Source organism: Mesorhizobium sp. M8A.F.Ca.ET.161.01.1.1, assembly GCF_004792105.1.
In the GTDB taxonomy this organism is placed as follows: Bacteria; Pseudomonadota; Alphaproteobacteria; order Rhizobiales; family Rhizobiaceae; genus Mesorhizobium.
Genome location: NZ_SRTD01000005.1, coordinates 426,949 through 474,863 on the forward strand (window position 1 = coordinate 426,949; position 47,915 = coordinate 474,863).

The following is a 47,915-nucleotide window of genomic DNA, read 5'->3' on the forward strand; positions in this document are numbered from 1 at the left end:
CGGTGGCGCGGGGTGGAGCAGCCCGGTAGCTCGTCAGGCTCATAACCTGAAGGTCACAGGTTCAAATCCTGTCCCCGCAACCAAATACAAATGAGCCCGCCATCGTGCGGGCTCTTTTGTATTTTGCTGTCGTGGCCCGCCGATCTTAACCTGTCATCAGCGGCCCGCAAGGAGGCAAAGCCGACGCCGCAGGACCGATAACTCAAATCCTATCCCCAAAACCAAATTAAAACGCCCGCCAGAATCAAACCCGGAGGGCCGTTTCGCGTTCGCACCAGAGATCAATCCGCCCCCCAGGCGAGAACAAGCCCGCGACGCACAACAAACAAATCCCACCGACCAAAACAATCCATACAAACGCCCGTAGCAATCGCCGCGGGCGTTTTGTTTTTGGGAGATGGCATAACCGCTTTAATGTAAGTCATTCCTGACCTTCCGCGGCGGTCACATCTCACAGCATCGCGCTGCCGCGCGATCGTTTTTTCTCGGCGGCGGCGAGCAGGTCTACAAATACGCGTACCTTGGCGGGCCTGAACCTTGCCGGCGGAAAGACGGCGTGGATGCCGCCGGTGGGCAAGGCCCATTCGGCAAAGACCGGCACCAGCCGTCCTTCGGCGATATCATCGCTGACGCTGTAGTCGGGAAACACACCCAGCCCTATGCCGGCAAGCACGCAGGCGTGGGCGGCCGGGCTCTTGTCGCATGTGATGACCGGATTGAGCTCGGTCAGCACCTTGTCACCATTCCTGGAAAACAGCCATTGGCCGACACCGCGAAGCTGGGCGTTTCCGACCCAGGCCAGCGATCGCGCCTGGCGCGGGCTCACACCCTGCGGCAGGCTCGCGGCGAAGGCAGGACTTGCCACCACGATCTGCCGTATCGTGCCCAGGCGCCGCGCCTGGTTCGAGGAATCGGCAAGCCAGCCGACGCGGATGCCGAGGTCGATCTGCTCGTCGACCAGATTGCTTACCGCATCGTCGAAGATCGCCTCGACGCGCATATGCGGATAGGTTTTCAGATAGGCGGCGATGACCGGCGCAACGATCTTCGTGCCGTAGTCGAGCGGTGCGGTCAGTCTCAGCATTCCCGCCGGTTCGACGCCACCGCGCGAAATCTCGCCATAGGCGGCTTCCGCTTCCCGCAGAATGATCATTGCACGGTCATAGAAGAGGCGTCCCTCTTCTGTCGGTGTGACGCGGCGCGTCGTGCGTCGCATGAGAGACGCGCCCAGTTCTTCCTCGAGCTTGCCAATCTGATGGCTGACCACGGCTTTGGCGACGCCAAGTCGGTCGGCTGCCGATGTGAAGGACCCGGTCTCCATCACGGTGGTGAAGTAAATGAGTCGATTGAGGTTCAGCAGGTCGGCCAAAGTGATCGCTTTTGTCTGATTGGATCAGACAGTTTGTATTATTGGTAGCCATTTATCGCAAGACCGCCCGCTGCCACATATGGGCCAGGACATTTGACGGTCAGGTCGCGGGGAGCCCCGCCAACGGACATCAGGCAATCATGCGCAACTCAGGCGTGACTTACCTTTTCGATCCGCTCTGCGGTTGGTGCTACGGCGCCACCCCAATGCTGGACAAATTGATGGCAGGCGGCGTGCGCGTCGAATTGCTGGCGACCGGCCTGTTTTCCGGCGCCGGCGCGCGTCCGATGGATGAGGGGTTTGCCGCCCATGCCTGGGCCAACGATCAGCGTATCGAACGTCTGACGGGACAGCCGTTCACGCAGGCTTATCAGCGCAACGTTCTAAACGTTCGTGGCACTCTGCTGGACTCCCATACCGCCACGCTCGCCATCAGCGCCGCAGGCCTGGAAGATCCCGGCCGGCGGCTGACCGCGCTGAAGGCGATCCAGCGGGCACGCTATGTCGACGGCCGCGATATCGTCACCGCCGGCGGTGTCGCCGAGGTGCTCTCCGCCGCTGGCATGGCGGATGCGGGCGAGTTGCTGGCGGCGCCAACGGAGCGGCTGCTGACGGCTCACCGCGAACTGGTCGGTCGCGGCCGCGCGTTGTTCCAGCGCTTGCATGCCAATGGCGTGCCTTCGCTGGCGGTCATCCGCAACGAAGCGCCCCGGCTCATCGGTTCGAACGCGCTGTTCGGCAGCTTCGACAATCTCGTCGCCCATATCGCTGCGGCCTGATCTCCACCCAATCAGCCTCCAACAGGAAATGGAAGAAGACATGGCAAAAGTTGCTCTTATCGGCGCCTCCGGCGCCGTCGGTTCGCGCCTGCTCAAGGAACTCTCCGACCGTGGCCATACGGTCACCGGCATCGCCCGCAGCCCGGAAAAGATCGCGGCGCTGCCCGGCGTGACCGCCAGAAAAGGCGATGTCTTTGACAGGCAAGGTCTCGCCGATTTGATCCGCGGACACGACGTGGTGATCAGCTCGGTGCATTTCCTGGACAGCGACCCCGATACGTTGATCGCAGCGGTGCGTGACTCCGGCGTGAAGCGGTATCTCGTCGTGGGCGGCGCGGGCAGTCTCGAAGTCGCGCCCGGCAAGCGGCTGGTCGACACTCCCGAATTCCCCGAGATCTACAAGGCCGAAGCACAGAAGGGCGCCGACTTCCTGGATAAGCTCAAGACGGTCGGCGATCTCGACTGGACGCTCCTGTCGCCTTCGGCCCTGTTCGTCCCAGGCGAGCGCACCGGCAAATACCGTCTCGGCAAGGACACGCTTCTCGCCTCGGACAAGGGCAGCAGCATTTCCTTCGAGGACTATGCCATCGTCCTGGTCGACGAGATCGAGAAGCCGGCGCATGTTAGGCAGCGCTTCACCGTCGGCTATTGATACAGCGCTGCGCAAGTGACGAGCGTCGCAAAGTGACCGCTCGTCATCTTCGCTAGTCCTCAGGCTGGAAACGCGGGCCGGCGATTGCCGTGATGACCGAGATCATGGATGCCATGAGGCTGAAGCGGCGGCATGCCGAATCCGCCTGGCAGATCGCTCGCAGGACGCTTCGGCTGCCGCCGGCATGACCGGCGCTGGCACCGAGCGACTCAGGCGTCGCTGGCCAAGGTCGCGCGCAGCCATGCGGTGATGGCATCGAAGTCGATCGGCCGCGTGGTGTCGACGTCGAACAGCGGTCCGCGCCGCAGCGGTTCGGCGCGCTTGGCCAGTTCAATCAGTTCAGGGATGTAGGCAGCGCCGGGATGGCCGGGGAGGCGCTGGCCGAGCCTGGCGCCATAACGTTCGGCCAGAACCTCGCCGGGCGCGTGGCACCAGATTTCGACGGTATGTTCGACGCCGGCCCTGCGCAGATGATCCTCGAGCACTTGCCGCGGCTGGAAACCGAACCAGGCATCGACGATGAAGGTGCTGCCGGCCGGGGCGTCGCCGACCAGCGACCAGATTGCCTGGTAGCTGGCGCGGCCGAGTGTGCGGTTGAATTCGCGGTCGGCACCGCCGAGCACTTCGAGGAACGGGTTCTTGACCGTATCGAGTGCAAGCAGCGGCCATCCCATGCGGTTGGCGATGCCGCGTGACACGGTGCTCTTGCCGCTGGCCGGGATGCCGTTGACGAGCACGGCGCGTCTGGCGCGGCCAAGGTTAACGGAAAGCGATGTCGATGCCGGAGCCGAAAGCGCCTGGAGCCCGGCGCCGATCACACCGGCATCGTCGCCGAGCTGTGCCGGTTCGACCGGGCATTGGTACCAGGGCGCCAGCGCCGGCGCGTGGCCGAGCGCTCTGTGTGCCGCGAGGCCAAGCCCACCGCCAAGCAGGACGACATCGGGGTCGAACATGGCGACGGTGGTATCGATCGCCGCGCGCAGCGGCCTTGCCCAGGCTTCCAGTATGCTGCGCGCCTCGATATCGCCGGCCACGTCGCGAGCAAAGAGCTGGTCGACCGAAACGTCAGGCCCAAAGCCGGCGCGCGCGATGTGGCGGCCAAGCGCCGTGCCGGAACTGGTGGTTTCGACACAGCCGCGCCGCCCGCAGGCACAGACCTCGCCGTCGACGTCGACGGTGATGTGGCCAAGTTGCCCCGCCGTTGCCCGGCCGCGCATGATCCGTCGGTTCTGGGCGACGGCGCCGCCAATGCCGGTGCCGATGGTGAACATGGCGATGTTGTCGTGGCCCCGGCCGGCGCCAAGGGCCATCTCGGCGGCCAGCGCCATGTTGCAGTCATTGTCGAGGACAACAGGCTTGCCGGTCATGCTTTCCAGCCGCTGCGCGAGCGCGACCGAGGCAAGGTTGACGTAACCTCCCGACAGGACAGCGCCGCGGCGCGCGTCGACGCGTCCGGGAACACCGACGCCGATGGCCGCCACGTCGGGCGTATCGAGAAGGCGCACCATGTCGGCGATCCGGCCAAGCACCAGTTCCGGGTCGGGTGCGCTTTTCTCGCTGAGGCGTTTGAGGATTTCACCCGTGCCCGAGATGCGGGCGGCACGCAAATTGGTGCCGCCGATATCGATCCCTATGGCCATCGACTTATGTGGCATGATGTCCTGCACGTGCCGGTGATCCAACGGAATGTCAGGCGGCGGCCTTTTGCCGATAGTGCCCGATCACCGCCTGGATCTCGCGCAATCGCGGCACCGCGATGGTCTTAAGCCTTTCGCGCTGAATGTCACGGTCGAGCGAGATACAGTCCTTCCACAGTGAACGGCCGGCGATCACGCCGGAGGCACCATTTTGCATGGCGATCTCGACCTGGCCGAGGAAGGTGGCGTGGTTGACGCCAGCCGAAAGTACGGCCCACGGCACTTCGCCGGCCATTTTTGTGATATTGGCACAGGCTTCCGGCGTTCCGGGGTAGGGAAGCTTCAGCACCTTTGCGCCGCATTCCAGCGAAATCCTGGTACCTTCCTCGACCAGCCAGGGCGTCTTGGCCGCATAGTCTTCCGGACTTTCTCCGTCGAGCTGATAGGTCAGGAATTCGACGACGAGCAGCAGGTCCTCTTTGCCGAAGTCGGTAATGCACTGGCGCAGGATGGCGATGTTGTGTTCGTTGGCCTGCGGCTTGTCGGCCCTGAGATAGACCATGATCTTGCCGCCCGTGCCGCCGAGTTCGCGCACGCGCCGCGCGTCGATGCCGGGAACCAGCCGCGACAGGCGGTAGCCTTCCGGCGAAAGGTCGAACCCGGACGCGTCGAGGCCGATGAGGAGTGCGGTATCCCGGTTCAGCACGCCCTCGTCGACCACTCTCGGCACCGCGCAGAGCGGGTCGAGCAGCACGCAGGACGCAGCGCTTGCGAGGTAGCGCGTGATGTCGGCCTTGGTGTCGCCGAGCATGTCGTTGGTGATCCTGGCCTGGTCCGCGGGATCCGACGCCAGCAAGGTGCGCATGCCGCCGCGCTGGTCGCAAGCGATGGCCACCATGGCGCCGTCCTTGCCGCATATCTGCTGGTAGCCGCGCAGTTCCGCGGTGGTCATCTTCGTCATGGTTTTCTGTCCGATGTTGGCGCTCTCTCGCCGAGGCGCTGATCCCGTGGAAACAATGGTCAGTTTGCCTGCCTGCCGGCAGGAAGATTTTGCCGCCTGATGCATCGCCGGCTGCCAGCACAAGCAGCCTTGCCGGCGCGTGGCCTGGTATGGCCCTCAAGTTGCGAGTTCACCGGATTTGCGCGATAACTCCCATCGGCGTATACGTGTGTAACACGTTGCTGAAAGGAATTGCAAGCTGTCTGTTCCCTCCGTCCAGGACGCGACCGCATCGCGCACGATGCTGCACACGGTTGCCAAGCTGCACTATGTGGAGGAGATGTCGCAGGTCGACATAGCGCGGCAGCTCGGTGTCTCCACTGCGACGATTTCGCGTTTGCTGCAGAGGGCGCGGGCCGAGGGCATCGTGCGCATCGAGGTCATCGACCTGGCGACGCCGGAGGATATCACCAGGCAACTGGTCGACGGGCTGAAATTGCGGGATGCCGCGGTTGTCGAGACGCCGGCGGCGGGTGGGTTGACGGCGCTTTCCGCCCCGCTTGGCGCTTTGCTCAGGCAGGCGCAGCTGGTTGCCGGCTCCGTGGTCGCCATCGGTTGGGGGCGCGCCGTGCGCGAGGTCATCCGATCCGGCCTGCCGCGCATGCCGGGCGTGCTGACAGTGGCAGCAACCGGCGGCATGCAGCAGCACGCGGCGCATTTCCAGGTCAACGAATTCGTGCGGCTTGCCGCGGAGGAGTTCGGCGGCACACCGCGCTTCATCCACGCCCCCTATTTGCCGTCGAGCGAGCTGCGTGAGGTCTTCCTGCGCGACGCCGCCATCCGCGACGCCGTCGCCTTGTGGGAGAGAACCGATGTGGCGATCGTCGGCATCGGCCTGCCGCACGCCATAAACGCGCCCGAGGCGAGCGCAGCCACGCCGAGCGAGCAGGCGCTGGTTCACGCGGCCGGCGACGTGCTGCGTCATTACTTCGATGCAGAAGGCGCCCTGATCGCCTGGGAAGGGGAGAGCCGTATGATCGCCATGTCGCCGGCGCAGCTTCGCGCCGTGCCGCTGGTGATCGGCGTCGCCGCCTCGCCTGAGAAGGCGACGGCAATTATCGGCGCCGTTCGTTCCGGGCTCATCAACACGCTGGTGACGGATACCAAGACGGCGCAGGCCGTCCTCGCGGTTCTTGCAACGCGATAGCGGCAGATATGCCGGACGGATGCCGCGCCGTGGCGCGGAGAGAAGCCGTTGCGAAATCGATTGTATCGCCGTGGAGTCGGGACGATAGTTCGCCTGGGCTCCGAGGAGCAGTCGGATGGTGTCTGGAAAAGGCTGCGTTGCCGTCTCGGAAAAACCGAGTTGCAATTTATTTCTGCAAAGTGTTACAAATTGCGGACCCGGCGTGCAAGGCATGCCGGGCGCCGTGGTTGCCTGACGTCGCGGAGGCGAGGAAAGCGAGCACGGCGATTGTGCCGGTCGGCTGGCCGGCTGACAGACTGGAGGGCGCTTGGGAGGAGCTGCCCGCGAAAGGCAAACAGGCGTTCCCGGCCGTCGGCATCCTGCCCCCGCGCGGATGACGGCCATTCCAATGTCACCGCAAACGGCAGAATTGCCAACAATGAGGAGGATGTCATGAAGAAGATCGTTGCCGCGCTCGCGGCGCTTGCCGTCAGCGCGACGGTGCTGATGGCGCCCGCGCAGGCACAGGACAAGAAATACACCATTGCGCTCATTCCGGGTCTCACCACCGATGGCTTCTACATCACCATGCGCAAGGGTGCTCAGGCGGCTGCCGATGCGCTCGGCGTGAACCTGGTCTTCCAGGGTGCTCCGGACTTCAACCCGGTCACCCAGGTGCCGGTGCTCGACGCAGTCATCGCCAAGAAGCCGGACGCGATCCTGATCGCGCCGACCGACAAGGTTCAGCTGGTGGAACCGCTGCGCAAGGCCAATGATGCCGGCATCCCGGTCATAACCGTCGACACTTTCATCGGCAGCGGCGTCTACCAGACGGGTGCCGGCGACGCCGATTTCCCGCTGGCCTACATTGCCTCGGACAATGTGCTGGGCGGCGAGATCGCGGCGCGGGCGCTGGCCACCGCCATTGGCGACAAGGGCAAGGTCTATGTGTCGAACGTCAAGCCCGGCATTTCGACCACCGACCAGCGCGAAGAAGGCTTCAAGAAGGAGATGGCCAAGCATACCGGCATCACCGTTCTGGAAACCCAGTTCAATGACGACGACGCCAACAAGGCCGCCTCGCAGCTGCAGGCTGTCTTCGCGCGCAATCCCGATCTCGTCGGCGTGTTCGGCGCCAACCTATTCTCGGCGCTCGGCGCCGCCAACGGCGTCAAGCAGGCGGGACAGACGGGTACCGTCAAGGTGGTTGCCTTCGATGCGCCGACCAGCATCGTCGACAACATCAACACCGGCCTCGTGGACGTGGCAATCGCCCAGCATCCGGCCGAGATCGGCTATTACGGCGTCGTTTCGGCCTATGCCCACCTGACCGGCCATTCGATCCCGGTCACGATCGGCACCGGCTTCACGATCATGGACAAGTCCAACATCGCGGACCCGAACATCTCGAAGTATCTCTACTCCGAGTAAGCCCAGACGAGCTTGGCTCCTCCCGGTTTTGCCGGGGGGGGTCGTGCCGGGTCCCGCAAAAGGGCGGGGCCTGTTTGAAGGCAGCCGCGCCGCGGAGTATTCATGACCTCGACATCACCAGCCCAGCCTGCCGAGAAGCATGTCGCCCCCCAGGCCGATCATGGCGATCCGGCCAGGAGCCTGATCGGACGCATCGCCGAAGGGCGCGCCTGGCTGTTCCTTGCCGGCCTGATCATCTGTTTCGAGATATGGTCGAGATACGCCTTCGGCGCGACGTTCGTGCTCAACCCGTTCAACCTGCAATCCATCGCGATCTTCGCGATAGCGCCGCTGCTGCTGGCGACCGGCCAGACCTTCGTCATCATTTCAGGCGGCATCGACCTGTCGCTCGGCTTCATCATGGGCCTTGCCGCAGTCGTTGCCGCGCATGCCACCAATATGGCGGGCGCCGCCATTCCCTTGCCGCTGGCCATGCTCGCGGGCATCCTCGCCGCCGTGATCGTTGCCGGTGTGCCCGGCATCATCAATGGTCTGCTGATCTCACGCCTCAGGGTGCCGCCGTTCATCGGTACGCTCGGCATGTTCGGCGTCGCGCGCGGCGTTGCCTTCCTGCTTGCCGGCGGCACCACGGTGCCGGTGCAGAATTCTTGGTTCGCGCTGCTCGGCAACGGCAAGTTCTATGGCGTGCCCTATCTGGTCATGATCGCTGCCGTCTTCGTCATCGGCATGCACTACCTGCTCAGCCAGACGCGGTTCGGCCAGCACAATTATGCCATCGGCGCCAATGTGCAGGCGGCGCGGCGCGCCGGCATCGATATCAGGGGCCACATATTGCGGCTCTATGTGCTGTCGGCGATGTGCGCCGGCCTTGGCGGGGCGCTCTACGCAGCGCGCTTCACCGCCGGTGCGGCACAAGCCGGCGAGCCGCTGCTGCTCGACAGCGTCGCGGCGGTGGTGATCGGCGGCGCCAGCCTGTTCGGCGGCTCCGGCACGATCCTGGGCACGGTCGCCGGCGCGCTGGTGATCGCGGTCATCCAGTACGGGCTGGTCTTCGTCAATGTCGAGCCGTTCTGGCAATTCATCGCCGTCGGCGTCGTCATCATCATTTCCGTGCTCATAGACCAGGCGCAGCGCCGGTTCAGTGGAGGCCGCCAGGATGAATAGCACCGACCAGAACACCCCCTTGCTCGAAGTCCGCAACCTGTCCAAGCATTTTGGCGCCGTGCGTGCACTCAGCGATTTCTCCATGGCCGTGCGGCCGGGCGAAGTGGTGGCGCTTGCCGGCGACAATGGCGCCGGCAAGACGACGCTGATCAAGGCGATCTCGGGCGTGTTCCAGCCGACGGGGGGCGAAATCCTGCTCGGTGGCCAGCCAGTGGCTTTCGCGACGCCGCAGGAGGCGCGCGAAAAAGGCATCGAGACGATCTACCAGGATCTGGCTCTGGCCGACAATCTGTCGATCGGCGCCAACATCTTCCTTGGCCGCGAACCGATGCGCAAGGCGTTCGGCTTCCTGCCGGTGCTCGATCGCAAGGCGATGGCAGAGGCCGCCAGGGAGACGATGAAGCGGCTCGATTTCCATGTCAGCCGGATGAACGCCCCGGTCAGCAATTTCTCCGGCGGCCAGCGCCAGGCCGTCGCCATCGGCCGCGCCGTCTACTGGGATGCGCAGATCCTGATCATGGACGAACCGACGGCGGCATTGGGCGTGCCGGAGCAGCGCAAGGTGATCTCGCTGATCCACCAGCTCAAGGCGCAAGGACGCGGCGTGATCTTCATCTCGCACAATCTGCAGGACATCTTCGCGGTTTCGGACCGCATCGTCGTGCTGCGGCGCGGCGTTCAGGCCGGCGAGCGCAAGATTTCGGAGACCAACCATGATGAGGTCGTCAGGCTGATGGTCGGGGGATAGGCGGGTTCTCTCAGTGTGATCTTGCTCGAAGACCGGATCATGGTCTGCTTCTGTCCAATCTGGGCGCGGCCGCCACCAGCGCCTTGCCGACGGCCGATTGCGGTGCGTCGATAACGGTTCGGGCATCGCCGCTCTCGGCAATCCGCCCGCCGTCGAGAAGGATGACGCGGTGGGCGATCGCGCGCACCACGCCGAGATCATGCGAAATGAAGAGATAGGCGATCCGTTCCTGGTGCTGCAGGTCGAGCAGGAGATCGAGGATCTGGCCGCGCACCGAGACATCGAGCGCCGACACCGCTTCATCAAGCACGATCAGCGACGGCTTGGTGGCGATGGCGCGGGCAATCGCCACGCGTTGCCGCTGGCCGCCGGAGATTTCATGGATGGCGCGCGGTGCAAGACCGGCCGCAAGGCCGACCCGCTCCAGCAAGGCAGCGATGCGGCGCGGCCGCTCGGAGCGCGAGGCGACGCCATGAATGCGCAAAGGGTCGTCGAGGACGCGCGCCACGGTGGCGCGTGGGTTGAAGGCGGCGAGCGGATCTTGGAACACCATTTGCAGGCGGGCGCGGCGCACACGCAAGGGCGCGCCGCGCAGCGCCAAGAAATCATCGCCTTCGAATTCGATGCCTCCGCCATCCGGCTCGATCAAGCGCAACACCAGTCGCGCGATCGTCGATTTGCCGCTGCCGGAAGGCCCGGCCAGCGCCAGTGTTTCGCCGGGTTCGACATGAAAGGAGACATCGTCCACCGCGGCGAGGGTCTTGCCGCCGCGACCATAGCGTTTGGTGAGCTTGGACACCGTCAGCAGGCTCATCCATTCAGCCCGCTTCGGTTCAGCAAGGGTTGGGCGTCGAGGCCGATATGGGCGTCGAGCAGCGCGCGCGTGTAGGCTTGGGCGGGTGCGTCGATCATCTGCGCCGTCTTGCCAAGCTCCACCAACTGGCCATGTCGGAAGACCGCGATGCGTTCGGCAAGTTCGGCGGCGAGCGCGATGTCATGGCTGATGAACAGCAGCGTCATGCCGTCCTCTGCCACCAGCCGTCGGATCAGCACGACGATCTCGGCCTGCACGATGGTGTCGAGCGCGCTGGTTGCCTCGTCGGCGATCAGCAGTTTCGGCCCGGCGACAATCGCGGCGGCAATCGCCACACGCTGCTTCTGGCCGCCGGAAAGCTGGTGCGGGAAGGCGCGCAGGGCGGAGTCAGGGTCGGGCAAGCGGACGCGTTCGAGGAGGGTTCTGGCCTTGGCGTATGCCTGCTGCCATGTGAGGCCGAGATGGGTGCGGGCGACTTCGGCGATCTGCTTGCCGATGGTCATCACGGGATCGAGGCTTGCGGAGGGATCCTGAAAGACGAAGCCGATGTCGCGGCCGAGGAGGGGTGTCAGGTTTTGTCCGGAGTGAGACTTTGGCGTTCTGCGTTCTACGGCATCCAACGTTGGTAGAGAGAACCACTCGATGCTGCCTTCAATTTTCGAAGACAGTGGCAACAACCCCGCGATCGCCAGCGCCAGGGTGCTCTTGCCCGAACCGCTTTCACCGATGATCGCAAGCCGTTCGCCTGCGTGGAGATCGATAGTGATGTTCTTCAGCGCCGTGACCTCGATGCCATCGCCGCGGTAGGTCACCGAGAGATCGCGGATCCACGCCAGCGCGGTCACGACAGGCCCCTGCGCACGGCCGTCGTCTCGACGATGCCTTCGCCGGCGAGATAGACGCTCAATACCGTCAACACCAGCGCAATGCCCGGGACGATCGACAGGAACGGCGCGGTGCGCAAGACAGTGCGGCCTTCCGCGATCATGCCGCCCCAGGTGACCCGGTTGGGATCGCCGAGGCCAAGGAAGGACAGGGCCGCTTCGGTGAGGATCGCGGCGGCGACGATCACCGATGACATCGCCAGCACCGGCGGCAAGGCGTTGGGCAGCACTTCGCGAAAGGCGATCTCCATTGGATGCATGCCGATGACACGGGCACCGGCGACATAGTCGCGCTCGCGGATCGACAGCACTTCCGCGCGGGCAATGCGCGCCGGTCCAGTCCAGGTTCCGAGCGCTATGGCCACGACAACGACGCCGAGCGAGGGGCCAACCACGCTGACGAAAGCCAGCGCCAGTAGGAAACCAGGCACGGTCTGGAACGCGTCGGCAATGCGCATCAGCACTTCGTCGACGAGGCCGCCGGCAAAGCCGGCCAGCGTGCCGACGATCGCACCGACGACAAGGGCCGCGGCGGCCGCGGCGAGGCCGACAGCCAGCGAGGTGCGGGCGCCGTGGAACAGTTCGGCCAGCACGTCACGGCCGAGCCGATCGGTGCCGAGCGGCAGCGACCAATCCTGGAATGGCGGCAGCAGCGCGGGGCCGGCAATGGCTTGCGGATCCCCGGGAAACAGTAGCGAGGCCGACAGCGCCATGGCGAACAGCACCGCCAGAAGGAGAGTGCCGGCAACCGCCTCGGGCGTGCGCAGGAAGCGGCGCAGACGGCTCATGCGCCCGCCTCGCTGGCGCCGACGCGGGGGTCGAGAAAGGCATAGGCGATGTCGACGAGCAGGTTGATGAGGATGACGAGCACCGCGCTTGTGAGGATGATGCCAAGCAGCAAGGGGGTGTCGCGCGCGGCCACCGCTTCCTGCGCCAGCCGGCCGAGGCCGGGCACAGCAAAGACGCTCTCGATGACGACGCTGCCGCCCAGCATCTGCGCCGATTGCAGGCCAAGCATGGTGACCAGCGGCAAAAGTGCGTTGCGGGCGACATGAGCGAGCACGATGCGGCGGCGCGAAAGCCCCCTGGCGCGGGCGGCCAGCACGAAATCCTGGCGCCAGGCCTCGGCCATGCCGGCGCGCATCATGCGCAGATAGAGCGCCAGGTAGATGAAGCCGAGCGCGGATACCGGCAGCACCAGATGGATGGCGATGTCGGCGGCGCGGTCGAGACCGGTCCTGTCCGATGCCAGGGTTTCGATGCCGCCGATCGGCAACCAGCGCAGGTCGACGGCGAAGATCACGATCAGCACCAGGCCGAGCCAGAAGCCAGGCACCGCGTAGAGCGCCAGCGAGGCGACGGAGAGAAAACGGTCGCGGAAGCTGCCGGGCCTTGCGCCGGCATAGATGCCGAGCGCCGAGCCGAGGCCGAAGGAGAGCGCGGTGGCGCTGACCATCAGGATGAGCGTGGTCGGCAGGCGTTCCAAGATGACATCGCGGATCGGCCGGGAGAAAGTGACGGACTGGCCGAGGTCGAGATGCAGCAATGCCCAGAGATAGTTGGCGAGCCGGGTCAACTCCGACTGGTCAAGGCCCCAGCGATGGCGCAAGAGCTCGATCATGCCGGCGTCGCCGCCGGTCGAGACGATATAGGCGTCGACTGCGTCGCCGGGCGCGGCTTCAAGGAGAAGGAAGGTGCCGATGACGACGATAAGCAGAACGAAGATGCTGCCGATGAGGCGACGACGCAGGAGGACGAGGGCGCGAGTCATAATGATGGGACGCCGCTTGTAAACTTCTGAGGCCGTGCTCCACGGCGCCCCCCTCTGTCCTGCCGGACGCCCTGGCCCGAGCCACGGGTCTCGGCCCGTCCTTCGGACCCCCCACGAGGGGGGAGATCAGTTGTCATCGCGGCTTTCGCCAATCGCCAACGTTGCAGGGAAGTGCGAGGCGCGGAAACCGCCAATCTCCCCCCTTGTGGGGGAGATGTCCGGCAGGACAGAGGGGGGCGCGAAGGAACTCTCATTCTCCGAATCTGAGCACCCCAAACTTCGATCCGCAAGTGCGGGATCAGCCCGCCAAATAGGTGTCCGCCCAGTTCGACACCGCCCAGCGCGGGTTGTTGGCGATGTTTCCCACCTTGTCACTGGCGACGCTGATAAAACTCCATTCGGCGACGTTGATCAGCGGCAGGTCGGCCGTGACTTGCCTCTGGAACTCCTTGTAGAGGTCGGTACGCGCCGTGGTGTCGAGCGTTTCCGATGCCTTGGTGATCAGCGCGTCGAGCGCAGGGTTTTTGTAGCCGCCCTGGTTGGAGAACGGCACGCCATCCGGAATGCCGCTCTGCACCAGGATGGTGGTCGAGATCGCCGGGTCGCCGCGGAAGACCGGCGGGCCGACCGCGAGGTCGAAGGCGTGGTCGGTGTAGACTGCCTTGATGTGGGCGGCCGAGTCGTTGTTGACCAGTTGCGCGTCGATGCCGATTGCCGCGAGCGCCTGGCGCAGATAGTCGCCGAACTGTTTGGTCTCGTTGAAATAGGGGGCCGGCAAGAGCTTGAGCGAGAAGCGGTTGCCGTCGGCGCCTTTCTTGTAGCCTGCCTCGTCGAGCAGGGCGTTGGCCTTGGCGACGTCGAAGGCATAGGTCGGCACGTCGGCGGTGTAGAATTGCGGATCGTTCTTCGGCACCGGGCCGGTGGCGGTGGCGGCATAGCCGAGGAACACCGTCTTGACGACGAAATCCTTGTCGATGGCGTGCGCGATCGCCTGGCGCACCTTCACGTCGGCCAGTTCCTTGCGGCGATGGTTGATCTCGACGACGAGCTGGTAGGTCAGCCCCTCATAGCCCTTGGTGATGACCTTCAGGCCGGGAACCTTGGAGATGCGGTCGAGGTCGGCCAACGGCACGGCCGAGAAAGCCGCGAGCTGGATTTCTTGCGCTTCCAGCGCCGCAGCGGCGGAGGTGCGGTCGGGCAGGACCTGATAGATGATCTCGTCGAGATAGGGCTCGTCCTTGCCCCAATAGTCCGTGTTCTTCGTCAGCCGGTAATACTGGCCGGCCTTGTACTCGCCGAATTTGAACGGACCGGTACCGATCGGCGCGTTGTTGGCCGGGTTGTCCTCGATCTTGCCGACCTCGTAGATGTGCTTCGGCACCACGCTCGACAGCGCCGGCAGGGCGTTGCGGATCAGCTGGAACGGTGTCGGCTTGGCGAATTTGAACACGGCGGTCAGATCGTCTGGTGTGTCGACCGCGCTGAGGTCCTTGAACACGGTGCGGCCGAGATTCTGCAGCGGCTTCCAGATCTGCAGCGCCGAGAAGGCGACGTCGGCCGAGGTGAATGGCTTGCCGTCATGCCATTTGACTCCTTCGCGCAGCTTGAACGTCGCCGACAGTCCGTCGGCGGCCCCTTCCCAGCTCACCGCCAGCCGTGGCGCAAGCCCGTCCTTGCCGTCGAAGGAGGCTTCCGCCAGCGTCTCGACGATCTTGCTGGAGATGAAGAAAACGCCGTTCGAGGCGACGATCGCCGGGTTGAGATTGCGCGGCTCGGAGTCGGCGGCAAGCACGAGCCGGCCACCCTTCTTCGGCGTCTGTGCCCAACCCAGCACCGGCATGGCCGTGGAGGCCAGCAGCATCGCCGAGCCGGTAAGCATGGTGCGTCTGGAAATGGTGAAACCTGACATGATCGAACTCCGTCCTCTCCGCGCGACCCGACCCGGGCGCGACACCCCTAGAACGCCGGCGTGCATCGGCATCCTTGCGGCGGGGATTATGAGCCTTGCGAAGGGTTTCGCCAGAGACGGAATTGGCGCATCCTTGCTTGGCTTTGAAATTTACGTCCGCTGGACCAGTTTGGCATAAGTTCATTCAATTCCTTTGTCTGGTAGGACCAGATATCCGGATAGCTGGACCGAATACCGGCTTGATGCCGCATGGACGGGCATTCATAACGTTTCTGGCTGGACCAGAGTGAGCAAAATAGTGCAGATTTGATCGCGAGCCAGCGGATCGCTGCGAAACAGCGACGATCCCGGCAATTCAGGGAGAGAGTGATGAACATTGCGCCGGGCAAGGGTGCCGTCAGCAATATCCCGTTCGACCAGGCACGGGTCGACCGGCTGATGGAGGAGGCCGGCATCGACGTGCTGCTCGCGACCTCCAAGCACAACACGCAGTACCTGCTGGGCGGCTACAAGTTCATCTTCTTTGCCGCCATGGATGCGATCGGCCACAGCCGTTACCTGCCGATCGTCGCCTACGAAAAGGGCGGACCGGACCATGCGGCCTATATCGGCAACCGCATGGAGGGCGGCGAGCACCAGAACCATCCGTTCTGGACGCCGACGCTGCATGCCGCCTGCTGGGGCACGCTCGACGCCGCGAACCTTGCCGTCGAGCATGTCAGGAAGATCGGCAAGGAGGGCGCGCGCATCGGTATCGAACCCGGCTTCCTGCCGTCGGACGCCTATGCGCTGATCCGCAAGGCATTGCCCGACGCGAAATTGATCGACGCGACCGAGATGCTGGAGCGCATGCGCGCCATCAAGACCGATGCCGAGCTCGAAAAGCTGCGCACCGCCTCCGAGTTGATCACCGATTCCATGCTGGCGACCATCGCCTGGGCGCATGAAGGCACGACCAAGGCCGAGATGATCGAGCAGGTCAGGCGCGAGGAGACCAATCGCGGCGCGCATTTCGAATATTGCCTGCTGACGCTTGGCTCCAGCCACAACCGCGCCGCCTCGCCACAGGCGTGGAAGAAGGGCGAGGTGCTGTCGATCGATTCCGGCGGCAATTATCACGGCTATATCGGCGACCTCTGCCGGATGGGCATTCTGGGCGAACCCGATGCCGAGTTGGAGGATCTGCTGGCCGAGGTCGAGACGGTGCAGCAGGCGGCGTTTTCGAAGATCAGGGCAGGTGTGCTTGGCGGCGACATGATTGCTTACGCCGAGGGCGTGCTGAAGAAATCCACGGTCGCGCCCTATACGGATTTCTTCGCCCACGGCATGGGCCTGATCACCCATGAGGCGCCGTTCCTGATGACCAACCATCCGGTGACCTATGAAGGCACCTATGCGGCCAAACCGCTTGAGAAAAACATGGTGCTGTCGGTGGAGACCACCATGCTTCACCCGACGCGCGGCTTCATCAAGCTGGAGGATACGCTGGCGGTGACTGAGGCGGGATATGTGATGTTTGGCGATCGCGGGCGGGGTTGGAATAGGGGTGGGATTTCATGATGCCCAAGGCTGGCGCTGCCCCTCATCCGCCTGCCGGCACCTTCTCCCCGTAGAACGGGGAGAAGAAGGCAGCTTCGGCGATTGGCGAAAGCGGCGATGACAGCATATTTCTCCCCGTCACTATACGGGGAGAAATATCCGGCAGGACAATGAGGGGCGGCGCGACCCTCGAAGGGTTCACTCCCCCGCCGGCACCAGCCTGAAATCCGGCAGCTCCCTTAGCACCAGCTCCGGCCCGGCCGGCGAATAGACCACAAACAGCTGCATCGGCCCGTCACCCCTGTTGAGCGTCGAGTGGAACCGGCTTTCCGGCACATAGATTGTGCAGCCGGGGCCAACCTTTTCGACCACCGGATTGCCCTTCTCGTCCTCGACCATCTGTTCGCCGTGGCCCGAAATGACGAAGATGATTTCCTCGGCGCCCGGATGGTTGTGGCGGGTATGGCCCTTGCCCGAGGGCAGGTCGACGACGCCGCCGGAAAAGCGGGTCGCGCCATTCACTTCGGGCGCAACGGTCAGGGACAATTTCCCCCAGTCGAAGCCGAAGGCGCTGACGTCCTTCGGATAGACAAACACCTTGCTCTTGTCGGTCATCTCTCATCATCCCTTCTTTTTCTTCGCGGGCGCTCTGTCGTCGCCCAGTGTGACGGCCTTGAAATCCGCCGTCTGCCTGGCGATCGCGGCTTCCGCCGGCAGCCGTTCCATCGAGCTCGCGCCATAGAAGCCGTGCAGGCCCTTGGCATGGGAGAGGATGTAGCGCGCATCGTCCGGCATCGAGATCGGGCCGCCATGGCAAAGCAGGATGACATCCTTGCGCACCGAGCGCGCTGCCTCGGCAATGGCGTCGATGGCAACGACGCAGTCGTCGAGCGACCTGGCCGAGGTGGCGCCGATCGAGCCGCCCGTCGTCACCCCCATATGGGCGACGACGATGTCGGCTCCGGCCTTGGTCATGGCACGCGCTTCTTCGGGGTTGAAGACATAAGGCGTGGTCAAGAGGTCGAGCTTGTGCGCCTCGGCGATCATGTCGACCTCGAGGCCGAAGCCCATGCCGGTTTCCTCGAAACTCTGCCGCATGCTGCCGTCGAACAGGCCGATGGTCGGAAAATTCTGCACGCCGGAAAAGCCCATCGTCTTCAGTTCCGCCAAAAGCAGCGGCATGATGACGAAGGGATCGGTGCCGTTGACGCCGGCCAGCACCGGGGTTTTCTTGACCACCGGCAAGACCTCGTAGGCCATTTCCTTGACGATCTCGTTGGCGTTGCCATAGGCGAGCAGGCCGGCGGCCGAGCCGCGACCCGCCATGCGGTAGCGGCCGGAATTGTAGATGATGATCAGGTCGATGCCGCCGGCTTCCTCGGCCTTGGCCGACAGGCCGGTGCCGGCGCCGCCGCCGACGATCGGCACGCCCTTGTCGATCATTCCCCTGAACTTCTTCAATATGTCCTTGCGCGGTATGGCTGGCATGTCTGGGTCTCACTGTCTGGCAATGTCGAGGAAGGCGGCGGTTGCCGCTTGGGCGAATTCGGGGTCGTTGATGTGCAGCGGCAGGCGGGTGACGCGGCGCGTCGCATTCGGCCTGATGGTGCGCTCGATGGCGTCGAACAGGACGGCGTCGGCTTCCGGATCGAAGAAGGCGCCGCCTTCGATGTCGAGCGCGGAGACGCCTTTTGCCGGGATCAGAAAATGCACCGGACCTTCGCACTGGGCGAGCCTGGTGCCGATCCATTCGCCGATCGCGCGGCATTCCTGCGCGGTCGTGCGCATCAACGTGACGTTGGGGTTATGCTCGTAGAACAGCCGGTCGCGATGCTGTTCCGGGATGGTCGAAGGCGCCCAGAAGTTGATCATGTCGAGGGCGCCGACCGAGCCGACATAGGGCAGGCCGGTGCGGGCGATGGCACCGAAACGATCCTGCGTCGCCGGCAGAACGCCGCCGAACAGCAGGTCGCAAACCTCCGTCGTGGTGATGTCGATGACACCTGACAGCAGGCTGCTGTCGGCCAATTTCTCCATGCTGCAGCCTCCGGTGCCGGTGGCATGGAAGACCATGCAGTCGTAGACGTCGCGCAGTCGATCGGCGATTGCGGTCACGCAAGGCGTGGTGACGCCGAACATGGTGAGGCCGATCGACGCCTTGCCGTCCGCTGCCGGCGCTGGATTGCCTGCCATGCCCGCTATCGCCTGGGCGGCGTTGTGCAGCACGACACGCGACAGCCGGTTGAGGCCGGCCATGTCGGTCACCGATGGCATCATGACGATGTCGGAGACGTCGACATAGGGAGCGGTGTCGCCGGAGGCAAGCGTCGAGACCATGATCTTAGGCAGGCCGAGCGGCAGCGCGCGCATGCCCGCGGTGACGATCGAGGTGCCGCCGCCGCCGCCGATGCCGATCACGCCGGCAATGTCATTTCGCGACTGGATGAATCGGGTGAAGGCGACGCCCATGGCGGCGACCGCCGCGCCACGGTCATTGCCGCCGAGCACGGCCGTGCTGCCGCCGGGATGATGCGCCGCGACATCGGTGGCACCGATGTCGACAGATATTGTTGCCTCTCGCGTTCCGACATCGACACGGCAGACTACTGCGCCGGTGGCAGCGATGGCATCGGCCAGGAAGCCGAGTTCCTCGCCTTTCGTGTCAGTCGTGCCCACCACATAGACGCGCTTCATCAAGGGTCCCCAATCCCGGCGGCTGCGATGCGTTTGTCTCATCGCCAGGGTCGCGCTGGGCTGCCATTGCAATTTTTTGAGACGCGCGTATCGTATTGGTATGGATGTCTCACGTCAACAACCGGCAACGAACGACGATACCGGTGAGAGAGCCGAGCGCGGACCCCGCGCGCGTACGAAACGGCTGATGCTGGAGACGGCGACAAGGCTGATGCAGGCGGGTGTCACCCCGTCGGTCAGCGAAGTGGCGGAGGCGGCGCAAGTGTCGCGCGCCACCGCCTATCGCTATTTTCCGAGCCAGGCAGCCTTGGTGCAGGCGGTCGTCGACGAGGGGCTCGGGCCGATCCTCACATGGAAATCCACCGCCGCCGATGCCGAGCGCCGCGTGGCCGAACTGTTCGATACGGCCATGCCGCGCATCGAGGCCTTCGAGGCCACATTCAAGGCAGCGTTGAAGTTGTCGCTTGATCAATGGGCGCGGCGCCAGGCGGGCACGCTGGGCGGCGAGCCGGCCTTCACGCGCGGCCATCGGGTCGAATTGCTGAAGGAGGCGCTGGCGCCACTCAAGGGCCGCTTGCCGCCGCGCGACTTCAAGCGGCTGGCGCAGGCGCTGTCGCTGATCTTCGGCGTGGAGGTGCTGATCGTGCTCAAGGATATATGGGGGCTGGACAGCCGCCGGACGATGTCAGTCGCGCAATGGGCGGCGCGTGCGCTGGTGCGCGCGGCGATCGCGGAGTCGGCCGTCGATATGGCCCCGATCATGCAGGCAACGACACAGAAATAGCGCTTATCTGGTTCTACCAGATTTGGGTGTCGACCAGCGATAATAGTTCCAATGCAAAAGTCCGTACAAGGCCAAAGCGTATCAATGAGTAGGAAAATATAGAGAAAACAGGTGGATAAGTCTGGAATTCGCCGACTTTGTCCGACATCACTGCTCAAGAAAGGGCTTGACGGGCATTCACAATTGGTAATACCAGATTTGGAAAGAAAAGCGGATCGAAAGTGAGGGCTGCGATCCATTTCCGGACAGGGCGAGGAGGCTCCGAATTCGGAAAGCGCGACCACGGGAGGAACTACCAGGGCCGGCTCCGTCGCCGGCTCGCAAGACAGGGTAGAATGCGCACAAGGGAGGAAATCATTATGCGCAAGTTAGTGACCAGCATGCTTGCTGGTATCGGCTTAACGCTTGCCTGCGGAACGTCCGTCTACGCGCAGGAAAAGTCGCTCACCATCTTCTGGGCGGAGTGGGATCCGGCCAATTACCTGCAGGAACTCGGCAACGAGTACGAGAAGGAAACCGGCGTCAAGATCACGGTGGAAACCACGCCCTGGTCCGACTTCCAGACCAAGGCCTTCACCGAGTTCAACGCCCATGGCGACGCCTATGACCTGGTCGTCGGCGACTCTCAGTGGCTCGGGGCCGGCTCCACCGGCGGCCACTATGTCGACCTGACCGACTTCTTCAAGAAGCATGATCTCGGCAACGTCATGGCACCGGCGACGGTGAAATATTATGCCGAGTATCCCGGCAACAGCGGCAAATACTGGGCGATCCCGCTCGAGGGCGACGCCGTCGGCTGGTCCTATCGCAAGGACTGGTTCGAGGATCCCAAGGAAAAGGAAGCCTTCAAGGCCAAGTATGGCTACGACCTCGACGTGCCGAAGGATTTCAAGGCGCTGCGTGACATCGCGGAGTTCTTCCACCGGCCGGACCAGAAGAGATACGGCATCGCCATCTACACCGACAATTCCTATGACGCGATGGCGATGGGCTTCGAGAACGCGCTGTTCTCCTATGGCGGTGAATTGGGCGATTACACGACCTACAAGGTCGACGGCCATATCAACTCCGACAAGGCGGTTGCCGCGCTCGATGCCTACAAAGAACTCTACAAGTTCACACCTCCGGGCTGGGCCAAATCGTTCTTCGTCGAGGACAACCAGGCAATCACGGAAAACCTGGCCGCGATGAGCATGAACTTCTTCGCGTTCTTCCCCTCGCTGATCAACGAGGCCTCGAACCCGAATGCCAAGAACACCGGCTTCTTCGCCAACCCTCCCGGTCCAAATGGCGACCAGTTCGCCGCACTGGGCGGGCAAGGCATCTCCGTCATCTCGTATTCGAAGAAGCAGGACGAGGCGATGAAGTTCCTCGAATGGTTCATCAAGGACGAGACCCAGAAGAAGTGGGCGGCCCTCGGCGGCTACACCTGTAGCCAGGCAGTGCTCAAGTCGCCTGAGTTCCAGAACGCCACGCCCTACAACAAGGCCTTCTACGAGACCATGTTCAAGGTGAAGGACTTCTGGGCGGTGCCGGAATACGCCGAACTGCTGCAGCAGCTCAACCAGCGCATCTACCCCTACATGATCGGCGGCAGTGGCACCGCCAAGGAAACGCTGGACGCATTGGCTGGAGACTGGAACGCGACCTTCAAGAAATACGGCCGCGTGCAATAATCCTTCATGTCCCGCGGAGGGGGCGGTGTCGCCTCCTCCGTTTCTTTTTCTTGAACCGGGAGCAGGGTCTTGGCGACCACGATGATCACCACCCTCGACAGATCCTCGCGCGCCGCGGCGCGCGGCCTGAGCGATATCTCCATCCGCAATCTCTTCATCATTCCGACGGTTCTGTTCCTGATCGTCTTCAACATTTTTCCGCTGATTTACTCGCTCGGCTATTCCTTCACCGATTTTCGCGCGTCGACCAATGCGCCGGCGAATTTCGTCGGGCTGCAGAACTATCGCGACCTGCTCAACGACCCCTACGTCTGGTCGAACTTCGCCATCACGGCGAAATACGTGATTGTCTCGGTCGTCGGACAGTTGCTTGTCGGCTTCGGCGTGGCGATGCTGCTCAACCGGGATATCCCGCTCAAGGGTCTTATCACCACGCTGCTGCTGCTGCCGATGATGCTGTCGATGGCGGTCGTCGGGCTGTTCTGGAAACTGCTTTACGACCCATCATGGGGTGTCATCAACTATGCGCTCGGGCTCGGCAATTTCGAGTGGCTGGCCGATCCCAAGATGGCGCTCTACGCCGTTGCGTTGACCGACATCTGGATGTGGTCGCCCTTCGTCATGCTGCTGTCGCTGGCCGGCCTGTCAGCGGTGCCGAAGCATCTCTATGAGGCCGCCGCGATCGACCGCGCCGGGCCGTTCTACACCTTCTTCCGCATCACCCTGCCGCTGGTCGCGCCGATCCTGATGATCGCGGTCATTTTCCGCACCATGGAAGCGTTCAAGACCTTCGACCTCGCCTACATCCTGACCAGCCAGCCGACGGCCGAGCTGATATCGATCCGGCTCTACAAGATGGCGTTCCAGGAATGGCAGACCGGGCGCTCCTGCGCGATGGCCTACATCGTGCTGATCATGGTGCTGGCGATCACCAACATCTACGTCAAATATCTCAACAAGGTGAAGGAGCGCTGAGATGGCGGCCGTCCGCACTTCTTCCGAAATCACCTTCAACCGCGTCGCCATCGTCGCCGTGCTGCTGGTGACCATCATCTTCCTGGCGCCGATCTATTGGATCGCCTCGACGGCGTTCAAGCCGCGCAATCTTGCCACCACCATTCCGCCGACCGTCGTCTTCCAGCCGGAGATATCGCCCTTCGTGAAGCTGTTCACCAAGCGCTCCCAATTGCGCAGTCCGCCTTCGCCGGAAGAGTACGCGGCCGCCCCATGGTGGGAGCGCGTCGTGTTCGACGGCGGTGAAAAGATCGTGCGCGACGGCAAGGGCCAGGTGCAGTGGTCGGGCTATCCGAGCCGCTTCCTGAACTCGCTGATCATCGCCATCACTTCGACGGTGCTGGCTGTCGGCATGGGCACGTTCACCGCCTATGGCTTCTCTCGCTTCAAGGTGAAAGGAGAGGCGGACCTGCTCTTCTTCATCCTGTCGACACGCATGCTGCCACCGGTGGTGGTGGCGATCCCGATGTTCCTGATGTACCGCGCGGTCGGCCTCAACGATTCCCATATCGGCCTGATCATCCTCTACACTGCCTTCAACCTGTCCTTCTCGGTGTGGCTGATGAAGGGTTTCATGGACGAAATCCCGAAGGAGTATGAGGAGGCGGCACTCGTCGACGGCTACACACGCATGGAAGCCTTCTTCAAGATCGTGCTGCCGGAGGCCGCCACCGGCATCGCCGCCACAGCCGTGTTCTGCTTCATCACCGCGTGGAACGAATATGCCTTCGCGCTGATCATGACCAACCGCCGCGCCCAGACGGCGCCGCCGTTCATTCCCAGCCAGGTCGGCTCCGGCCTGCCGGACTGGACGGTGATTGCCGCCGGAACCTTCCTGTTCTTGCTGCCGGTCGCCATCTTCACCTTCCTGCTTCGCAATCATCTGCTGCGCGGCATGTCCTTCGGAGCGATCCGCAAATGAGCTTTCGCGCCATCAATCAGAAATATCTGGAGCCCGGTAGCCAAGTGCTGATGGTGCTCGGCATCGTCGCACTCTGCCAGCCGTGGAACATGCTGCTGCACAGCTACGGCCTGACCATCATCCTGATCGGGCTGATCGGTTTCAACATCACCTCGAAGATAGCGCCAGAGGAAGAGGCCGGCACCGGCCATGGCGCGGATACGCGAAATCCGGGAGCACAGCATTGACCCAGATAGAGCTTCGCGGCGTCCAGAAATTCTTCGGTGCCGTCCAGGTCATCAAGGACCTCAACCTCAAGATCGCGGACAATGAGTTCATCGTGCTGCTTGGGCAGTCCGGCTGCGGCAAGACGACGACGTTGCGCGCCATCGCCGGACTGGAAACCATCGGCGAGGGCGACATCCTCATCGACGGCAAGCCGGTCCAGCATTTGAAGGCGGCCGACCGCGATATCGCCATGGTCTTCCAGTCGTTTTCACTCTACCCTCATATGAGCGTCTACGAGAACATCGCCTTTCCGCTCCGCGCCACGCGCAAGAGCAAAAGCGAGATCGACCAGGAAGTACGCTCGGTCGCCAAGACGCTGCAAATTTCAGACCTGTTGGCCAAAAAACCGTCGGCGCTTTCAGGCGGCGACATGCAGCGGGTGGCGATCGGCCGGGCGCTGGTGCGGCGGCCGAAGGCGATGCTGATGGATGAGCCGATCGGCGCGCTCGACGCCAAGCTGCGCGAAGAGATGCGGGCCGAGATCAAGCGGCTGCACATCAAGCAGGGCTCGACCACCATCTACGTCACGCACGACCAGATCGAGGCGATGAGCCTCGCCGACCGCATCGTCATCATGCATGAGGGCGTGTTGCAGCAGGTGGGAACGCCCGACGAGGTCTATTCGCAGCCGGCCAATCTGTTCGTGGCCCAGTTCGTCGGCAGCCCGGTGATGAATGTCGCCGACGCGGCCGTGACCGAGAAAGCCTCGGCCGCATCGGTGACCCTAGGCGACGCGGCCGCCGGCTTCGAGTTTCCGCGCACGCTGCTGTCGAAGCTCAACGGTCATGCCGGCGACGCGTTGGCGCTCGGCATCCGGCCCGAAGGGGTGCTCATTCGCCGCGATGCGGCCGACGGCTTCATGGCCGTCGAGACGCAGATCGTCGAACCGCTCGGCTCCTTCGACATCGTCGACCTCAAGGTCGGCTCCAATATGCTGCGTGCCCGCACCAAGAGCGGCTTCATTTCAGGCCCCGGCGAAAAGGTCTTTGCCAGGATCGATCCGACGCAGGCGCATTTCTTCGACAAGGCAAGCGGCAAGTCGCTTGAGGTGAGGCTCTGATGGCCCATATCCAGCTCAAGAATATCTCCAAGACGTTCGGTAACCACACGGCCTTGACCGGCCTCGACCTCGACATCGCCGATGGCGAATTCTTCGTCCTGCTCGGCGAAACGGGCGCCGGCAAGACGACCACGCTGCGGCTGATCGCCGGGCTGGAGAAGCCGAGCGCGGGGCAGGTCTTCATCGATGGGGTCGACGTTGCCGACTGGGGCGCGGCCGAGCGCGACGTGGCGCTGGTGCTGCAGCAATATTCGCTCTACCCGCGCTACACGGTGCGCGAAAACCTCGAATTTCCGCTGAAGCCGAAGATCCGCAGGCTGCCTGACGCCGAGATCAAGGACCGCGTCGACCGCGCCGCCCGCACGCTACGGATCGAGCACCTGCTCGACCGCAAGACCGACCGGCTGTCCGGCGGCGAAATGCAGCGCGTCTCCATCGGCCGCGCCATCGTGCGCAAGCCGCGCGTGTTCCTGATGGACGAGCCGCTGTCGGCGCTCGACGCCAAATTGCGCGAGGCGCTGCGCACCGAGTTGAAGAACCTGCAGATACAGCTCGGCGCCACTTTCCTGTTCGTTACCCACGACCAGATCGAGGCGATGTCGATGGGTGACAAAGTCGGCGTGCTCAACCATGGCCGCATCATCCAGACCGGCACGCCTCACGAGATCTACAACAACCCGCGCGACACCTACGTGGCGAGCTTCGTCGGCTCGCCGCCGATGAACCTCATCGACGGCAGGCTGGTGAACGGCCGTGCGGTGATGGCGCCATTGAATTTTGAACTGCCGTTTGCAGGGGGAGCCAAGGCGAGTGGGGCGACCGAGGGTCGCCCGCTCGTCTTCGGCATCCGTCCGGAGGATGTGTATCTGGAAAGCGGCGCACCGGTCGAGGCGCGTGTCCACGACGTCGAGAACCATGGCGTGGAAAAGATCCTGACGCTGCGGGTCGGCGATACAACCCTGCGCGCCACGGTGCCGGCCAGGACCGATGTCGCGATCGAGCAACCGGTGCGCTTTGCCTGGAACCCCGACAAGGTGGTGCTGTTCGACAAGGGCAGTGGAGTCAGCTTGCGGCACGCGTCATAAGGCGCGGCTATTTCGGCAGGTAGGTCTCGTAAGGCGTGTCGTTGATCAACAGGATCACGCATTCCGTCTGCGAGAGGCAGGCGTCGTCATGCATCTCATCGGCCTTCTGGGTCCAGTAGGATCCAGGTGGCAGTTCGACCTTGCTCGCCTCGCCGCCTTGCATCTGCCAGTGCGCCCATAGACCCTGGATGACCACGGCGCGATAGTCGGCGGTGTGCGCGTGCACGGGGGCGCGCCAGTTGCCCGGGACTTTCAGCAAGGTTCCGGCGGACCCCTTGGCCCTTTCGCCCCACAGTGGTCCCAGGCGCTGCGGCTGGTCAAGCGCCTCGGCGACGTAAGGGATCTTGCCTGCCGGCAGATAGCTGTCCTCGAGAGCAAAGGCGCGTCCTGGAATGACCGACAGGACACCAAGCGCGAGCAGTACGAAATGATTGGCCATGGGATTTCCTCCACGGGCCAGCCTATCCGCCGGAAGCCGGCCGGCAATGACGCCGCGTCCAAAAGACCTGGCAATTCCTCCAGCCGGGAGGGATTGGCGTGATTTGGCTGCCTGACGTCAGGACGGCTCTTCGCCGGCACCAATGTGGCGCAGATGGCTCGGCGCCACGCCCATCACCCGCTTGAAGGCGCGGCTGAAGGATGCTTCCGAATCATAGCCCAGTCTCGCCGCCGCCACCGACACCCTCATGCCATCCCGGGCCAACCATTGCCTGGCCTGGTGCATGCGCACGCGCAGCACATATTTGGCCGGCGTCTCTCCGACCACCGTGGCGAAGCGCTGGGCAAAGGCGGAGCGCGAGGCTCCCATCATCCGCGCCAGCGCCTCGACGCTCCAATCGCGATCCGGCTGCAGGTGGATGGTCGCCAGCACCTTGCCGATGTCGGGATTGCGGACGGCCGCGATCCAGCCGGTGGCATCGCCACAGCCGTTCTCGACCCAGGAGCGGATGATCGTGGCGGCGAGCACATCGGCAAGGCGGGCAAGGATTCCGCCGGAGCCGACCCGGTCCATCGTCACTTCGCCGGCCATCGCGTCGAGCAGATGCCGAATGCCCGGTGCGTTCGCCATCAGCTTATGCGCCTGCATCAGGTTGGGCATCATGTCGAGCAGCGGGTGCGAGCCGTCGAGATTGAAATGCATGCTGCCGCAAAACAGCAAGGTCTTGGGGCCGCCACACTCGTTGGAGACGTCGTAGATGTTTTCGCACACCGGTTCGATCGTGTAGCGGCCGATCGGCACCGGGGGCACGCCGGGCGCGCTGGCCAGGACATGCGCGTCGCCGCGCGGGATCAAAAGCGCGTCGCCCACGGATAGTTCGATCCACTCCTTGGCCGGTGAGAACAGCCAGCAGCCCTGCTGGCCGATGAAATGAAACCGAGCCGCCTTCTGTGCGGGAAAGGAAACGGCCCAGGGCTCGCCCAACACGCAGCGGCCGTAGTCGACGCCGTCGAGCCGTAATCCACGCAGCATGTCGGTCAGCGGATCACCGGAAGTCGGCTGCGCCATTTTGGACGAATTGTAATTCATTCCGGCGTTTCTAGCATGGAAACTCCAACTCGTCACTCCCATGTTGCGGTGCAGCCAAATGCTGCGCTGCAAACAAATCGAAGACCGGCCGCATAGCCAAGCCACGACGGCAAGCATGTAACGGGTGATGCCAGAGCCCGGTTGTTTTCTATGTGGCGCCGCAAACAGATCGGAGACTGACCATGGCCGAACCCGCGACAGGCGCCATTGACGCCGCACTTCTCGACCCCGCCGAATCCGATGAACGAACCGAACCGGCGTGGGGTGCCGTGGTCTCGCTCGCCCTGGGCGTTTTCGGTCTGGTCACCGCCGAATTCCTGCCCGCCAGTCTGCTGACGCCGATGGCGCGCGATCTCGGCGTAAGCGAAGGCGTTGCCGGGCAAGCGGTGACGGCGACCGCGATCGTGGGCGCCATCGCCGCTCCCACCATGGCCATCATCACAAGGCGCATGGACCGCAGGCTGGTGATGTGGATGCTGACGGCGTTCCTTATCCTGTCCAACCTTCTCGCCACCTTTGCCTCGTCGCTGCCCATGCTCCTGCTGGCCCGCGTCGTGCTCGGCGTGGCCCTTGGCGGCTTCTGGGCCATGTCGGCCGCCATGGCGTTGCGGCTGGTGCCGATGCGGCTGATGCCGCGGGCGATGTCGATCATCCTGACCGGCGTGTCGCTTGCCACCGTCACCGCGGCTCCGGTCGGCGCCTATGTCGGCGACATCTGGGGATGGCGCACGGCATTCATGATCGCGACCATCGTCGGGGCGCTGGCACTGCTGGTGCAACTGGCGACCATTCCGAAACTGCCGCCGGTGGGCGTCGCGAGCTTCCGCACCTTGCTCGAAGTGCTGGAGCGGCCGTCGATCAGGGTTGCCCTGCTGGTCGTGCTGCTGGTCGCGTCCGGGCACTTTGCCGGTTTCACCTATGTCCGTCCCTTCCTCGAGAAGGTGCCGGTGCTCAACATCGAGACGATCTCGCTGGTGCTGCTGGCCTACGGCATAGGCGGTTTCTTCGGCAACATCGCCGGCGGCATCCTCGCCGAACGCAACCTCAAGGCCGCCATCGCGCTGGCGCCTCTGCTGATTGCATTGGCGGCCGCCTCGATGCTGATCCTTGGCGCGTCGCCCACGATCGCCGCCACTGCCGTCGCGGCCTGGGGCTTTGCCTTCGGCGCGGTGCCGGTCGGGCTGCAGAGCTGGCTGGTACGGGCAGCACCCGACCAGGCCGAGAGCGCCGGCGGTCTGATGGTTGCAACCTTCCAGGTGGCGATTGCGCTGGGCGCCGTCTTTGGCGGCCTGCTGGTCGACCATGCCGGCGTCGCCAGTGCCTTTGCCTATTGCGGCGTCGCCACGCTGCTGGCTGCCATCGTGGTGTTCCTGCGCGGCCCGAGGCAGGCCGAATAGTCTCTCCCAACAGCTACCATTGGCAACGGCCCGAGAACCACTACGGTTTTCGGGCCGTTGCCGTTGTGATGGCGGCGACGAAGCGGTTGAGACTGTCCTCGACATAGACGGCCACTTCGATGGTCGGATCAAACCTCCACCATAGCAACGAACCTTGCCAGTGCGACGCCATCAGCAGGCCGACGTCTGGTGGCGGGTCGTCGATTTCAGCGAAGCAGGCCGCAAGAGCAGCGCACAGGAATGCCTTCCAGGTAGCGCCGCGCGCCCTGAGCACAGGATCGCGCAGATCCTCGCGCAAGACGAGCAGGCCCTCGGCATAGGACTCGATGCCGCCATAGCCCTGCGACAGCGCCACCAGCAATTCGATGGCACCGGCCGGGGTTCTAGCAACGCCGGTGGCCAGCGTTCTGGTCTTGTCGTCGAGATCATCCCAGGCATGCAGCAAGGTGCGCTGCTTCAACCGCGCCTTGTTCTTGAAGCGCTGCACCAGGGTTGCGCCGGACAGGCCGCAGGCTTTTGCCAGACGCTCGAAGGTAAGCGCCTCCGGCCCGTGCTCGTGGATCAATCGCAAGGCTGCTTCCAGCACCTGTTCGTCGGACCGGGTTTTGGGACGGGTCATCTTGACATTCCAATATAACCGAATGATCATTTATATATGTTGCGAGCGGCGTTTGCCAGCTCGGATTTGATCGATGGTGCTGTTTTGGGAGAGTTCAATGACGTTGCAAGGGAAAGTTGCCCTGGTTGCCGGCGGCACACGGGGCGCCGGGCGCGGCATAGCGGTCGAACTCGGCGCCGCCGGCGCCACCGTCTATGTCACGGGGCGGAGCACGCGCGGCCAGCAATCCGAGTATGCCCGGCCAGAGACCATCGAGGAGACGGCTGAACTGGTCACCGTGAACGGCGGCACGGGCATCGCCGTGAAGGTCGATCATCTCATCGCCGATGAAGTACGCAGGTTGGTCGAGCGCATCCGTGACGAGCAGGGTCGCCTCGACATACTGGTCAACGATATCTGGGGCGGCGAAAAGCTGTTCGAATGGGACAAGCCGGTCTGGGAGCACAATCTGGAGAACGGCCTGCGCATGCTGCGCCTGGCCATCGACACGCATCTGATCACCGCGCACCATGCCTTGCCGTTGATGATCGAGCGGCCGGGCGGGCTGCTTGTCGAGATCACCGACGGCACCGCCGAATACAATGCCCGGCATTATCGCCTGTCGCCTTTCTACGACCTTGCCAAGGTGGCGGTGAACCGCATGGCCTGGGCTCACGCCAAGGACCTTGCAAAACACGGCGCCACGTCGGTCTCGCTGACGCCGGGCTGGATGCGTTCGGAAATGATGCTGGAGATCTATGGCGTCGCCGAAGAAAACTGGCGCGACGCCACGGCGAAAGTGCCCCATTTCGTCATCTCCGAAACGCCGCGCTTCGTCGGCCGCGCCGTCGCCGCTTTGGCCACGGATCCGGATCGCTCGCGCTGGAACGGCCAGTCGCTGTCCAGCGGCGGGCTGGCGCAGGTCTATGGTTTCACCGATTTGGACGGCTCGCGACCCGATGCCTGGCGCTATGTTCCGGAGGTTCAGGATGCCGGCAAACCAGCCGATGCAACAGGCTACCGGTAGAGCAGAACTGCTTCAGGCCGAGCGCCCATCGAAGTCGAAGATCGACAAGGTGGACGGGTCGAGACCGGTCAAGCAGTTGATGTTGACGTAGGCGCTGCGTTCGCCGCTTTCGCTGATGTCTTCGGCAAAGGGATGGATGCCGCAGGTTCGGCAGAAGCGGTGTGCTATTTTCGCTTCGCCGAATGTGTAGCGGCCAAGGTCATCGCCCCAGGCGACGAGTGTGAGCTTGTCATGTGGCACGGCCCACAGCAGCGCACCCTTGCGGGCGCAGATCGAGCAATTGCAGCGAACGACGCCCTCGAGCTCGCCCTCGATTTCGAACGCAACCTTGCCGCAATGGCAGCTGCCCTTGTACAGCATCAGTATCTTCCTGTCGCTGGCCGGTGCAAAGGCACGCTGGCCGGGTTATTCCTTCGGCAGGCCTGGCGGCTGCTTGCCCGAAGGACGTTCTATCCTGGCGGAGTCCGACATCGACATGCAATCAATCCGCGACCGTCTCGAAAACATCCTGTCACGTCTTGCCAGTCGTGCAGCCGACGAGAAGGTCTACACGAAGCTTTATGCCGAAGCCGCACGGGCCGCGGCTGACGCCAGCGATGCCCGCAAACGAGCCGGCGTGACTCTTGGGCCGCTCGACGGCACCATTGTCTCGATCAAGGATCTGTTCGATGTCGCCGGCGAAGCGACCACGGCGGGCTCGCTGATGCGCAAGACCGCCGCGCCGGCTCAGCGCGATGCGGCCATCGTCGGCCGGCTTCGGCAAGCCGGTGCGGTCATCATCGGCAAGACCAACATGACCGAATTCGCCTTCACCGCGATCGGCGACAACATGCATTACGGAACGCCCGGCAATCCCGTCGACCCAGGGCGCATTCCAGGCGGTTCGTCCTCGGGCGCCGGCGTGTCTGTCGGCGAGGGGACGAGCGACATCTCGATCGGGTCCGACACCGGTGGTTCGATCCGCATCCCGGCGGCGCTCAATGGTGTCGTCGGCTTCAAGCCGACAGCACGGCGCGTGCCGCTGACCGGCGCCTTTCCGCTTTCGGGCACGTTGGACTCTATCGGGCCGCTCGCCCGAACCGTCTCGCAATGCGCAGCCGCCGACGCGGTGATGGCCGGCGAGGCGCCGAACGAATTGGCCGCCATTCCACTCGCCGGGCTTCGCATTGGCATTCCGCGCGGCGTTCTTTTCGGCGACATAGAAGGCGGGGTTGCCGCGGCCTTCGAGCATTGTCTTGGCAGGATCGAACAGGCCGGCGCGCACATTGCGGATCTGTCGATCGACGACATGATCGCGGAGTTTCGTGCGGCCACCAAGCGCGGTTCGATCGCCGCCATGGAAGGCGCCGAGGTGCATGCCGACTGGCTGGCGGCAGGCGCGCCGGCGCCGGTCGACCCGCATGTGAGTGGACCCTTGTCGCGGGCGGCCATGCTGCCGACGCCGGTCTACATCAGGGCCTTGCGCCGCCGCACTGCTCTGGCAGCAGCCATGGATGAGCGGCTGACATCGGTTGATGTGCTGGCTCTGCCGACCACGCCGGTGACGGCGCCGACCATCGCTTACATGGCCGAGGATGCCGAGTTGCGCGACCACGTCGAAGGCCTGCTGCTGCGCAACACGCAGGTCGCCAACCAGTTCGACCTCTGCGCGATCTCGCTGCCAATGCCGGGCACGGCGCTGCCGGCTGGCCTGATGCTGGTCGCGCGCAACGGCCACGACCATCGTCTGCTGCGGATAGCGGCTGAAGTGGAGAGCCTGCTGTGACGAGCAGCGTGCCCACGGCAATCAGTGCGCCGCGCAGCGCCTGCGCTCGGCTTTGCCAGAGGCGCGTTCGATACGCGTAACGACCAGCATGGGCGGGTCGTTCGGCTCACCGCGATGCTGGATCGATCCTCTGACGACGAGCTTTCCCGCTTGAAGCTTGTCGGAAGTGTCGGGTGCGGCCCTGTCTTGCAGCGCCAATTCGGTGGTGTTGAGCGCCACGCCTTTGATGACCTTGCCGGTGGCCAGATCCAGCGCGTTACCCGAGGGACAAGGGTCTCTGAAGCAGACGATTCCATTGCTGCAGTAGACATAGTCGCTGCCCTCTGCCGCAGCGAGTGCAGGCAAGGCCGCGGTCGAACACGCGGCGAGAACCAAGGATGCCAAGCGACGATACAACATGACTTTCAGCGTCACCAACAATTGAAGCGAAACCGCGGTGTATTTCACGTGTCGGCCGGAAACCGCCGCCGGTAATGATCGACCACTTCGGGATTGCGCAGATTGACAGGCAGCTTGCCGGCCAGCACCAGCAGGGTCTCGCCGGCCGCGCCGACGCCCATGCGCATCATCGATTCCTCGGTAATCCCTGCCATATGCGGGGTGATGATGACATTGTCGAAGCCGAAATAGGGATGATTTGCCGGTAGCGGCTGTGTCGAGAAAACGTCGAGCGCGGCGCCGCCAATGCGGCGCTGCCGCAAGGCCTCGATCAGCGCGTCGTCGTCGACGACCGGCCCACGCGACACGTTGATCAGCAGTGCGTTGGGTTTCATGCGGGCGATGCGCTCGCGGCTGATCAGGCCGCGCGTCTCCGGCGTCAGCGGGCAGCAGAGCACGATGATGTCGCTCTGCTCGACCAGCGCGTCGATCGACAGGAAGCCGCCTTTTTCCGGCGCCGGCTGCATGCTGCGCGTCGTTGCCACAACCTTGAGGTCGAAGCCGTGCGCGGCGATATGCCCGACGGCTTGCCCGACTGCGCCGAGGCCGACGATGCCGATGGTCTTGCCGGCGAGTTCGATGTTGGAGTTGGCATGCTCGCGGCCGGCAAGCCAGCCCTTGGCGCGCAGGTCGCGGTCGACCCTGCGGAATTGCCGCAGCAGCGCAAGCGCGGTGAACATGACATGTTCGGCGACCGAGCGGGCATTGACCGCCGGCACGTTAGCCACCAGCACGCCGGCTGCCGCGGCTGCTTCCATCGGGATCATGTCGAGCCCCGCGCCATGGCGAATTGCGGCCCTCAGCTTCCAGGCGCCCTCGAACAGCGCCGGCGGCAGCGGCGCCCGCACGATGACGATGTCGGCATCCTTGGCCTCCCTGGCCAATGTGCCGGCGTCCAGCGCCGAAGCGATCACCAGCTGACCGGCGCCGGCGAGCTTGGCCGAGGCGCGCGGGTGCAGCGGATGGGTCGACAGGATCTTTGGCACGGTCTGGGTCACGGTCAGGCCTTTTCGAGCGCCGCGCCTGCGGGCGAAGCCGCCATGCCGCCCTCGATCAGGCCCTTCCAGTAGCTTTCGGCGCCTTGCAGATGGGCGCTCATCAGCGCCTGGGCGAGATTGCCGTCGCGGCGCAGCAGCGCCTCGTAGATCTGCACGTGCTCGGCATGTGAGCGCACGCTGCGTTCGGGATCGTTGAAGTAGATCGGCAGGCGCTGCTCGCCCATCAGATAGTAGACGCTGCAGATGTTGTGGAAGACGCTGTTCTTGGTGGCGCGCACGATTTCGAGGTGGAATTCGCGGTCCTCCTTGGCCAAGCCTTCGCCAGCGGCGATGCGCTCCTCGGAGACCTTCAGGATTTCGCGCAGCCGTTCGAAATTTTCCTCGGTGGCGCGCGAGCAGGCAAGCTCCGCGGCCTTGATCTCATGGATCTTGCGCAACTCGACCGTTTCATAAATCTGCAGGGGATCGAGCGGCAGGCCGGCGCGTGCGAACAGCGCCAGCGCCTCCACGCTCGCCTGTTTGGTGTCGATGTAGATGCCTGATTTGGCGCGGCGCTCGACGATGCGCATGGCTTCGAGGATGGCAAGCGCTTCGCGGATCTGCCCGCGGCTGACGCCAAAATGCTCAGCCAACTCGCGTTCGGAAGGCGTGCGGCCGCTCTCCTTGTCCGAGTGGGAGAACAGATAGGCGGCGAGTTCCGCGAGAAGGTTGTTTTCTTTCATCGTCAATTGCGTTGCGCGTGCGCCTCCAGGAATCGCTCCGAAATGGTGAATCCCAATCCGGGCTTTTCCGGGATCGCTATCATACCGTCCTTCGCTTCGACAGTCTCATCGACCAGATCGTGGATCATCGGGTTGGCGCCGAGCGAATATTCGACCGTGAAACTCGAAGGCGATGCGGCACAGACATGCAGTCCGGCGAAGAAGCAGGGCGCGCCGGCCCATAGATGCGGCGCAAAGCGCAAATTGAAGGCGCTGGCGATGGTGCCGATCTTCATTGCCTCGCTGATGCCGCCGCAAAAGGCCGGATCCGGCTGGAAGATGTCGGCGGCCTTGAGCACGGCGAGGTCGCGAAAGGCATAGCGCGTCGCCTCGCTTTCGCCGGTGGCGATCGGAACGGCGCCGGCGGCGCGCACTTCGGCCATGCCCGGCTTGTCGTCGGCGATCACGGGCTCCTCGAACCAGGCGAGGTCGAGATCGCCGACGAGGTGGATGAAGCGCTTGGCTTCCGCCACGGTATAGGTTCCGTGGGCATCGACCATCAGATCGACATCGGGGCCGAGCGCCTGGCGTGCCGCGCGCACGCGAGCCGCGGAAATATGCGCGGCGCCATCCATGGCGCCCACCCGCATCTTCAGCGCCTTGAAGCCGCCCCTGGCGATATAAGATTTCAATTGCTCGCCGATGGCATCGGCCGACGCCCAGCCACCGGAGGCATAGGCCTGCATGCGATCGACCTTACGGCCACCGAGAAGCCGCCAGACCGGCTGGCCCAGCGACTTGCCCAGGATGTCCCAGAGCGCGATGTCGACGGCGCTGATGGCGGCGACGCTCATGCCGCGCCGCGCCAGCTGCGGCATGGCGTGGCCTGCATGGGCGGCACTCTGGTGGCGCACGCCGTTGTAGAGCATTTCCCAGATGACGCCGATATCGGCCGGATCGCGGCCGATCAATTGCGGCCCGACTTCTTGGTTCAGCATATGGACGAGGGCGCCATAGCTGCCGGCACTGCCAGCCGCATTCTTGCCTTCGCCCCAGCCGACCAGCCCGTCATCGGTTTCGATGCGCAGGATGGCCGCGTCGAAGGTCGTCACCTGGCCGAAGTCGCTGCGATGCTGCTTCGCGGCTTCGATCGGGACGCGGACCCACCAGGCCTGGACTGTCTTGATGCGCATATTTTTCCCCAGCCCCGCCGCCGGCCAGGGCGGAAGGGCAAATTCCCAGAGGCGGTCGACTACTTGATCAGCGGCAACAGCGTTTCGGCGGTGATGCGCATCTGGTCGGTGTAGAATTTCTCGGTGAGGACGCTGGAGCCGTGATCCTGGATGAACTTCAGCTGCTCGGGCGAGATATCGACCGGGTGGCGCTCAACCATGTCGGGATAGGGTGCCGCCGGCGTGCGGTCGACCGGGGCGACGAACTCGTTGGTCAGCGCGCCATCATAGCCGACTTCCTTCAAGGTCGCGACGATCCTGGGCCAGTCGATCTGGCCGAGGCCGGCGGCGAAGCGGTTGTTGTCGGCGACATGGAAGTCGAACAGGCGCTTTCCGACCTGCCGGATGGCGTCATGGACATTAAATTCCTCCATGTGGAGGTGGTAGGCGTCAAGGCAGACGCCGCATTCGGGGCTGACCGCATCAGCCAGCGCCAGCGCCTGTGCGCCGCGGTTGAACAGATAGGTCTCGAAGCGGTTCAGCGGCTCGACGGCAATCTTGACGCCGACCTTCTTGGCGTGGGTGAAGCATTCGCGGGTCGCGTCGACGACCCACTTCCACTCCTCTTCCTCGGTGCCGTCCGGCACCACCTTGCCGACGGTTGCCGGAACCAGCGTGATGATCTCGCCGTCGAGCTCGCTGACCATCGTCAGCACGTCCTTGACGTATTGCACGGAGCGCTCGCGCTGGCCTTGGTTCCTGGCGGCGAGGTTGCGTTCGCCTAACATCAGGGTCACCGCGCCCCAGCAGCGGATGCCATGCTCCTTCAGCAGCGCCCGCGTCTCCTTGGTCTTGTACTGCGCGGGCTCGCCGGAAATCTCGATCGACTCATAGCCGAATTTCTTGATGCGCTTGAGCGTCGTCTCAAGGGGTTCCGCGCGCATCCAGTTGTGCGTCGAAAGATGCATGGTCCGTCCTTCCCAGATTCGTCCGTATGGTTTGCCTGCGACATGCATCGCCGAAAGACGACGCAAGGGTTCCTCCCCAAGGCATCCCCAGCCTTTTCCCGCAAACTGGTTCGACCAATTGGGCCTGAAGCGAGGTCTACAGCAAATTCCCTGGAACGGCAAGAAGCGTGGAGACGCTACTTCCTGTGTGAATTATAACATTGATTGTATTGCGTTATGTGCCGATATTTTGGATATGCGGAGGGCTTTGCCGAGACATTGTCAGGCTTGACCAAAATCCCCTATTTGGTAATACCAGAATGGCCGTGCCTGCAAGGCGCCTGGTTCGAAAAGACCAAAATGGCTGGCCCTGCTTCCAATCGGCGCTATGCTTGGTCGCGACAAAATGAGGAGGATGCCGATGCCGACGACAATGAAGGGCCCTGGACTGTTTCTGGCGCAGTTCGCGGGCGACGCCGCGCCGTTCAATTCGCTGGCGTCGATCACCAAATGGGCCGCCGGTCTCGGCTACAAGGGCGTGCAGATCCCGACCTGGGACGCGCGCCTGTTCGACCTCAAGAAGGCTGCGTCTTCCAAGGCCTATTGCGATGAGGTGAAGGGCATCTGCACTGACGCCGGGGTCGAGATCACCGAACTGTCGACGCATCTGCAGGGGCAATTGGTGGCGGTGCATCCGGCCTATGACGCGCAGATGGATGGGTTCGCGCCGCCATCGGTGCACAACAACCCGAAGGCGCGGCAGGAATGGGCCGTCGAACAGATGAAGTTCGGTGCCAAGGCATCGCGCAATCTCGGGCTGAATGCCTCGGTGTCGTTCACCGGCTCGCTGGCTTTCCCCTACCTCTATCCCTTCCCGCAGCGGCCCGCCGGTCTGATCGAGGAAGCCTTCGGCGAACTCGGCAAACGCTGGAAGCCGATCCTCGACGCCTATGAGGACAATGGTGTCGATGTCGGCTACGAAATCCATCCTTCAGAGGACGTGTTCGATGGGGCCACCTTCGAGATGTTCCTCGATGCCGTCGGCGGCCACAAGCGCTGCAACATCAATTACGACCCTTCGCACTTCCTGCTGCAGCAGCTCGACTATCTCGAATTCATCGACATCTATCACGAGCGGATCAAGGCGTTCCACGTCAAGGACGCCGAGTTCAATCCGACCGGCCGGCAGGGCGTGTACTCCGGTTACCAGAGCTGGACGAACCGTGCCGGCCGTTTCCGTTCGCTCGGTGATGGGCAAGTGGATTTCGGTGGCATCTTCTCCAAGCTGACGCAGTACAATTACGATTCCTGGGCGGTGCTGGAATGGGAATGCTGCCTGAAGCATCCTGAGGACGGTGCGGCCGAAGGGGCGCCCTTCATCCAGCACCACATCATCCGGGTGACCGAGAAGGCATTCGACGATTTCGCCGCCGGCACCACGGACAAGAAGCTGCTGCGCGCCATGATGGGAATTTGACACGGCTTTGGCTCCCCCTTGGGGGAGGGGTATTTCATACGAGGGAGAAAAATATGGTAGGCGCATCGAAGTCGGAAACGGGAGGCGGCCCGATCCGCTACGGCATGGTCGGCGGCGGGCAAGGCGCCTTCATCGGCGCGGTGCACCGGATCGCGGCGCGACTGGACAATGATTTCGTGCTCATCGCGGGCGCCCTGTCGTCCGATCCGGCACGCGCCAAGGCCTCGGCCGCCGAACTCGGGCTCGATCCCTCGCGCAGCTATGCGTCCTACGCGGAAATGGCCAAGGCCGAGGCGAAGCGCTCGGACGGCATCGAGGCGGTGGCCATCGTCACTCCCAACAACGTCCATGTGCCGGCGGCCAGGGCTTTCCTCGAAGCGGGCATTCACGTGATCTGCGACAAGCCGCTGGCAACCACGCTGGCCGAGGCGAAAAAGCTTGCGGCGATAGTCGAAAAGACCGGCAAGGTGTTCGTGCTCACCCACAATTACACCGCCTATCCGATGGTGCGGCAGGCGCGCGAAATGGTGGCCAAGGGCGTGCTTGGCGACATCCGCATCGTGCAGTCGGAATATCCGCAGGACTGGCTGACCGAGGACCTCGCCGCCACCGGTCAGAAGCAGGCGTCGTGGCGCGGCGATCCCAAGCAAGCGGGGGCCGGCGGCGCGCTCGGCGACATCGGCACCCATGCCTATAACCTCGCCCGCTTCGTCTCCGGACTCGAGCTCGACTCCCTGTCGGCCGATCTCGATGCCTTCGTGCCGGGGAGACTGCTCGACGACAATGTCAACGTCATGCTGCGTTTCAAACCGGCGGGAAAAACGCATCCGGCCAAGGGCATGATCTGGGCGAGCCAGGTGGCGCCCGGTCATGAGAACGGCCTGAAGCTGCGCATCTACGGTTCGAAGGGCGGGCTGGAGTGGGTGCAGGCCGATCCCAACTATCTCTGGTACACGCCGTTCGGCCAGCCGAAACAGTTGATCACCCGCAACGGCGCCGGCGCGTTGCCGGTGGCAGGCCGCGTCAGCCGCGTTCCGTCAGGCCACCCCGAGGGCTATCTTGAGGGCTTCGCCAATATCTACCAGGAGGCCGCACGCGCCATCCGCGCGGCGCGGCGCAAGGGCGGCAAGCCGGCAAAGGATGTCGTCTTCCCGACCATTCAGGACGGCGTCGAAGGCATGGCTTTCATCGAAGCCTGTGTGAAGTCGTCGAAGAAGAATGGGGCGTGGACGAAGCTGTAAGGGGGGCCTGGCAAGCGCGGAATTCCCCCTCACCCGGATTGCCAACCGAATTGCGAAGGGCAATTCGGGGCAATCCGACCTCTCCCTGAGGGGAGAGGAGGTCGCTGGTGCCGGCGTCAGTCTCTTCTCCCCTCAGGGAGAAGGTGGCCGCGTAGCGGCCGGATGAGGGGGCTTGGCGCGAAGTTGGCGGGAACAACCAGCCGGCCTTGAAAATGGGGAGGGCGTCGATGAAAATCGGCATGTGCATGTTCTTGTGGACGACGGCAGTGTCGAAGAAGCACGAGCCATTGCTTCGCGACATCAAGGCCACCGGCTTCGACGGTGTCGAGATACCGATCTTCGCCGGGACGCCGGACGACTACCGGAAACTGGGCGAGCTGCTCGACCGCATCGGGTTGGAGCGGACGGCGGTTTCAGCGATGGGCGATCCCTCGATGAACCTGATCTCGGCCGATGCTGCAACGCGCAAGGCCGGTGTGGATTACATGAAATGGGCCATCGATTGCGCCGATGCGCTTGGCGCCCTCACGCTGAGCGGACCGCTGCATTCGACGCTGGGCGCCTTTTCCGGAACCGGGCCGACAGCCGCCGAGAAGAAGCGCTCCATCGCCTCGCAACGCGCCATCGGCGACCATGCCGGCAAGAGGAACGTCACCATCGGGCTCGAGGCGCTGAACCGCTTCGAATGCTATCTTCTCAACACCATGGCCGACTTGTCGGAGCATGTCGACGTCATCGACCGGCCGCACATCAAGGCGATGTACGACACGTTCCACGCCAATATCGAGGAGGCCGACCCGATCGGCGCCTATACGAAGCACCGCAGGAATGTCGTGCATATCCACATATCGGAGAACGATCGCGGCGTGCCGGGGCGCGGCAACATTCCGTGGAAAGAAACCTTCGCGGCGATCCGCAACAGCGGCTATGACGACTGGCTGACCATCGAGGCGTTCGGGCGCTCGCTGAAGGATCTGGCGGCGGCGACGAAAGTGTGGCGCGATTTTTCCGAGACGCCGGAAGCGGTTTATCGCGAGGGGTACAAGCATATCAGGGATGGGTGGAAGAAGGCGGCTTAGGCTTAGGGCACGTCGATATTCGGGTGAGGCCGGTCTGCAAATGCAGGGTTCCTGCGCTTCCGGTGCTCACGTACCCAAAAGTACGCTCCGCTCCGGTTCTCGTAACCCTGCATTTTCGACTCGGCCTGACCCGAATCTCAACATGCCCTGAGGCGAGATCGTTATCCCTGCTGGGCCTGGATCCTATTGTAGTCGTGGATCGTCCGGCTCAACCTGCGGCGCAGGAAGTTGGATATGTTGTCGAAGATGAAGACGACGAGCAGGATCAGCAGCACCATGTAGAAGACGTTGGCCCAGTTGGAGTTGGTGCGCATCGCTTCCCACAGTTTCAGGCCAATGCCGCCGGCGCCGACCGCGCCGATGATGGTGGCGCCCCTGGTGTTGGATTCCCACTGGTAGAGGGTCTGACTGATGAAGATCGGGATCACTTCGGGCATAACGCCGTAGCGCTGCACCAAAAGGCCGTTGGCGCCGGTCGAAAGCACCCCTTCACGTGGCTTGTCGTCGATGTTCTCCAGACCTTCCGAATAGACTTTGCCGAGCGTGCCGATCTCGGTGAAGAAGATAGCGGCGCTGCCGGCCAGCGGACCAGGGCCGAAGGCGCGGGTGAAGAACAGCGCCCAGATCAGCATGTCGACCGAGCGCATGAAGTCGAAGAAGCGCTTGAGCCCCTGGCTGAGCACGCCGCTTGGCGTAATGTTACGCGCCGCGAAGAAGGCCAGCGGGAAGGCGACGATGCCGCCGAGCAGCGTGCCGAGGAAAGCCATGACGATGGTCTGCAGGAGCTTCGTCCAGACGTCGCCGTGCTGCCATTGGGCGTTGTTCCAGATGTTGTCGCCGGCCAGCGCGAGGTTCGAGGTGCCTGGTTTCAGCTCGGGTCCCGATATGATCAGCGAAATCACTTGCCCCACTGATTTGCCGAAGAAGGGCGAGCGTGTGTCGAAGACGAAGTTCGCCCAGCCGAGGAAGCGCTTGCGCATCTTGACCCGGTCGACGGTGACGCGCACCTCGCCGACAAAGCCCATCTTGGCGACCACCTCGTCATCGTGAACCGTCATCCAGTCGGGCACCGGACCCGAGACCACCGGCTTGCCGCCGGTCAGCGCCACCGGCACTGTCTGTCCATTGGCGACAATCGTCGCATAGGTCTTGTCGAAGGTGACGGATTTGGCCTGGCCGTCGATCCGCACGGTGAAGGACCCGTCGGCATTCTTGATTACCCAATCCGGATTGGGATTGTCGCCCAGTGCGGAGAAACGCGGATATTTGGGCATGATCTCCGGCTGGTCGAGACGGAATTCCGGCTGCAGATCGTAGCTGATCCACTGCGTCAGGAAAAGTGGCAGTCGCTCCCAATGCGATTCACGCAATACCTGCGGCAGGCTGAAGAACCACAAGGCATAGACCAGATAGAGGAGAGTGCCAACGAACAGGAGCAGCGGACCGAAGCGCTTGTATGCGGGGCGCCGGAAAACCTGCGGGTGGCGCGCCTCGATCGACAGCATCTCCTCGGCGGTCATGGTTGCCATGATCTATGCCCCCATCATAAAGGCTTGTTCGCCGACCAGCTTGCGGCGAAGCCAGGCGGAAAACTGATCGATGATGAAGATGGTCGTGAACAGCAGCAACACCAGCGCCAGCGTCTTGGCGCCGAAGCCGCGCGAGATGGACAGCTTCAGCTCTTCGCCGATGCCGCCGCCGCCGACGGCGCCGATGATGGTCGAGGCCCGCACGTTGATCTCGACCCGCAGCAGCGTATAGGACACGAAATTGGGCAACACCTGTGGAAGGTCGGCGAAGCGCACCCGCTCGAACCAGTTGGCGCCGACCGCCGTCAGGCCTTCCTCGGCGCGCATGTCGATGTTCTCGTTGATCTCGTAGAACAGCTTGCCGAGTGCGCCGATCGAATGCAGGCCGATGGCGATTATGGCGGCGATCGGACCGGTCGAGACGATTGCCGCGAAGAGGCCGGCGATGACGATTTCCGGAAAGGCACGCAGCAATTCCATGAAACGCTTGACCACCAGCCTCAGTGCCGGATGGGGCGTCAGGTTGCGCGCCGCGATGAAGGAAAAAGGCACCGCGAAGATGAAGCCGATGAAGGTCGAAACCAGCGCCACGTTCACCGTGGTCAGCATCAGCTCGAAATATTCGGGGACGTAGAAACCGCCCCAGACATAGACGCGGCCGAGCGGGAAGTTGAATTCCTGGGTGCCGGTATCATGCGGCGAGGCGATGTCGAACAGCGCCCGCCAGACGTCGTTCCAGTCTTTCGGGACCAGCCAGCTCAGGAAATCCAGTATGTGCGGCAGCCGGTCGAAGAAATGCCCGGCATTGGCTTCGTCGGCGAACCACATGCTGGAAAGCATCGCGGCAAGCAGCAGACCGACGCCGAGCACGGTATAGAACCGGCGCAGCGACGTCTGGCGTCGCCAGGCATCGGCCGTCTGGTGAATGCCGTCGGAGGGGGCTGTCACGGAAAGGGTCATGATCGGAGATGCAAAAAGGGCGGTGTTTTGAACACCGCCCCTTCCGATTTCGCCGTTAGCCGCCGATGGCTGCCTTACGGGCTTCGACGATGACGTTGTAGAAGTCGGGCTTTACGGGAACGTAGCCGGTAAAATCGCCGCCTTCGACGCCCTCGAAGCAAGCCTTGTCCTTCTTGGGCAGATCAGTGAAGAAGGCGGCCAGCTTGGCGGTCATGTCGTCGCCGAGCGCGGTGCGCACGACCAGCGGACCGTTCGGGATCAGGCCCGAGCGCCAGACTTCGACGAAGTCGTTGGGGTCGACGGCGCCCTTGGCGACTTCCTTGTGGAAGGTGCCGGAGGTGTAGCCGTTCTTGAAGTCGCCGATGCCCGAGGAATCGTCGACCGCGACGTCGACCTTGCCGTCACGCACCGCCAGAACGTTGTTTTCGTGGCCGCCATTGAACTGGGTCGAGCCGAAGAAGGTCTCGTTCGAGGCGCCGGTGTCCTTCGGAATCTGGGTCAGCGGGATCAGGTAGCCGGAAGTCGAATCCGGATCGGCATAGCCGAGCTTCTTGCCCTTGGCCGACTTGATGTCTGTGATCCCCGAGGTCTTCAGCGCCAGGCCGATCGAATAATAGCCCGTGGAGCCGTCGGTCTGCTTGGTGGTGAGGATCGGGGTGACCGCCTTCGGGTCCTTGAGATAGACGCTGGCATAGCCGGAGGCGCCGAGTTCGGCGAAGTCGAGCGTGCCGCCGAGCAGGCCCTGGATGACGCCGTCATAGTCGGCGGCGGGAAACAGCGAAACCTTCTCGAAGCCGAACTCGGTCTTCAGGTGGTCGGCCAGGCACTGGTAGTTGCGCAGCCGGTCGGTTTCGTTTTCGCCGCCGAGAATGCCGACGCGAAATTCCTTCATGTCGGCGGCGTGGGCAATGCTGGTGGCCATGGCGAGCACCGAAACGGCGCCGAAAACCATCTTCCTGAACATTGATGTCTCTCCTGTAAGTTCCGGCCCCGCGCCGGCAGCGTTCTTGATCTTGACAAGTGCCCTTGACGCGGGCGGACGATCCAGGCGCTCGCTACTGGCCCGTAACGGGCTCAGTATCCCGGGAATGCGGGTTCGAGCGGTCCGGCGGATGCGGCGATTTTCTGCTTGTAGGCAACGCTGGTGGAGGTGATGGCCTCCGATATCTCGCCGCCATTGCTGTCGGCGCCGTAGACAAGACGCACAGCTTCGCGGTTGAGCTCTTCGGGCGGCCCGTCGAAGACGACCTTGCCGGCGGCCATGCCGATGATGCGGTTGCAATAGGTGCGGGCGGTATCGAGCGTATGCAGATTGGTGACGACGGTAATGCCTTCGCGCAGATTGATGTCCTGCAGCGAATCCATCACCACCTTGGCGTTGAGCGGGTCGAGCGAGGCGATCGGCTCGTCGGCCAGGATCACCCTGGGCTGCTGCATCATGGCGCGGGCGATGGCGACCCGCTGCTGCTGTCCGCCCGACAAGGTGCCGGCGGGCTGAAGTGCGGTGCGGGCGATGTCGAGCCGCTCGAGCGCGGCGACCGCTTCCGCGCACTCGGCGCGCGAAAACATGCCGAGAAGGTTGGACAGGGTCGAACGGTGGTTCAATTTGCCGAGCAGCACGTTGGTCAGCACGTCGAGGCGCGGCACCAGGTTGAACTGCTGGAAAATCATGGCGCAGTCGCGCTGCCAGCGGCGCAGCGGCGAGCCGCGCAACCGGGAAACCTCGGCGCCGTCAAAAAAAATCGACCCCTGGCTGGGGTCGACAAGACGGTTGATCATGCGAAGCAGAGTTGATTTGCCCGCGCCCGAACGACCAATGACACCAACCATCTGCCCCTGCGGGATCGAGATGTTGACGTCGCTGACGGCGGTGTTCCTGCCAAATCGTCGGCTGACACCGCGGATTTCGAGCGTCGCAGAGCTTGCTGACATGGGCTGGTTCCAGTCCGGTCCATATTGATCGTCAGGCACTCGCCTAACGCAGCCACATGAACCTGCCATGTCGCCAGCATGTCAGTTTTGTTACGCTCCACAGATACGACGGCCGCGTCCTGCTGGCGATCAGCCGAGCACCAGCAATTCCTCGAAATGCTTCATGTCGCGGAATGCGCAGAAGGCGGGCGGCTTGATCTCGATCACCGGGGCCTCCCGGCCGAAAAGCGCCAGGCTCTCATCGAACAGCGCCTGCCAGGCAGCAGCCCTGTCGTCAGCGAGACGCTGGATCTGATAGGCGAAGGTGATGTGGAAGACGTAGGCGTCATGGTCGGGGTGCCGGTAGCCGAACGGCACAGCCAGTGCATCGCGCCATGCACGCATGATGCGCACATCCTCGTCGGTCGCGCCGGCAACGGTGAGGCCGGCCGGCACGATCTCGACCACCTTGATATTGAACGGGCCGGCGCCCTGGAAGCCTCTCAGGCGCTCCAGATAGAGGCGGGTCATGGCGTCGATGCCGGTGTCGAGCGGAACGTCGCGCGGCCAAAAGGGCAAGCGGCGGCGATATTCGATGATGCCCTGGAACAGCGTCATGTGCAGGCTGGAAACCGGCGTGAAGGCGAGGCGGTCGGCGTCCGGCATCGCCATCATCCGATCGCGCACCGCAAGCACCACGGCTTCCGATGGTGAGCCGCTGACCAGATGGCTGACGACGGTGTTGCCGGGTTCGATCAGGAAATTGCCGGAAGTGTCATAGCGCGTGCCGAGATGCACGGGCGGCATCGGATTGGAGCCAGCAAAGAATCCAGCGAGCGAGGGTCTGACAGTGTCGGGCATGGCGATCTCCTTGGGAGATGGCGTCCTGTCCGAGTCCTGTGTCAGGGATATGAAGGGGCACGCTCTATGACGATGATGTGAGCGGCTATGTCTCTTCACCTGACACAATTCCAGGAAAACCGGTTCTGACTTTTCCTGGAATTGTCCTATCCCTCGTACTTCTCCAGGAACGCCTCGGCGGACAGTTCGCGGAAATCGTCGAGCGAAGCACGCAGCCTGGCGTGGTCCCAGTCCCACCAGGCAAGCGCCTGGTAGCGTTCGGCGGTGCGGCGGTCGAAGCGTTCGCGGATCGGTTTGGCCGGCACACCGGCGACGATTGTGTAGGGCGCGACGTCCCTGGAGACGACCGCTCCGGCGCCAACCGCGGCACCGTCACCGACGGTGACGCCGGGCAGGACGGTCGAGCCGTGGCCGAGCCAGGTGTCGTGGCCGATGGTGACGCGCTTGGCGCGACGCTCAGCGAAGAATTCGCTCTCATGCTCGGCGTCATCCCAATAGTCCGACGCGCGGTAGGTGAAGTGGTGCAGCGTCGGCCGCCAGGTCGGATGGTTGGTGGCGTTGAGGCGCACGCTTGCCGCGATGTTGGCAAACTTGCCGATGGTCGCGCACCAGACGGCGCAGTCCTGCATCATGTAGGAATAGTCGCCGAGTTCGCTTTCCGAGACCCGGCTGCGGTCGGCGATCTCGGTCCAGCGGCCGAGCGTCGAGTTGTGCACCTCCGCTGAGGGGTGGACCAGCGGCGTCTCCGACAATTTCCTGGTCATGCGGCGAGTTTTCCCGGGGCGAAGGCGGTGACGTCGATGATGCGGTCGGCCACCGCCTCGCGCACATCGTGGTCGTGGAAGATGCCGAGCAGGGCGACGCCGGCCAGCTTCTTGGCGGCGATGAGTTCGATCACCACGTCGCGGTTGGTGGCGTCGAGCGATGCGGTCGGCTCGTCGAGCAGCAGGATCGGATGCTCGGTGATGAAGCCGCGCGCGATGTTGACGCGCTGCTGCTCGCCGCCGGAGAAGGTTGCAGGCGGCAGCATCCAGAGCTTTTCCGGCAGGTTTAGCTGGGCCAGCAAGGCGCGGGCCTTGGCTCGGGCTGCCTCGCGCTGCTCGCCGCGTTCGACCAGTGGCTCGGCGACAACGTCGAGAGCCGAGACGCGCGGCACGGTGCGCAGGAACTGGCTGACATAGCCGATCGTTTGCCGGCGAACGGAAAGCACGGTGCGCGGGCTGGCATGGGCGAGATCGATCAACCCGTCCTCGTGCGTGACGATGATCTGGCCTTCGTCGACGGCGTAGTTGCCGTAGAGCATCTTCAGGATCGAGCTCTTGCCGGCACCGGAGGGGCCGCCGAGCACGGTGCATTCGCCCGCCTTGATGGAGAAGGAGACGCCGGAGACGACAGGCAGCTTGATGCCGTCGCGAAGATGCATGGTGAAGCTCTTGGCGACGTCGGAGACAACGAGAGGGGTCGGCATCAGAAGGTTCTCCAATTGTCGTCGGTCGGCGGGAGGATACGGTGTCCAGCCGATAGATGGGTAACAGATTGAACCGGATACATAGGTAACAGTTCTCCCCCTATGCATCCGCCGCAGCGCCAAGCGGTTTGGTTGGCGCGGCGCTGCGGCGGACGAGCTTCATGCGTCTGGTGTCGATGATGCCAAGCGGATAATTATGGAAGGTAAGTGCCCATTGGCCGTCCTCGGCTTCGGTGGCCGCGACGGCTTCGCCGGCCAGTGATTGCGAGACATAGACGAAGCCGCCATTCCACCTGATCTCGCCATTGTGGCGCACCCAGCGAACCGCGGCCTCTTGCGGATAATCGGGCTCGGGTGGCGTCCTTGGCATGGCTCGTTGTGACGGGCGGTAATGCTGGGCTGGAGTGTCCATGGCAAGCGCCTCATGCGGACGCTCCTCATTGTAGCTGCGCCGGAAGGCTTCGAAGGCCTGGCCCTGAGCCGTTCTGTCGGC

Annotated in this window: 47 protein-coding genes, 1 tRNA gene and 1 pseudogene; 21 read left to right on the top strand and 28 right to left on the bottom strand. The window is 63.6% G+C overall.

The features are described from left to right. Positions 1-6 precede the first annotated feature (6 nt). A tRNA-Met gene (locus EN804_RS16295) sits at positions 7-83 on the top strand. 368 nt (positions 84-451) lie between these two features. On the opposite strand, the gene EN804_RS16300 is transcribed toward EN804_RS16295, so the two are convergent. Then, positions 452-1,369 (bottom strand): LysR family transcriptional regulator, encoded by a 918-nt coding sequence (locus EN804_RS16300; RefSeq protein ID WP_127872302.1) that lies wholly within the window; start codon positions 1,367-1,369, stop codon positions 452-454. A 140-nt stretch (positions 1,370-1,509) separates the two neighbouring features. Here EN804_RS16300 and EN804_RS16305 point away from each other — a divergent pair, with 140 nt between their 5' ends. Beyond that, entirely contained in the window at positions 1,510-2,148 is a 639-nt protein-coding gene (locus tag EN804_RS16305) for a DsbA family protein (RefSeq protein WP_127279804.1), read from the top strand. Positions 2,149-2,188: 40 nt separating this feature from the next. Beyond that, the gene (locus EN804_RS16310) at positions 2,189-2,800 is read left to right on the top strand and encodes an NAD(P)-dependent oxidoreductase (RefSeq protein ID WP_127872303.1); all 612 of its coding nucleotides are present in this window, start codon (positions 2,189-2,191) and stop codon (positions 2,798-2,800) included. Positions 2,801-3,009: 209 nt separating this feature from the next. Here EN804_RS16310 and EN804_RS16315 read toward each other — a convergent pair whose 3' ends face one another. Together EN804_RS16315 and EN804_RS16320 are read right to left on the bottom strand one after the other, a co-directional pair. Next, positions 3,010-4,455, bottom strand: a complete 1,446-nt coding sequence (locus tag EN804_RS16315; protein ID WP_135865864.1) for an ROK family protein — start codon at positions 4,453-4,455, stop codon at positions 3,010-3,012. Positions 4,456-4,489: 34 nt separating this feature from the next. Beyond that, a complete protein-coding gene (locus EN804_RS16320; protein ID WP_135865862.1) occupies positions 4,490-5,398 on the bottom strand; it encodes a tagatose-bisphosphate aldolase in 909 nt (302 codons plus the stop codon). Positions 5,399-5,678: 280 nt separating this feature from the next. On the opposite strand from EN804_RS16320, the gene EN804_RS16325 reads away from it, so the two are divergent. The 4 genes from EN804_RS16325 (at position 5,679) to EN804_RS16340 (ending at position 9,906) form a co-directional block, all read left to right on the top strand. Further along, positions 5,679-6,584: a sugar-binding transcriptional regulator gene (locus tag EN804_RS16325; RefSeq protein WP_135865860.1), complete on the top strand. Its 906-nt coding sequence runs from the start codon at positions 5,679-5,681 to the stop codon at positions 6,582-6,584. A 432-nt stretch (positions 6,585-7,016) separates the two neighbouring features. Continuing rightward, entirely contained in the window at positions 7,017-7,994 is a 978-nt protein-coding gene (locus tag EN804_RS16330; protein WP_096457947.1) for an ABC transporter substrate-binding protein, read from the top strand. A 102-nt stretch (positions 7,995-8,096) separates the two neighbouring features. Beyond that, a complete protein-coding gene (locus EN804_RS16335; RefSeq protein ID WP_127279899.1) occupies positions 8,097-9,158 on the top strand; it encodes a ribose ABC transporter in 1,062 nt (353 codons plus the stop codon). After that, positions 9,151-9,906 (top strand): ATP-binding cassette domain-containing protein, encoded by a 756-nt coding sequence (locus EN804_RS16340; RefSeq protein WP_127279898.1) that lies wholly within the window; start codon positions 9,151-9,153, stop codon positions 9,904-9,906. Before EN804_RS16335 ends, EN804_RS16340 begins: the two co-directional genes overlap by 8 nt. 37 nt (positions 9,907-9,943) lie before the next feature. Here EN804_RS16340 and EN804_RS16345 read toward each other — a convergent pair whose 3' ends face one another. The 5 genes from EN804_RS16345 to EN804_RS16365 form a co-directional block, all read right to left on the bottom strand. Next, the gene (locus EN804_RS16345) at positions 9,944-10,720 is read right to left on the bottom strand and encodes an ATP-binding cassette domain-containing protein (protein ID WP_135865858.1); all 777 of its coding nucleotides are present in this window, start codon (positions 10,718-10,720) and stop codon (positions 9,944-9,946) included. Then, positions 10,717-11,565, bottom strand: coding sequence for an ABC transporter ATP-binding protein (locus EN804_RS16350; RefSeq protein ID WP_189524522.1), 849 nt, complete (start codon positions 11,563-11,565; stop codon positions 10,717-10,719). The genes EN804_RS16345 and EN804_RS16350 overlap by 4 nt, the downstream gene beginning before the upstream one ends. Then, positions 11,562-12,392 carry an ABC transporter permease gene (locus EN804_RS16355; RefSeq protein ID WP_135865855.1) on the bottom strand — a complete coding sequence of 277 codons (831 nt, stop codon included), beginning with the start codon at positions 12,390-12,392 and terminating at the stop codon, positions 11,562-11,564. Before EN804_RS16355 ends, EN804_RS16350 begins: the two co-directional genes overlap by 4 nt. After that, positions 12,389-13,375: an ABC transporter permease gene (locus tag EN804_RS16360; protein WP_127872311.1), complete on the bottom strand. Its 987-nt coding sequence runs from the start codon at positions 13,373-13,375 to the stop codon at positions 12,389-12,391. The genes EN804_RS16355 and EN804_RS16360 overlap by 4 nt, the downstream gene beginning before the upstream one ends. Before the next feature lie 298 nt (positions 13,376-13,673). Then, positions 13,674-15,284 (bottom strand): ABC transporter substrate-binding protein, encoded by a 1,611-nt coding sequence (locus EN804_RS16365; RefSeq protein WP_135920252.1) that lies wholly within the window; start codon positions 15,282-15,284, stop codon positions 13,674-13,676. Positions 15,285-15,653: 369 nt separating this feature from the next. Between EN804_RS16365 and EN804_RS16370 the strand changes: the two genes are divergently transcribed. Next, complete coding sequence (locus EN804_RS16370) at positions 15,654-16,844, top strand: Xaa-Pro peptidase family protein (protein ID WP_135920254.1); 1,191 nt, start codon at positions 15,654-15,656, stop codon at positions 16,842-16,844. A 177-nt stretch (positions 16,845-17,021) separates the two neighbouring features. On the opposite strand, the gene EN804_RS16380 is transcribed toward EN804_RS16370, so the two are convergent. Genes EN804_RS16380 through EN804_RS16390 form a run of 3 tightly spaced genes read right to left on the bottom strand, consistent with a single transcriptional unit; the run spans position 17,022 to position 19,517 of the window. Then, positions 17,022-17,438 (bottom strand): cupin domain-containing protein, encoded by a 417-nt coding sequence (locus EN804_RS16380; RefSeq protein ID WP_135920256.1) that lies wholly within the window; start codon positions 17,436-17,438, stop codon positions 17,022-17,024. Between the two features lie 6 nt (positions 17,439-17,444). Then, positions 17,445-18,311 carry a phosphoenolpyruvate hydrolase family protein gene (locus EN804_RS16385; protein WP_127872314.1) on the bottom strand — a complete coding sequence of 289 codons (867 nt, stop codon included), beginning with the start codon at positions 18,309-18,311 and terminating at the stop codon, positions 17,445-17,447. 9 nt (positions 18,312-18,320) lie between these two features. Continuing rightward, positions 18,321-19,517, bottom strand: coding sequence for a Tm-1-like ATP-binding domain-containing protein (locus tag EN804_RS16390; protein ID WP_135920258.1), 1,197 nt, complete (start codon positions 19,515-19,517; stop codon positions 18,321-18,323). Between the two features lie 100 nt (positions 19,518-19,617). On the opposite strand from EN804_RS16390, the gene EN804_RS16395 reads away from it, so the two are divergent. From EN804_RS16395 to EN804_RS16425, 7 genes are all read left to right on the top strand, one after another. Then, positions 19,618-20,301, top strand: a complete 684-nt coding sequence (locus tag EN804_RS16395) for a TetR/AcrR family transcriptional regulator (protein WP_135920260.1) — start codon at positions 19,618-19,620, stop codon at positions 20,299-20,301. A 359-nt stretch (positions 20,302-20,660) separates the two neighbouring features. Beyond that, positions 20,661-21,977 (top strand): ABC transporter substrate-binding protein, encoded by a 1,317-nt coding sequence (locus EN804_RS16400; RefSeq protein WP_127279271.1) that lies wholly within the window; start codon positions 20,661-20,663, stop codon positions 21,975-21,977. A gap of 69 nt (positions 21,978-22,046) precedes the next feature. Further along, positions 22,047-22,952, top strand: a complete 906-nt coding sequence (locus tag EN804_RS16405; protein ID WP_015315632.1) for a sugar ABC transporter permease — start codon at positions 22,047-22,049, stop codon at positions 22,950-22,952. A gap of 1 nt (position 22,953) precedes the next feature. Next, positions 22,954-23,913, top strand: a complete 960-nt coding sequence (locus tag EN804_RS16410) for a carbohydrate ABC transporter permease (RefSeq protein WP_127279270.1) — start codon at positions 22,954-22,956, stop codon at positions 23,911-23,913. Continuing rightward, on the top strand, positions 23,910-24,140 hold the full coding sequence (locus tag EN804_RS16415) for a hypothetical protein (protein ID WP_127279269.1): 231 nt from the start codon (positions 23,910-23,912) through the stop codon (positions 24,138-24,140). The genes EN804_RS16410 and EN804_RS16415 overlap by 4 nt, the downstream gene beginning before the upstream one ends. After that, on the top strand, positions 24,137-25,240 hold the full coding sequence (locus EN804_RS16420; protein ID WP_135920262.1) for an ABC transporter ATP-binding protein: 1,104 nt from the start codon (positions 24,137-24,139) through the stop codon (positions 25,238-25,240). The genes EN804_RS16415 and EN804_RS16420 overlap by 4 nt, the downstream gene beginning before the upstream one ends. After that, positions 25,240-26,325 carry an ABC transporter ATP-binding protein gene (locus tag EN804_RS16425; RefSeq protein WP_127872317.1) on the top strand — a complete coding sequence of 362 codons (1,086 nt, stop codon included), beginning with the start codon at positions 25,240-25,242 and terminating at the stop codon, positions 26,323-26,325. Before EN804_RS16420 ends, EN804_RS16425 begins: the two co-directional genes overlap by 1 nt. Before the next feature lie 7 nt (positions 26,326-26,332). On the opposite strand, the gene EN804_RS16430 is transcribed toward EN804_RS16425, so the two are convergent. Beyond that, positions 26,333-26,764, bottom strand: a complete 432-nt coding sequence (locus EN804_RS16430; protein WP_135920264.1) for a DUF4437 domain-containing protein — start codon at positions 26,762-26,764, stop codon at positions 26,333-26,335. Positions 26,765-26,881: 117 nt separating this feature from the next. Next, on the bottom strand, positions 26,882-27,853 hold the full coding sequence (locus EN804_RS16435; RefSeq protein WP_135920266.1) for an AraC family transcriptional regulator: 972 nt from the start codon (positions 27,851-27,853) through the stop codon (positions 26,882-26,884). A gap of 182 nt (positions 27,854-28,035) precedes the next feature. Between EN804_RS16435 and EN804_RS16440 the strand changes: the two genes are divergently transcribed. Beyond that, positions 28,036-29,250: an MFS transporter gene (locus tag EN804_RS16440; protein ID WP_135865840.1), complete on the top strand. Its 1,215-nt coding sequence runs from the start codon at positions 28,036-28,038 to the stop codon at positions 29,248-29,250. A 40-nt stretch (positions 29,251-29,290) separates the two neighbouring features. Here the strand turns inward: EN804_RS16440 and EN804_RS16445 are convergent, their stop codons facing one another. Continuing rightward, positions 29,291-29,869, bottom strand: a complete 579-nt coding sequence (locus EN804_RS16445; RefSeq protein WP_246693434.1) for a TetR/AcrR family transcriptional regulator — start codon at positions 29,867-29,869, stop codon at positions 29,291-29,293. A gap of 97 nt (positions 29,870-29,966) precedes the next feature. Between EN804_RS16445 and EN804_RS16450 the strand changes: the two genes are divergently transcribed. Then, a complete protein-coding gene (locus EN804_RS16450) occupies positions 29,967-30,875 on the top strand; it encodes an SDR family oxidoreductase (protein ID WP_135865836.1) in 909 nt (302 codons plus the stop codon). Positions 30,876-30,887: 12 nt separating this feature from the next. On the opposite strand, the gene EN804_RS16455 is transcribed toward EN804_RS16450, so the two are convergent. Beyond that, entirely contained in the window at positions 30,888-31,235 is a 348-nt protein-coding gene (locus tag EN804_RS16455) for a GFA family protein (protein ID WP_127279578.1), read from the bottom strand. A 115-nt stretch (positions 31,236-31,350) separates the two neighbouring features. Here EN804_RS16455 and EN804_RS16460 point away from each other — a divergent pair, with 115 nt between their 5' ends. After that, the gene (locus tag EN804_RS16460) at positions 31,351-32,640 is read left to right on the top strand and encodes an amidase (protein WP_135920288.1); all 1,290 of its coding nucleotides are present in this window, start codon (positions 31,351-31,353) and stop codon (positions 32,638-32,640) included. A 21-nt stretch (positions 32,641-32,661) separates the two neighbouring features. Here EN804_RS16460 and EN804_RS16465 read toward each other — a convergent pair whose 3' ends face one another. From EN804_RS16465 to EN804_RS16485, 5 genes are read right to left on the bottom strand one after another with little or no spacing between them, the layout of a single operon-like run. Next, on the bottom strand, positions 32,662-33,087 hold the full coding sequence (locus tag EN804_RS16465) for a hypothetical protein (RefSeq protein ID WP_245464555.1): 426 nt from the start codon (positions 33,085-33,087) through the stop codon (positions 32,662-32,664). After that, positions 33,084-34,064, bottom strand: a complete 981-nt coding sequence (locus EN804_RS16470; protein WP_135920290.1) for a hydroxyacid dehydrogenase — start codon at positions 34,062-34,064, stop codon at positions 33,084-33,086. The genes EN804_RS16465 and EN804_RS16470 overlap by 4 nt, the downstream gene beginning before the upstream one ends. 14 nt (positions 34,065-34,078) lie before the next feature. Beyond that, the gene (locus EN804_RS16475) at positions 34,079-34,798 is read right to left on the bottom strand and encodes a FadR/GntR family transcriptional regulator (protein WP_135920270.1); all 720 of its coding nucleotides are present in this window, start codon (positions 34,796-34,798) and stop codon (positions 34,079-34,081) included. A gap of 2 nt (positions 34,799-34,800) precedes the next feature. Beyond that, positions 34,801-35,970 (bottom strand): mandelate racemase/muconate lactonizing enzyme family protein, encoded by a 1,170-nt coding sequence (locus tag EN804_RS16480; protein ID WP_135881447.1) that lies wholly within the window; start codon positions 35,968-35,970, stop codon positions 34,801-34,803. A gap of 59 nt (positions 35,971-36,029) precedes the next feature. Beyond that, positions 36,030-36,917 (bottom strand): sugar phosphate isomerase/epimerase, encoded by an 888-nt coding sequence (locus EN804_RS16485; protein ID WP_127277895.1) that lies wholly within the window; start codon positions 36,915-36,917, stop codon positions 36,030-36,032. Between the two features lie 400 nt (positions 36,918-37,317). On the opposite strand from EN804_RS16485, the gene EN804_RS16490 reads away from it, so the two are divergent. From EN804_RS16490 to EN804_RS16500, 3 genes are all read left to right on the top strand, one after another. Next, a complete protein-coding gene (locus tag EN804_RS16490; protein WP_127277894.1) occupies positions 37,318-38,373 on the top strand; it encodes a sugar phosphate isomerase/epimerase in 1,056 nt (351 codons plus the stop codon). Between the two features lie 53 nt (positions 38,374-38,426). After that, complete coding sequence (locus EN804_RS16495) at positions 38,427-39,614, top strand: Gfo/Idh/MocA family oxidoreductase (protein ID WP_135920271.1); 1,188 nt, start codon at positions 38,427-38,429, stop codon at positions 39,612-39,614. 227 nt (positions 39,615-39,841) lie between these two features. Then, the gene (locus EN804_RS16500; RefSeq protein WP_135920273.1) at positions 39,842-40,693 is read left to right on the top strand and encodes a sugar phosphate isomerase/epimerase; all 852 of its coding nucleotides are present in this window, start codon (positions 39,842-39,844) and stop codon (positions 40,691-40,693) included. Positions 40,694-40,854: 161 nt separating this feature from the next. On the opposite strand, the gene phnE (EN804_RS16505) is transcribed toward EN804_RS16500, so the two are convergent. The 8 genes and pseudogenes from phnE (EN804_RS16505) to EN804_RS16540 all read right to left on the bottom strand — a co-directional run. Continuing rightward, positions 40,855-42,222: a phosphonate ABC transporter, permease protein PhnE gene (phnE, locus tag EN804_RS16505; protein ID WP_127277891.1), complete on the bottom strand. Its 1,368-nt coding sequence runs from the start codon at positions 42,220-42,222 to the stop codon at positions 40,855-40,857. 3 nt (positions 42,223-42,225) lie between these two features. Then, on the bottom strand, positions 42,226-43,182 hold the full coding sequence (gene phnE / locus EN804_RS16510) for a phosphonate ABC transporter, permease protein PhnE (RefSeq protein WP_135881445.1): 957 nt from the start codon (positions 43,180-43,182) through the stop codon (positions 42,226-42,228). Positions 43,183-43,237: 55 nt separating this feature from the next. Beyond that, entirely contained in the window at positions 43,238-44,146 is a 909-nt protein-coding gene (gene phnD / locus EN804_RS16515) for a phosphonate ABC transporter substrate-binding protein (RefSeq protein ID WP_135881444.1), read from the bottom strand. Between the two features lie 110 nt (positions 44,147-44,256). Then, positions 44,257-45,114 (bottom strand): phosphonate ABC transporter ATP-binding protein, encoded by an 858-nt coding sequence (gene phnC, locus EN804_RS16520; RefSeq protein WP_135920275.1) that lies wholly within the window; start codon positions 45,112-45,114, stop codon positions 44,257-44,259. Between the two features lie 129 nt (positions 45,115-45,243). Continuing rightward, entirely contained in the window at positions 45,244-45,954 is a 711-nt protein-coding gene (locus EN804_RS16525; RefSeq protein ID WP_135920277.1) for a DUF1868 domain-containing protein, read from the bottom strand. Between the two features lie 146 nt (positions 45,955-46,100). Next, positions 46,101-46,718: a DapH/DapD/GlmU-related protein gene (locus EN804_RS16530; RefSeq protein WP_135865817.1), complete on the bottom strand. Its 618-nt coding sequence runs from the start codon at positions 46,716-46,718 to the stop codon at positions 46,101-46,103. Then, a complete protein-coding gene (phnL, locus tag EN804_RS16535; RefSeq protein WP_127277885.1) occupies positions 46,715-47,422 on the bottom strand; it encodes a phosphonate C-P lyase system protein PhnL in 708 nt (235 codons plus the stop codon). Before phnL ends, EN804_RS16530 begins: the two co-directional genes overlap by 4 nt. 100 nt (positions 47,423-47,522) lie before the next feature. After that, positions 47,523-47,915, bottom strand: a pseudogene (locus EN804_RS16540) (integrase core domain-containing protein); the annotation flags it as partial.

Coding starts and splice junctions, on each gene's coding strand:
- EN804_RS16305 (WP_127279804.1), top strand. CDS start 1,510: ATGCGCAACTCAGGCGTGACTTACCTTTTCGATCCGCTCTGCGGTTGG.
- EN804_RS16310 (WP_127872303.1), top strand. CDS start 2,189: ATGGCAAAAGTTGCTCTTATCGGCGCCTCCGGCGCCGTCGGTTCGCGC.
- EN804_RS16315 (WP_135865864.1), bottom strand. CDS start 4,455: ATGCCACATAAGTCGATGGCCATAGGGATCGATATCGGCGGCACCAAT.
- EN804_RS16320 (WP_135865862.1), bottom strand. CDS start 5,398: ATGACGAAGATGACCACCGCGGAACTGCGCGGCTACCAGCAGATATGC.
- EN804_RS16325 (WP_135865860.1), top strand. CDS start 5,679: ATGCTGCACACGGTTGCCAAGCTGCACTATGTGGAGGAGATGTCGCAG.
- EN804_RS16330 (WP_096457947.1), top strand. CDS start 7,017: ATGAAGAAGATCGTTGCCGCGCTCGCGGCGCTTGCCGTCAGCGCGACG.
- EN804_RS16335 (WP_127279899.1), top strand. CDS start 8,097: ATGACCTCGACATCACCAGCCCAGCCTGCCGAGAAGCATGTCGCCCCC.
- EN804_RS16340 (WP_127279898.1), top strand. CDS start 9,151: ATGAATAGCACCGACCAGAACACCCCCTTGCTCGAAGTCCGCAACCTG.
- EN804_RS16345 (WP_135865858.1), bottom strand. CDS start 10,720: ATGAGCCTGCTGACGGTGTCCAAGCTCACCAAACGCTATGGTCGCGGC.
- EN804_RS16355 (WP_135865855.1), bottom strand. CDS start 12,392: ATGAGCCGTCTGCGCCGCTTCCTGCGCACGCCCGAGGCGGTTGCCGGC.
- EN804_RS16360 (WP_127872311.1), bottom strand. CDS start 13,375: ATGACTCGCGCCCTCGTCCTCCTGCGTCGTCGCCTCATCGGCAGCATC.
- EN804_RS16365 (WP_135920252.1), bottom strand. CDS start 15,284: ATGTCAGGTTTCACCATTTCCAGACGCACCATGCTTACCGGCTCGGCG.
- EN804_RS16370 (WP_135920254.1), top strand. CDS start 15,654: ATGAACATTGCGCCGGGCAAGGGTGCCGTCAGCAATATCCCGTTCGAC.
- EN804_RS16380 (WP_135920256.1), bottom strand. CDS start 17,438: ATGACCGACAAGAGCAAGGTGTTTGTCTATCCGAAGGACGTCAGCGCC.
- EN804_RS16385 (WP_127872314.1), bottom strand. CDS start 18,311: ATGCCAGCCATACCGCGCAAGGACATATTGAAGAAGTTCAGGGGAATG.
- EN804_RS16390 (WP_135920258.1), bottom strand. CDS start 19,517: ATGAAGCGCGTCTATGTGGTGGGCACGACTGACACGAAAGGCGAGGAA.
- EN804_RS16395 (WP_135920260.1), top strand. CDS start 19,618: ATGGATGTCTCACGTCAACAACCGGCAACGAACGACGATACCGGTGAG.
- EN804_RS16400 (WP_127279271.1), top strand. CDS start 20,661: ATGCGCAAGTTAGTGACCAGCATGCTTGCTGGTATCGGCTTAACGCTT.
- EN804_RS16410 (WP_127279270.1), top strand. CDS start 22,954: ATGGCGGCCGTCCGCACTTCTTCCGAAATCACCTTCAACCGCGTCGCC.
- EN804_RS16415 (WP_127279269.1), top strand. CDS start 23,910: ATGAGCTTTCGCGCCATCAATCAGAAATATCTGGAGCCCGGTAGCCAA.
- EN804_RS16425 (WP_127872317.1), top strand. CDS start 25,240: ATGGCCCATATCCAGCTCAAGAATATCTCCAAGACGTTCGGTAACCAC.
- EN804_RS16430 (WP_135920264.1), bottom strand. CDS start 26,764: ATGGCCAATCATTTCGTACTGCTCGCGCTTGGTGTCCTGTCGGTCATT.
- EN804_RS16435 (WP_135920266.1), bottom strand. CDS start 27,853: ATGAATTACAATTCGTCCAAAATGGCGCAGCCGACTTCCGGTGATCCG.
- EN804_RS16440 (WP_135865840.1), top strand. CDS start 28,036: ATGGCCGAACCCGCGACAGGCGCCATTGACGCCGCACTTCTCGACCCC.
- EN804_RS16445 (WP_246693434.1), bottom strand. CDS start 29,869: ATGACCCGTCCCAAAACCCGGTCCGACGAACAGGTGCTGGAAGCAGCC.
- EN804_RS16450 (WP_135865836.1), top strand. CDS start 29,967: ATGACGTTGCAAGGGAAAGTTGCCCTGGTTGCCGGCGGCACACGGGGC.
- EN804_RS16455 (WP_127279578.1), bottom strand. CDS start 31,235: ATGCTGTACAAGGGCAGCTGCCATTGCGGCAAGGTTGCGTTCGAAATC.
- EN804_RS16460 (WP_135920288.1), top strand. CDS start 31,351: ATGCAATCAATCCGCGACCGTCTCGAAAACATCCTGTCACGTCTTGCC.
- EN804_RS16475 (WP_135920270.1), bottom strand. CDS start 34,798: ATGAAAGAAAACAACCTTCTCGCGGAACTCGCCGCCTATCTGTTCTCC.
- EN804_RS16480 (WP_135881447.1), bottom strand. CDS start 35,970: ATGCGCATCAAGACAGTCCAGGCCTGGTGGGTCCGCGTCCCGATCGAA.
- EN804_RS16485 (WP_127277895.1), bottom strand. CDS start 36,917: ATGCATCTTTCGACGCACAACTGGATGCGCGCGGAACCCCTTGAGACG.
- EN804_RS16490 (WP_127277894.1), top strand. CDS start 37,318: ATGCCGACGACAATGAAGGGCCCTGGACTGTTTCTGGCGCAGTTCGCG.
- EN804_RS16495 (WP_135920271.1), top strand. CDS start 38,427: ATGGTAGGCGCATCGAAGTCGGAAACGGGAGGCGGCCCGATCCGCTAC.
- EN804_RS16500 (WP_135920273.1), top strand. CDS start 39,842: ATGAAAATCGGCATGTGCATGTTCTTGTGGACGACGGCAGTGTCGAAG.
- phnE (WP_127277891.1), bottom strand. CDS start 42,222: ATGGCAACCATGACCGCCGAGGAGATGCTGTCGATCGAGGCGCGCCAC.
- phnE (WP_135881445.1), bottom strand. CDS start 43,182: ATGACCCTTTCCGTGACAGCCCCCTCCGACGGCATTCACCAGACGGCC.
- phnD (WP_135881444.1), bottom strand. CDS start 44,146: ATGTTCAGGAAGATGGTTTTCGGCGCCGTTTCGGTGCTCGCCATGGCC.
- phnC (WP_135920275.1), bottom strand. CDS start 45,114: ATGTCAGCAAGCTCTGCGACGCTCGAAATCCGCGGTGTCAGCCGACGA.
- EN804_RS16525 (WP_135920277.1), bottom strand. CDS start 45,954: ATGCCCGACACTGTCAGACCCTCGCTCGCTGGATTCTTTGCTGGCTCC.
- EN804_RS16530 (WP_135865817.1), bottom strand. CDS start 46,718: ATGACCAGGAAATTGTCGGAGACGCCGCTGGTCCACCCCTCAGCGGAG.
- phnL (WP_127277885.1), bottom strand. CDS start 47,422: ATGCCGACCCCTCTCGTTGTCTCCGACGTCGCCAAGAGCTTCACCATG.